Raw genomic sequence first — 57,671 nt, 5'->3', positions numbered from 1 at the left:
GGTCGGACCTGACCCGACACGCGCCGGCCTGCCGGGCGGCCCCCTTCCCCTCCCCGGGCTTTCGCGCGACGCGTACGCGCGCCCGGTGGGACGCGCCGCACTCCCGCGGTCCCCGTTGTCCGGGCCGTCTTCCGACGTGCCGCCTTCCTGTGCTTTCTCCCGCTTCACCCTGCTTAACCCAGCTTCGCTGTGCTTCCTCCCGCCTTCTCCTGCTTTTCCCTGCGTTTTCCGCCTCGCCGATCCGGCCGGGCAGTACCGAGAGGTCCTCTTCCGATGCGTCAACCGTCCGCCATATCCCGCCGCGTCTCAGCGGCCGTCGTGGTTCTCGTCGTGGGCTCGGCCGTCGCGGCCTGCGGCCCGAAGGAGAGCGGGAGCGACGCCGGTTCCGGTGCTTCCTCGGCCGCTCCCGCCAAGGGCGGCACCCTCAGCGTCCTCAACCGCGCCCCCCAGACGAACTTCGACCCGGCGCGGCTCTACACCTCCGGCGGCGGCGCCGTCCCGTCGCTGGTCTTCCGCACCCTCACCACCCGCAACCGCGAGGCCGGCGCCGCCGGCGCCGAGGTGGTCCCCGACCTGGCGACCGACCTGGGCGCCCCCAGCGAGAACGCCACCGTGTGGACGTACACGCTCAAGGACGGGCTGAAGTACGAGGACGGCACCGCGATCACCAGCGCGGACGTCAAGTACGGCATCGAGCGCTCCTTCGCCGCCGAACTCTCCGGCGGCGCGCCCTACCTGCGCGACTGGCTGATCGGCGGCGCCGACTACGAGGGGCCGTACAAGGACAAGAAGGGCCTCGCCTCGATCGCGACGCCCGACGACCGGACCATCGTCTTCCACCTGAACAAGCCGGAGGGCGAGTTCCCCTACCTGGCGACGCAGACCCAGACCACACCGGTACCGCAGGCCAAGGACACCGGCGCGACCTACGAGAACCACCCCGTCTCCTCGGGGCCGTACAAGGTCGTCTCCAACGAGGGCGACGGCGAGCACCTGGTGCTGGAACGCAACCCCTACTGGTCCGAGAAGACCGACTCCGAGCGCAAGGCCTACCCGGACAAGATCGACGTCCGTTCCGGCCTGGACCCGGCCGTCGTCAACCAGCGCCTCTCCGCCTCGCGCGGGGCCGACGCCGCCGCCGTCACCACCGACACCAACCTGGGGCCGGCCGAACTCGCCGAGGTCACCGGCGACAAGGCCCTCGCCGCCCGCGTCGGCGAAGGCCACTTCGGCTACACCAACTACATCGCCTTCAACCCGAAGGTGAAGCCGTTCGACAACCCGAAGGTGCGCCAGGCGATCTCGTACGCCGTCAACCGCACCTCCGTCATCAACGCGGCCGGCGGCTCCTCGCTCGCCGAGCCCGCCACCACCTTCCTGCCCGAGCAGAAGTCCTTCGGGTACACGGCGTACGACGCCTTCCCCTCCGGCGCCACGGGCGACGCGGCCAAGGCCAAGGAGCTGCTGAAGGAGGCCGGTTACCCGAACGGGCTGACCGTCACCCTCACGCACGACAACGAGAAGAACTTCGCCACCAGTCCCGAGGTCGCCACCGCCATCCAGGAAGCCCTGAAGAAGGCCGGGATCACGGTCGAGCTCAAGGGACTCGAGGACAACGCCTACTCGGAGACCGCGTACAACGTGAAGACCGAGCCCGGCTTCTTCCTCGCCGGCTGGGGCGCCGACTGGCCCTCCGGCGGCCCCTTCCTCGGACCCGTCTTCGACGGCCGCCAGATCGTCGAGGACGGCTACAACTTCAACACCGGCCGGCTGAACGACGCCTCGGTCAACAAGGAGATCGACGAGATCAACCAGCTGACCGACCTCGCCGCCGCCGCCGCGCGCTGGGGCGCCCTGGACAAGAAGATCGGTGAGCAGGCACTGACCGTGCCGCTCTTCCACCCGGTCTACCAGCGCCTCTACGGCGCGGACGTGAAGAACGTCGTCATCAGCGACTGGACCGGCGTACTCGACATCGCGCTGGTCTCGGTCAAGTAGCCATGGCCGAAGCACTGCCGGCCCCGGAGGCGGGGACCGACACGGCCCCCGCCTCCGGGGCGCTCCCGTTCCGGCGCCGGCTCCGCGCCCGCCGCTCCGCACTCGTGGCTGCCGTCGTCGTCGCGCTGCTCGCCCTCGTCGCCCTGGCCGCCCCGCTGCTCGCGGCGGTCGAGGGCCAGGACCCCAACGCCTTCCACGCCGAGCTGGTGGACTCCGCGACCGGCGGCGTCCCCCTCGGCTCCTTCGGCGGCATCAGCGCCGACCACTGGCTCGGCGTCGAACCCCTCACCGGACGCGACCTGTTCGCCCGCGTCGTCTACGGCGCCCGCGTCTCGCTCGGCGTGGCACTCGCCGCCACCCTGGTGCAGGTCGCCATCGGCGTCACCCTGGGCATGGCGGCCGGACTCGGCAACCGCCTCGTCGACCAGGTCATCAGCCGTACCACCGACATCGTCGTCGCCCTCCCCGTCATGGTCACCGCGCTCGGCGCGCTCGCCGTGGTCCCCGCGGGCTTCCCCCGCCCCGTGCTGATCGCGGGCATGGTCGGGCTCGTCGGCTGGGCGCACCTCTCCAAGGTCGTCCGCGCCCAGACCCTCGCCCTCAGACGGACCGACCACGTCTCCGCCGCCCGGCTCAGCGGCTGGAGCGGCACGCGGATCGCCCGGCGCGAACTGCTGCCCGGCCTCGCCGCACCCGTCATCACGTACGCCGTGCTGCTCTTCCCCGGCAACATCGTCATGGAGGCCGCGCTGTCCTTCCTCGGCGTGGGCATCAAGCCGCCCACGCCGTCCTGGGGACAGATGCTCAGCGACGCGGACACCTGGTACCAGGCCGCACCGACCTACCTGCTCGTCCCCGCCCTGCTCCTCTTCGTCACCGTGCTGGCGCTGACGGTGCTGGGCGAGGGGGTGCGCAACGCCCTGGACCCCCGGGTCGCCTCGCGGCTCCGGGTCGGCACCGGCACCGGGAAGGAGGCCGGCGCATGACCCGGTTCCTGCTGCGGCGCCTCGGCGGAGCGCTCCTCGTGCTCTTCGCCCTGAGCGTCCTCGTGTACGCCGTCTTCTACGTCGCCCCGGGCGACGTCGCGCAGATCGCCTGCGGCCCGCGCTGCTCGCCCGCGCAGGTCGCTCAGGTCACCGCGCAACTCCGGCTCGACGACCCGGTGTACGTGCAGTACGCCCACTTCGTCCAGTCCCTCCTCACCGGCCACGACTACTCGACCGGCACCGGCACCGAGCACTGCCCGGCCCCCTGCCTCGGCCGCTCCTACCGGGACGACGAGCAGGTCATGCGGCTGATCGTCACCAAGCTTCCCGCCACCGCCTCGCTCGCCGCCGGCGCCTTCGTGCTCTGGATCCTCGTCGGGGTCGGGACCGGGCTGCTCTCGGTGTGGCGGCGCGGCCGGGCGACCGAGCGGATTCTCACCGGGGTGACGCTCGCGGGCATGGCCACGCCCGTGTTCGTACTGGGCCTGATGCTGATCATCGTCTGCTGCTCGACGCTGCAGATCCTCCCGTTCCCCGTCTACGTCCCGCTGACCGACGACCCCGAACAGTGGTTCTGGAACCTGCTGCTGCCCTGGGTCTCGCTGGCCCTCGTCTCCGCCGCCCCGTACGCCCGGATGACCCGCGCGGCGATGCTGGAGACCCTCGCCGAGGACCATGTGCGCACCTTCCGCGCCTACGGGGTGAGCGAGCGGCGGATCGTCGCCAGGCACGCCCTGCGCGGAGCGCTCGCGCCCGTGATCGCGCTCGGCGCGGTGGACATCGGCGCGATGTTCGGGGGCGCCGTGCTCACCGAGTCGCTCTTCAACATCCCCGGCGTCGGCCGGGAACTCGTCGATGCCGTACAGACCGTCGATCTCCCCGTCGTCGTCGGACTGGTGCTCGTCACCGGATTCTTCGTCGTCCTCGCCAACGTCGTCGCGGACATCCTCCACGCGGCGGCCGACCGTCGGGTGGTGCTGTCATGAGCTTGGTCGAGGTATCCGGTCTCACCATCGACTTCGGCGGCGTGCGCGCCGTCGACGACCTCTCCTTCACCCTGGAGAAGGGCGCCGCGCTGGGGGTCGTCGGGGAGTCCGGCTCCGGCAAGAGCGCCTCCGCGTACGCCCTGCTCGGCCTCCACCGGGGGACCGGGGCGGTCGTGGGCGGCTCGGTCACGGTGGCCGGGGTCGACGTGCAGGCGGCGGACGACGCGGGACTGCGGGCGCTGCGCGGCGCCAAAGCCGCCATGGTGTTCCAGGACCCGCTCTCCTCGCTCGACCCCTACTACGCCGTCGGCGACCAGATCGCCGAGGTGTACCGGGTGCACCACCGGGTCTCCCGGCGCGCCGCCCGGGCCCGCGCGGTGGACGTCCTCGGCCGGGTCGGCATCCCGGACCCGGTGCGCCGTTCGCGCTCCCGGCCGCACGAGTTCTCCGGCGGCATGCGGCAGCGGGTGCTCATCGCGATGGCGCTGGCCTGCGAGCCCGAACTGCTCGTCGCCGACGAACCGACCACCGCGCTGGACGTCACCGTGCAGGCGCAGGTCCTCGACCTGCTCCACGACCTCCGCCGGGAGACCGGCATGGGACTGCTGCTCGTCACCCACGACGTCGGGGTCGCCGCCTCGACCGTCGACGACATCCTGGTGATGCGGGGCGGCCGGGACGTCGAACGCGGGCCGGTCGCGGAGGTACTGGGCGCGCCCCGGCACCCGTACACCCGCGCACTGCTGTCGGCCGTTCCCCGTGTCGACGCGCCGCGCGACCGGCGCGTTCCCGCGGTCCCCGTGTCCGGGACCGCCGGAACGGTCGAGCCACTGCTGGAAGCGGTGGACCTGCGGTGCGAGTTCGGCCGGGGACGCGACCGGGTCACCGCCGTGGACGGCGTGTCACTCACCCTCCGGGCCGGTGAGACGCTCGGCATCGTCGGCGAGAGCGGAAGCGGCAAGACCACCCTCGGGCGCATGCTGGTGCGGCTGCTCGACCCGACCGGCGGCCGGCTCCGCTACGCGGGCACGGAGATCGGCTCGCTGTCGGCGAGGGAACTGCTCCCGCACCGGCGCGAGCTCCAGATGGTCTTCCAGGACCCGGTCGCCTCCCTCAACCCGAGGCGGTCCGTGGGCGAGTCCGTCGCCGACCCGCTGCGCGCGGCGGGCGAACGCGACGACACCCGCATCCGGCGCAGGGTCCGCGAACTCCTGGAACGCGTGGGGCTGGACGCGGACCGGTACGACAGTTACCCGCACGAGTTCAGCGGCGGGCAGCGCCAGCGCGTCGGGATCGCCCGCGCGCTCGCCGCCGGACCCCGGGTCATCGTCTGCGACGAGCCCGTCTCCGCGCTCGACGTCACCACGCAGGCCCAGGTCGTCGCGCTCCTCGCCGAACTCCAGCGGGAGCTCGGAATCGGGCTCGTCTTCATCGCCCACGACCTCGCCGTGGTCCGGCAGGTCAGCGACCGGGTCGCGGTCATGCGCCACGGCCGGATCGTCGAACACGGTGCCGTCGACGAGGTGTACGGCTCTCCCGAGGACCCGTACACCCGGCAACTCCTGGCCGCCGTGCCCGCCCTCGATCCGGGGGAGGCGGCGGCCCGGCGGGCCGCGCGCAGGGAGCTCGCCGCGACCTGACGGGGCGTGGAGCGGAGGCGCGCGGAGAGGTGTTTCGCGGCGAAACGCACAAAGGCCGGGAAAGTTACGCCGGTTCACCCCTTCTGGTGGCGTGACGGACAACCGTCCGTCGCGCCACCGGCGTATCCGCTTACGGTCGTCCCGACGCTGGTCACCGGCCAACGGTGGCCGCCCACATGGGAGATCGGGGGTGTACTCGTGCGTATCGGCCTGCTCACCGACGGCGGTTATCCGTATGCGGACGGTGAGTCCAGACTGTGGTGCGACCGCTTGGTGCGTGGTCTGCCCCAGCACGAGTTCGACCTCTACGCGCTGAGCCGCTCCGCCCGCCAGGAGCAGCTCGGGTGGGTGAGCCTGCCGCCCCAGGTGGGGCAGGTACGGACCGCGCCACTCTGGACCACGCCGTCCGGTTTCCCGGACGCGAGCGCGCGTCAGGAAGATCGAGGCGGCTGCCTCACCCGGCTCGTGACGGGCGGCGGGGGCTCCTACGGCCGCCGTGAGCGCCGGCGCTTCACGGCGCATCTGACGGCGCTCGCCACGGCGGTCAGCGCCTCCGGTGCCGGTGCCCCGGTGTCCGCCGGGAGCGAGGCACCGGGCGGAGCCGGCCGGGCGGCGGACGGACCTGCCGGACTCTTCGGCGCGGCCCTCTACGGACTCGCCGAACTGGCCAGGGAAAACGGCGGACTGCCCACCGCACTCCGCTCCGAGACGGCCCTGCGCGTGCTGGAATCCGCCTGCCGTGCCCGGGGCACCGGCCGTACCGTCCAGCGCGCCACCGTCACCGACCACCTTGCCTTCGCCACCGAACTCGCCCGTCTGCTGCTGCCGCTCTCGCTCGACTGGTACACCGCCGAGGCGCTCGGCGGCGTCGATGTCTGCCACGCGGCCTCCGGTGGCGCCGCCGCCCTCCCCGGACTGCTGGCCAAACGCTTCTTCGGCGTTCCCCTCCTGGTCACCGAGCACGGCCTGCCGCTCCGCACGCACTACCTCTCCGGCACGGACGCGCCGTTCGGTGCGCCGGTACGCACCCTGCTCGCCAACTTCCACGCCCTCCTGGCGGGCGAGGTCTACCGCCAGGCCGCCGTCGTCACCCCCGGCAACACCCACGTACGCCGCTGGCAGCAGCGCTGCGGCGCGGACGCCTCGAAGCTGCGCACGGTGTACCCGGGCATGGAGACCGGGCGCTTCCCGCAGGTGGGCGGGGGCGACAGCGCCGGCCCGGACACCCTGGTCTGGGTGGGCCGGGTCGAGCCCGCCAAGGACCTCGTCGCCCTGCTGCACGCCTTCGCCGAGGTGCACCGGGCCGAACCCGGGACCCGGCTGAGGATCTTCGGTGTCCCCGCCGAGGGTGCCGAAGGCGCCGCGTACCTCGCGCACTGCCGCGCCCTGGCGGACCTGCTCTTCCCCGGGACCACCGCCGGGGACACGGCCGGGGTCGGGGACACGGCCGAGGCCGTGGACGCGCCGGGGGACGGGGACCGGGGCGGGGACACGCGGGGAGCGGGCAGGTCCGGGGCCGCAGGGCCCGGGGCCGTGGAACGCCCGGTCTCCTTCGAGGAGACCGGCGGAGCTTTCGGAGCGGACGACCTCGCCGGGGCGTACGCGGCGGGCGGGGTCGTGGTGCTGTCCAGCGTGGTCGAGGGCTTTCCGATCAGCCTGGTGGAAGCGATGTTCTGCGGGCGCGCCACCGTCTCGACGGACGTGGGCGCGGTGGCCGAAGTCATCGGTGGTACCGGGCTCGTGGTCCCCCCGCGCGACACCCCGGCGCTCGCCGGCGCCTGCCTCGCGCTGCTGCGCGACCCGGAGCGCCGTGCGCGTCTGGGCGAGGCGGCGCGGGAGCGCGCCCTCGAACTCTTCACCGTGGAGCAGAACCTCGCCGCCTTCCGGGCGCTCTACCGGGAGCTGACCACGGGCCGCGCGCCGCACCCCACGGGCACCGCCCCCGCCGTCGGCCCCCCGGCGGCCGGGAGCGGCGGAGCGCCGGACGCCTCGGCGCCCCGCCCCTTCGCGGTCCCGCCCGAGGAGCACGTACGCCACGGCCGGCCCCGCGCCGAACCGGTGGGGCGACGGCCCGTCAGGGCGGCCACCGGGCGGACCAGGACCCCGGCCTGGGCCGGGGCGCCCGGGAAGGCCGTGGCCGGGAAGGCCGTGCCGGGGAAGGCGGCCGTGCCGGGGAAGGCGGCCGTGGCCGGGAAGGTGGCTGTGGCCGGGAAGGCGTCCGTGGCCGGGAAGGTCGGCGTCGCCGCGACGGCCGGAGCGGGGGACGGCGATGCGTGACCCCCTCGACCACCTGTCCGCGCCGGGCAACGAACCGTACGGAGGAACCCTCATGGGCCGCGCGCCCGAAGCCCTCGACGTGCCGAACGCTCCCTCGTCCGCCCCGGCTTCAAGCGCCCCCGCGCCACCCGCCCCGGTGGCCGAGCACGTCCCGGAGGAGCACGCGAGGACGGAGCCCGCGGAGGCGGCAGGCGTCTCGGCGAGGGGCATCGCGGCGACGGGCACCGAGGCGGCGGACGCGGCACCGATCGTCCCCGCACCGCCCGCCCCCGCGCGGCCGGCCGTCCCCTCCCCGAGGGCCGTCCCCACGCCGGCCGACCCCGTGCGCGCCCTGCTCCACCGCCACCGCGAGCTCTGCGAACACGCCGTCGACCCGCTGGAGATCGCCGCCGGTCTGGAGGCGCACGGCCTCACCGACCGGGCTGCCGCCCGCTACCGACACCGGGACGTCTTCTCGCTGGCCGAGGAGCTCTACGCCCGGGTCCCCCGGCCCGCCACCGGCCCGGTGCGGGCGGCGGCCGACCCGCGGACCGGGCACGATCCCGACCACCGTGCCGCCTGGACCCTGCACGCCCTGCTGCCCGGTGCCGCCTGCCTCGCCACCGTCGGAGCGCTCCGGGTGACGGAGGGGGCGCTCGGTACCGGCGCACGGAACGTCCTGACGGCCGCCGGTGTCCTGCTGGTCTTCCTGGCGCTCCGGTCCGCCCTGGCCACCGGCCCGTTGCACGCCCCGGCGGGCTCCGGCCGGACCGCCCGCTACACCTGCTGGCTCCTCGGCTACGCGGTGTACGGGGAGGAGCTGCTCGCCCAGGTCCTCAGCGGCGGCCCGGACGGCCATTGGCCCGGCACCCCGGCCCCGCTCCTCGGTCTCTCCCTCGCCGTGGTCCCGGCCGCCTGGTGCGCCCACCTCTTCGCCGCGCGCGCCCGGCGCAAACTCGGTGGCAGCCGCGCGCTGGAGGAGTTCGGAGCGGGGGTGCGTCCGGTGCTGCTGACGAGCGTCGCGCTCTTCCTCGCCGCCCTCCTGCCGCTCATGCTCCTCGCCGACCTCGGGTACGGCGGGCACGGCGTCCCGCTCTCGGCCTACGCCCTCGGGCTGCTGCTCTTCCTGGCCCGGCTGGAGACCGCGCACGGCCTCCCGGCCCCGGCCGTCACCGCGCTGGCCGCCGCCTGCGCGGTCGAGGCGGCGGCCCCCCTCCTCGTGCTGAGCGGCCGGCTGCCGGGCCTCGGTCTCCTGGCCCGGCCCGTCGACCTGCTGGTGATGGCGGGCGGTACCGGCGCCGTACCCGCCCTGGCCTGCGGCGGTGCCGCGCTCGGCCTGCTGGCGCACGCAGCCGTGGCGCTCTCCCGCGCCTCCGCCCACCACCGGCACTGACCCCCGCGCGCCGACACCGGGCGCACCGGCACCGGGCACCGAGTGCCGATGTACCGCGCGCCGGCCGCGAGGGGCGCCGCCGCAGGGGCCGTGCCCGGTCCGGGCCGAAGACCGCACCATCCCGTACCACCGTGCCCCACCCCGTACCACCGTGCCCCACCCCGTACTTCCCACCGCCCGCGGAGCCGACGCCGCGGGAGACCCGTACCGCACACGCCTTTCACGCCTTTTCCATCAAGGAGAAACCGGACATGACCCGCCGAACCGCCGCACCGGCCACTCGCCGCCGGCACCCAGGGAGTGCACGATGAGGGTTCTGCTGCTCGGCGCCAACGGATTCCTCGGCCGCTTCGTCGCGGACCGCCTGCTGGCCGACCCGGCCGTCCACCTCACGGCCCTCGGCCGGGGCGACGACGCCGACGTACGGTTCGACCTCGCGGGCGGCAGCCCAGGGGCGCTCACCCGCTTCCTGGACGCCGTCCACCCCGGGGTCGTCGTCAACTGCGCCGGGGCCACCCGGGGCCAGGCCCGCGAACTGACCCGGCACAACACCGTCGCCGTCGCCACCGTCTGCGAGGCACTGCGCCGCAGTGGCTGCGGGGCGCGGCTCGTCCAGGTCGGCTGCGCCTCGGAGTACGGGCCCTCGCAGCCGGGATCCTCCACCGCCGAGGACGCCGTACCCCGCCCCGGCGGCCCGTACGGCGTCAGCAAGCTCGCCGCCACCGAACTCGTCCTCGGCTCCGGGCTCGACGCGGTCGTGCTGCGGGTCTTCTCGCCGGTCGGTCCCGGCACCCCGGCCGGCTCCCCGCTCGGCCGGCTCGCCGAGGCCATGCGCCGCGCCATGCAGTCCGGCGACGGCGAGCTGAAGCTCAGCGGCCTGGGCGTCCAGCGCGACTTCGTCGACGTACGGGACGTGGCGCGGGCCGTGCACGCCGCCTCGCTCTCCGCCGCCCAGGGTGTCGTCAACATCGGTACCGGCCGGGCCGTCCGGCTGCGCGACGCCGCCGCGGTCCTCGCCCGGGTCTCCGGGTTCGCCGGTGTGCTCCACGAGTTGGAGGTGCCGCCCGGCCGCCTACCGATCGGCGCCCAGCGCACCTCCGCCGAATCGGTGATGGAGCACCTCGCGGCCACCCCGTCGCCCTACCCGGACGGCTGCGGTGCCTGGCAGCAGGCCGATGTGCGCACCGCCCGCGACCGACTGGGCTGGCGCCCCCGGATCAACTTGGAGGAGTCCCTCGCCGATATCTGGATGGAGGCGGCGTGCCGCATCTGACCGGCACCGGAACGGCCCGCCGGGCGAGCGGCAACGAGCAGATGGGTTTCGGTGTGCCTGGATACGCTCACCCGTTGCTCGCCCCCACCGAGTGGGCGGAACTCACCCGCCCCGGGACCCCGTTGCACTGGGCGGTCCTCAACATCGCGGACGGGCCGGGCACCCGGCCCGATCCGCACTGCCTGGAGGCGGCGGGAAAACTGCACAACGCCCGGGAGCGTGCCCTGCAGGGGCGCGCTCCCGGCGCCGCCGCGCCGGGCGGCCGGCTGCTCGGACACCTCGACCTGGTCCACGGGGCACGGCCGTTCGGCGATCTCGTCGTGGACGCCAAGCGGTTCCTGGACTGGTACCGGGTCGGCGGCTTCTATCTCGGCCGCTGCCCCACCGAGCGGGCCGGTCTCCCGGCGGTCCGCCGGCTCACCGTCACCCTGCGCGAACTGGTCGCGCAGAGCGAAGTCGACCGGGGTGCCCCGGCGGGTGACGGCGGGCGGATCGTGCTGGGGCTCGGCACCCATCCGTACCCCGGTTACGCCGAGGCCGCCGACCAACTCGTCACCTTCCAGGGGTCCTGGCCCGACTACCGCTGGTCGCAGGTGGCCCAGTGGACGGCCGAGTACCCGCCCGAGCGGTTCGCGCACTTCGTCCACGGCGTCCCCCGCACCCACCTGGACGAGGCGATGCGCATCGCGCGGTGGCAGGGCGCCGGCACGATCTTCTTCACCGACCGGGACGGGCGTAACCGACAAACCGACCCATTCGCGGCGCTGCCCGGTTACTGGGACGAAATCGTCTCGCGGATCGGACCGGGTATCTCGGAATGAGTGCGGGCGTGACAGTGTTACCGGGAGAACAACCGTACGCAACTGAAGTACGTAGAAACCGACCACCTGCATTGTTGAGGTTCCTGTGTCGCTGCCACCCTTGGTCGAGCCCGCTGCGGAGCTCACCGTCGATGAGGTCCGCAGGTACTCCCGCCACCTGATCATCCCGGACGTCGGGATGGACGGACAGAAGCGGCTGAAGAACGCGAAGGTGCTCTGTGTCGGCGCCGGCGGCCTCGGCTCGCCCGCCCTGATGTACCTGGCCGCCGCTGGTGTCGGCACGCTCGGCATCGTGGAGTTCGACGAGGTCGACGAGTCGAACCTGCAGCGTCAGATCATCCACAGCCAGGCCGACATCGGCCGCTCCAAGGCCCAGTCGGCCAAGGACTCGGTGCTGGGCATCAACCCGTACGTGAACGTGATCCTGCACGAGGAGCGGCTCGAAGCCGAGAACGTGCTGGAGATCTTCGCCCAGTACGACCTGATCGTGGACGGCACGGACAACTTCGCCACCCGCTATCTGGTCAACGACGCGGCCGTACTGCTGAACAAGCCGTACGTCTGGGGCTCCATCTACCGGTTCGACGGGCAGGCGTCCGTCTTCTGGTCGGAGCACGGCCCCTGCTACCGCTGCCTCTACCCGGAGCCGCCCCCGCCGGGCATGGTCCCCTCCTGCGCCGAGGGCGGGGTGCTGGGCGTGCTCTGCGCGTCCATCGGCTCCATCCAGGTCACCGAGGCCATCAAGCTGCTCGCCGGTGTCGGCGACCCGCTCGTCGGCCGTCTGATGATCTACGACGCGCTGGAGATGCAGTACCGCCAGGTCAAGGTGCGCAAGGACCCCGACTGCGCGGTCTGCGGCGAGAACCCGACCGTCACCGAGCTCATCGACTACGAGGCCTTCTGCGGCGTCGTGTCCGAGGAGGCGCAGGAGGCGGCGCTCGGCTCCACGATCACTCCCAAGCAGCTCAAGGAGTGGATCGACGCCGACGAGAAGATCGAGATCATCGACGTCCGCGAGCCGAACGAGTACGAGATCGTCTCGATCCCGGGCGCCAAGCTGATCCCGAAGAACGAGTTCCTGATGGGCAACGCCCTCCAGGGCCTGCCGCAGGACAAGCGCATCGTCCTGCACTGCAAGACCGGTGTCCGCAGCGCGGAGGTCCTCGCGGTCCTCAAGTCGGCGGGCTTCGCCGACGCGGTGCACGTGGGCGGCGGCGTCATCGGCTGGGTCAACCAGATCGAGCCGTCGAAGCCGGTGTACTAGGCCTTTCCCGCAGGCCCCCGCACAGCGGACGGGCACCCGCCACCAGGTGGCGGGTGCCCGTCCTTCGTTTCAGGGCTGCCTCACAGGGCCTCACCTCATGCGGCAGCCGCCCTTCCCGTGGCACGGCTTCGGCTCGCCGTGGACGTCGTGCTCGTCGTGGCACGGCTGCTTCTTCCCGACCGTGACGCGTGTCCGGTCCCGGTTCGACCGGACGGTGCCGCGCCGTACCGTCGGCCCGTCAGGACGAGCAGACCGAGCCGTCCGCCGGGACCTTCCCGTCCAGGAAGTAGGCGTCCGTCTTCGCGGTCACGCAGGTGCCGTTGCCGTAGGAGCCGTGGCCCTCACCCTTGTTGGTGAGCATCACGCCGACGCCCTTGCCGAGTTCGTCCGCCATCCGCTTCGCACCTTCGTACGGGGTCGCCGGGTCGCCGGTCGTCCCGATCACCAGGATCGGCGCCGCCCCCGGGGCGCTCGTCTCCGGGGTGTCGTGCTCCCCGGCCACCGGCCAGTCCGCGCACCAGCCGGCGGTGTCCCAGGCGAGGAACGGGCCGAAGACCGGCGAGAGCTTCCGGAACTCCGGCAGCAGCGCCCGGGCCTCGTCGGCGGTCGGCCGCGCGGTGCTGTCCGCGCAGGAGATGGCCCGCTGGGACTGCGACATCGTGTCGTAGTGCCCGTTACCGTCCCGGCCGTTGTACGAATCGGCGAGCGCGAGCAGTGTGTTGCCGGTGCCGTTGTTCTCCGCCTCGTCGAGCGCCTGCGTCAGCGTCGGCCAGTTGCCCTGCGAGTAGAGGGGAGCCACGATGCCGGTGACGGCGAGCGACTCGCTGAGCATGCGGCCCGAGTCGGTCGGCAGCGGGTCCTTGTCCAGCTTCGCGAGCAGCCGGGCGATGCGCGCGCTCCCCGCCTCCGGGTCCTCGCCCCGGTCCTGGAGGTAGTTCTCCAGCGCGCGCTGGAAGCCCGTCGCCTGGTTCCGGGCGTGCCCGAGCGTGTCCGCCGTGGGGTCCACGACCGCGTCGAGCACCACCCGGCCGACGTTCTCCGGGAAGAGATGGGCGTACGTACCACCCAGCTCCGTGCCGTACGACATGCCGAAGTAGTACAGCTTCCGGTCACCGAGCACCTGGCGGATCAGGTCCATGTCGCGGGCGGTGTTCGTGGTCGTCAGGTACGGCAGGACCTTCCCGGAGCCCTTCTCGCAGCCGGCGCCCATGTCCGCGCCGTCCTTCAGGAACGCCGCCTCCTCCGCAGGCGTGTCCGGGGTCATGTCGACGCGTTTGAGGGCCGCTTCGGTCGCACCGTCGCTCCGGCAGTCCACGCCCTCGCTGGCCGCGACGCCGCGCGGGTCGAAGCCCACCAGGTCGTAACGGGAGTTGAGCTTCCCGTACGCGGTCGCCGCCTGGGGAAGGATGCTCACCCCGGAGCCGCCCGGACCGCCGAAGTTGAAGAGCAGCGAACCGATCCGCCGTCCGGTGGACGTCGCCTGACGCTTGATCAGAGCGATGCCGATCGTGTCCCCGGCCGGCTTCCGGTAGTCCAGCGGCACCTGGACGGTGGCGCACCGCCAGCGGCTGCCGGGTGCCTCGCCGCCCTCGGGGGCCTCGCACTTCGTCCACTCGGCCTTCTGCGAGGTGAGCGCGACCGGCAGTGCGGTGGAGGCCGGTTCGGGTGTGGCGGTCGCGGAGGCGGCCGGAGTCGCTGCCGCCGCGCTGCCCTTGTCCGAGGGCGCGGCCTCCGTGGAGCCGTCGCAGCCCGCGAGCGCGACCGCGGTGAGCAGCGCCGCCCCCGCCAGAGCCGTGACACGGCGGGCGCGTGGGTGCATGAGCATGGTGTCGTCCTCCCCGATGCCCAGAGCGGTGGATCGCCCCGGCACGACATGTGTGCGGCCACGGTAGTGGGGCCGTGAGTACCGCCCGCCGCCGGGAGCGGTACCCACACCGCTCCCGGCGCCGTACACACCCGGCTACAGCTGGCCCCGGCGCGTCAGCTGGTTGAAGCAGAGCCAGCCCGGCAGCACCGGCAGCCAGAGCGTCATCACGCGGAAGAGCAGCACCGCCGGAGCCGCGACCTCCTTGGGCAGCCCGACCGCGATGAGGCCGATCGTCAGCGCACCCTCCACCGCGCCCATGCCGCCCGGCGTGGGCGCCGCCGAGCCCAGGGCGTTGCCCGCGAGGAAGACCACCGCGACGCTCGCGTACGACAGTGTCGGCACGTCCGGCCCGCTGAACGCCCGGACCGACGCGTCCAGGCAGAGCACGAACAGCACCGTCAGCAGGAGCATCCCGCCGATGCCGGTGGCCAGCTTCTGCGGGCGCTGCACCACGTCCAGCATGCGCGGCACGACCCCGGCGAACAGCGACCGCACCCGCGTCACCACGAACTTCCGCAGGAACGGGATGGCCGTCACCACCAGCACCAGCACCGCGACCGTGAGCAGCCCGGCGATGACCGTACGGGACGGGGTCAGCGAGTCCGGCGTCTTCTCGGTACCCGTCAGATACCCGAACAGGGCCAGCAGCAGGATGTGGCAGCCCAGCCCGAACAGCTGCGAGGCGCCCACGCTCGCGACCGCGAGACCGGGCCGCACCCCCTGACGCTGGAGGAAGCGGGTGTTCAGCGCCACGCCGCCGACCGCCGCCGGAGCCACGATCTTCACGAACGACCCGGCCACCTGGGCCAGCACCGTGCGCCGGAACGGCACCCGCTCGGGCACGAAGCCCAGCAGGCTCATCGCGGCGGCCACGTAACTCAGCGCCGAGAAGCCCAGCGCCGCCGCCACCCAGCCCCACTCGGCCTGCTCCACCACCGTGCCGAAGTCGGCCTGGGTGATCTGCGAGATCACGAAGTACGCGGCGATGGACCCGGCGATGAAGCTCAGCAGGGTGCGCGGCTTGATGCGCTCCAGCCGGACCGGTTCGACCGGGGCCTGCGGGCGGATCAGCAGCACCTGGCGGCGGATCTGGGTGAGCAGGTCCTCCTCGCGGGCCTCCTCCCGCGCATCGTCCAGAGCCCGCTTCTCGGCCTGCTTCTCCGTACGCTGCGTCCTGCGTTCGGACTTCCGCTCCGTCTTCCGGTCCGCGGGGGAGGCCACCGTGGAGGAAGCGGACTCCGCACGGTCCCGGCGGGCCGCGTCCGAGGCCTCCAACGCCGCCTCGCGCTCCCGCTGCGCGCGTTCGCGGGCGAGCCTGCGCAGGGTCGCCCGGGTGGAGCGGGTCAGCGCGATCGGCTGGAGCAGCGGCAGACACCCGGCCACCGCGTCCGGCCCCAGCACGGCGAGCGCCCCGGCCACCGACCGCTCGGCCCCGACCCGCAGACCGAGCGTGGTCAGCAACTGGGCCACGTCCATCCGCAGGATCAGGTCACCGGCCGCGATCTCACCGCCACGCAGATCGGTGACGTACACCTCGCCCTCGTCGTCCACCAGGATCGCGTCCCCCGCGAGCCGGCGGTGCGCGATCCGCCGCGACTGGAGCGACCGGACCTGCTCCCAGGCGCCGCGCACCAGCTCGTCGGTGATCTCCGCGTCCTCCAGGGCGTCCAGCGACCGGCCGCCGATGTGCTCGTACACCAGCATCACCGCGTCCGGGCCGAGCTCGGAGGTGGCGATCAGCTTCGGAGCGTTCGCCCCCGCCGCGATGGCCGCGTACGCGAGCAGCGCCTCCTGTTCCAGGGCCTGGCGCAGCGACTGGATGGAACGCCGCTGGGTGATGGAGCGCAGCGTGATCCGCCGCCAGGCCCGGTAGAAGAACCCCTGGGCCTGCTGTTCCCGGTCCACCACCGTCACGTCGAGCGGCGGGCCGTCCTCCAGGGTGACCCGGTAGCGCCGCCCCCGGTCGGTCTGGTCCGGGTTCTCGGGCGCCTCCTCGGCGCGCAGCGCGGCGACCGGCCGGAAACCGACGTGCCGCAGACCGGCCATCAGGTGCTGGCCGGTGGGCCGGACGTTCGGGGAGCCGACCCCGTACAGCGTTCCGTACGCGACGGTCCAGCCGATCAGCACGGTGAGGACGATCGAGAACGGGGTGGTGTACCCGCCCACCAGCATGGCGAACGCGTCCAGCAGCAGTACCACCCAGAGCACGACCCGCCAGCGCGGGCGCCGCGCCATGCCCACCGCCGTCATGTACGCGATGACGGGCGCGAGGTAGCCGTGCACCGGGTCGGTCAGGGCGTGACCGGGCTGCTGCTGGGTCAGCGCGTCCTGGATCGAGCCGGGGGCGGAGCGGGAGACCCAGAGATCGGTGGCGAGCGTCACCCCGTGCGCGAGCACGGCGGCGAGCACCCCGTCCGCGATGCGCAGCCCGTCGCGTTTGATCAGACGCTCGATGGCGAAGGCGACCGGGACGAGCAGCACCGCGATGCTGGACACCAGCCCGGCGATCTTGATCAGCAGATCGGGCGCCTGCTCGGTGCCCCGGGGGATGTCGTCCTCCAGGCCCGTCGTGGTGCCCTGGGCGAAGGCGGCGACGGCCAGCAGTACCGCGATGGCGAGCACGCCGACGAGCAGCCGCAGCAGGTCGGACGGGCGGTGTACCCGGGCGGCGAGCAGCGGCTCGTCGCCCGAGACGCGTTCGGTGGGCCCTTCGCCGGTGCCCGCACGCGTCGAGCCCGTCGGGCGCGGGGGGCCGTCGGGGGCTTCCCCGGGCGCCTCGCCGGTGGCTGCGGCCTTCTCCGTACGGGTGGGGTCACCGGTGGGGTCCGGCGTGGAGCCGGAGCCGCCTGGCTGCGAGTCGGCATCGGAGGCGTCCGCCGCCCGGGATGGCTGCACGCCCTGCTCCTTCGTCGCATCTGGTCGATCTTCGTGTTCTCGTATCACCGGTCACCGCCCGCACGATGGTGGCACGGCGGGAGGACACACGGAGCCATCAGGGTGCATTGCCCGCGCGCGCGAGGGGGAGGATTCGCTCCTTTGCACGGGCGCGCGTTCCCGGCCGGCGCGGTCCGCGCGCCCCCTGCCGGGAGGTCCGTACGGGCGCCCCGATGTCGGTGGCGTACGGCAAGATGGGACGGATGAGACAGGACCGGACGCCCCGGCACGGCGACGCGGACGACGGTGTGAACGACCGTGTGGGCGACGGCGCCTCCCGCCGTCCGTCGGCGGACGGCGACACCGTCGGCGCTCCGGCAGCCCAGGCCCCCGCGGAGCTCCCCGAGTACGCCGAGCGGGTCCTCGACGTCGCCGACCTGATCCCGCCCGGCCACGTCATGACCTACGGCGACGTCGCCGAGTGGCTGGGCGACGGCGGACCGCGTCAGGTCGGCCGGGCGATGGCGCTCCACGGCTCCGCGGTGCCCTGGTGGCGGGTCGTCCGGTCGGACGGCACGCTCCTGCCCGGCCATGAACTCCGCGCGCTGGCCCACTACCGCGACGAGGGCACCCCGCTGCGCGGTGCCGCCCGGTCGGCGGAGGGGCATCTGCCGCGGATCGACATGCGGCGCGCGCGGTGGGACGGCGGGACCGGGGAGTCCGGCGGGACCGCCGGACCGGACAGGGGCGAGGAAGCTCACACCTGACAGCTTCGGCCATCGGAGCCCGGCAGCCGCCCTCCTCCGGTCCCGTATCCCACGCGTCGCCGGACGGGCCGCACGGGGCCGGGGACACCCCGGGCGAGCCGGCACGAACCGCACACGTGACGAGCGACGCAGCGGACCCGCGTCCGCCCGCGCCCCCACTGGCGTAGCGTCGATGCCCGACGCGGACCCGAGCCCCTGCCGCACCGCTTCCATCCGCGTACCTCTCCGTACCTCTCCCGACCCGCCCCGAGACCGCCCCCGGCCGGTCGCCACCAGCCCGCACCACGACCCGGCGTCATGTGCCGGAGCACCACCAGCCGGCGCATCACGTGCCGGAGCACCACCAGCCGGAGCACCACCAACCGGCGCACCACCAGTCAGCGCACCACCGACAGGACCGGCGAACCAGTGAGCTCCTCCTCCACCACCCGGCACGACCCGCCCCGCGAAACGCGACGGCGGGCGCCGGGCGCGTACCGGCTGGTGCGCACGCCCCCCGGGACGGTGGAGCCCCCTGTGCTGGACGCCGCGCAGCGCGCGGTGGTTGATCACCCGGGCGGACCGCTCCTGGTGCTCGCCGGACCCGGAACGGGCAAGACCACGACGCTCGTGGAGTCCGTCGCCGCGCGGGTGGCCGCCGGTACGGACCCGGCCCGGATCCTCGTGCTCACCTTCAGCCGCAAGGCCGCGGTCGAACTGCGCGACCGGATGGCGGCCCGGCTCGGCGCCGCGCGCGGCCCGCAGGCCACCACCTTCCACTCGTACTGCTACGCCCTGGTCCGCGCCCACCAGGACGCCGACCTCTTCGCCGATCCGCTGCGCCTGCTCTCCGGGCCCGAACAGGACGTCACCGTCCGCGAACTGCTGGCGGGCCAGGTCGACCTGGAGAAGTCCGGCCGCGCCCGCGTCCGCTGGCCCGACGAACTGCGGGCCTGCCTGACCACCCGCGGCTTCGCCGACGAGGTGCGCGCCGTCCTGGCCCGCAGCCGTGAGCTGGGCCTCGATGCGGACGCCCTGGCCGACTTCGCCCGCCGCACCGGCCGCCCCGACTGGGGCGCGGCGGCCCAGTTCCTCGCGGAGTACCTGGACGTGCTGGACGCGCAGGGCGTCCTCGACTACGCCGAACTGGTGCACCGCGCGGTCCTGCTCGCCGAACGCCCCGAGGTCGCGGAGCGGCTGGCGGGGGAGTACGACGCCGTCTACGTCGACGAGTACCAGGACACCGACCCGTCCCAGGTGCGGCTCCTGCACGCGCTGGCCGGCAACCGCGTGGGGCGTACGCCGGCGGGCGCGGGCCCCGCCACGGGCGGGGGCGGACGGGGCGGAGTGGTCCCGGGCGGACAGGCGGGGGGCGGAGAGGCGCGGGGCGGCGGCCGGACGCTGATCGCGTTCGGCGACCCGGACCAGTCCATCTACGCCTTCCGGGGCGCCGACGTGAACGGCATCCTCGACTTCCCCGACGCCTTCCGGCGCGCGGACGGGGCCCCCGCGCCGGTCGGCGTCCTCACCACCTCGCGCCGCTCCGGCGCCGGCCTGCTCGCCGCGACCCGGCTGCTCACCCGCCGGATGCCGCTCACCCGGCTGCCCGCCGACAAGGTCCGGGCCCACCGCGAACTCTCCGCGGCCCGCGACGGCGGCCAGGCCGAGGTGTACACCTACCCGACCGCCTCCACCGAGCTAGACAACATCGCCGACCTGCTGCGCCGCGCCCACCTGGAGGACGGCGTGCCGTGGAACGAGATGGCGGTGCTGGTACGCGCCGGCGGGCGCTCGATGCCCTCCGTGCGCCGGGCGCTGACCTCCGCCGGGGTGCCGCTGGAGGTCGACGGCGACGACCTCCCGCTCCGCCACGAGCCCGCCGTCGCCCCGCTGCTGACCGCCCTGCGCGCGGTGGCCGAGGCCGCGCTGCGGCAGCCGTCGGCCGACGACACCGACGCGGAGGCCGCGACCGGTCCGGCGAAGGGGGTGCTGGACGAGGAGACCGCCCTCACCCTGCTCACCTCCCCGCTCGGCGCCATGGACGCCGCCGACCTGCGCCGCCTCGGCCGGGCCCTGCGCGACGACGAGCGGGCCGCGGGCAACCGCGTACCGCCGTCCTCCGGCGAGCTGCTCGCGCTGGCCCTCGCCGAACCCGAGCGCCTCGCCACCCACGACCCCTCCCACGCCCGGGGCGCCCAGCGCCTCGGCACCCTGCTGGCCAGGGCCCGGACCCTCCTCCAGGAGGGAGGCACCGCCGAGGAAGCGCTCTGGACCCTCTGGAACGGCACCCCCTGGCCCAGCCGCCTGGAGCGCGCTGCGCTGCGCGGGGGCGCGGGCGGGCGCAACGCCGACCGCGACCTGGACGCCGTGTGCGCCCTCTTCGAGACGGCGGCCCGAGCCGAGGAACGCACCGGCGGGCGCGGGGCGCTCAACTTCCTGGAAGAGGTGGACGCCCAGGACATCGCCGCCGACACCCTGTCGCGGCGGGTCGCCCGGCCCGACGCGGTCCGCCTGATGACCGCCCACCGCTCCAAGGGCCTGGAGTGGCGCCTCGTCGTGGTCGCCGGAGTCCAGGAAGGGCTCTGGCCCGACCTGCGCCGCCGGGGCTCGCTGCTGGAAGCCGACCGGATCGGCCGCGACGGACTCGCCGAACCCCTGACGCCCGGCGCGCTCCTCACCGAGGAACGCCGGCTCTTCTACGTCGCCGCGACGCGCGCCCGCGAGCGCCTGATCGTCACCGCCGTCAAGGCGCCCGCCGACGACGGCGACCAGCCGTCCCGGTTCCTGGGCGAACTGGGCGTCGAGCCCCGCGACGTCACCGGCCGCCCCCGCAGGCCGCTCGCCGTGGCCTCCCTCGTCGCCGAGCTGCGCGCCACCACCGTGGACCCCGCCGCCTCCGACGCGCTGCGCGAGGCCGCCGCCCGGCGACTCGCCCGGCTCGCCGCGCTCACCGACGACGAGGACCGCCCGCTGGTTCCCGCCGCCCACCCGCACCGGTGGTGGGGCCTGGACGAACCGACCCGGTCCGCCGTCCCGCTCCGCGACCGGGACCAGCCCGTCGTGCTGTCCGGCAGCGCCCTCGACCAGCTCGCCCACACCTGCGCGCTCCAGTGGTTCCTCGGCCGCGAGGTCAAGGCCGACGCCCCCGCCACCGCCGCCCAGGGCTTCGGCAACGTGGTGCACGTACTCGCCGACGAGGTCGCCTCCGGACGCACCCCCGCCGACCTGGACGTCCTGATGGAACGGCTCGACACCGTCTGGAACGGCCTGGCCTTCGACGCCCCCTGGAAATCCGACCAGGAGAAGGGCCAGGCCCGCGCCGCCCTCGAACGCTTCCTCCACTGGCACGTCATGGACCGCTCCGGCCGTACCCCCGTCGCGGGGGAGCACGGCTTCGACGTGACCCTCGAGGCGGGGGAGTACGCCGTCCGCATCCGGGGTTCCATGGACCGCGTCGAACGCGACGCCGAGGACCGGGCGTACGTCGTCGACTTCAAGACGGGCAAGCAGGCACCCACCAAGGAGGAGGTGGCCCGCCACCCGCAGCTCGCCGTCTACCAGCTGGCGGTCCGCGAAGGCGCCGTCGACGAGGTCTTCGACGGCCGACGGCCCGAACCCGGCGGCGCCGAACTCGTCCAGCTGCGCCGCCCCGCCCCCAAGAAGGAGGGCGGCGAGACCGCGCCCCAGGTGCAGGCCCAGCAGCCGCTCGCCGGGGAGTGGGTCTCCGACCTGCTCGCCACCGCCGCCGGACGCGTCCTCGACGAACGCTTCACCCCCACCACCGGCACGCACTGCGGCCACTGCGCCTTCCGCGCCTCCTGCAGCGCCCAGCCCGAGGGGCGCCACGTGGTGGAGTGACCGTGGCCGGCGTGACGTCGGCCACGTGTGCCCGAGGGGCGCCACGTGGTGGAGTGACCGTGGCCGGCGTGACGTCGGCCACGTGTGACGTACGGCCCCCACGGCTGCGGTCGTGCGCCCGCTCGGCGGAGTGCCCACGGCCCCGGGGGCGGTGGCCACGGTCCGCGACACGATGTCGGCGCGCCCGGTTACCGTTCTCGGGTGTCCTCACGTCTCACCGACCCCGAGCAGCTCAAGGAGTTGCTGGGCATCCCCTTCACCCCGGAGCAGACGGCCTGCATCACCGCGCCGCCCGCCCCGCAGGTGATCGTGGCCGGAGCCGGCTCCGGCAAGACGACCGTGATGGCCGCCCGCGTGGTCTGGCTCGTCGGCACCGGCCAGGTCGCCCCCGAACAGGTCCTCGGCCTCACCTTCACCAACAAGGCCGCGGGCGAGCTCGCCGAACGCGTCCGCAAGGCCCTGATCGCCGCCGGGGTCACCGACCCCGACGCCATCGACCCGGACAACCCGCCCGGCGAGCCGAGCATCTCCACGTACCACGCCTTCGCCGGCCGGCTGCTCACCGACCACGGGCTGCGGATCGGGCTCGAACCCACCACCCGGCTGCTCGCCGACGCCACCCGCTACCAGCTCGCCGCCCGGGTGCTGCGAGACGCTCCGGGCCCCTACCCGGCGCTCACCCACTCCTTCCCCACCCTCGTCGGCGACCTCCTCGCGCTCGACGCCGAGCTCGCCGAGCACCTGGTCGAGGCCGAGGCCCTCGCCGCGTACGACACCGGCCTCCTCCGCACACTCGAAGGCGCCAGGCTCTCCAACGAACAGCTGCGCAGACTCCCCGAGACCGCCAGGGCCCGGGGCGAACTCCTCGCCCTCACCGAGCGGTACCGGCAGGCCAAGCGCGGCAGGGACCTCGTCGACTTCGGCGACCAGATCGCCCTCTCCGCCCGGCTCGCCCTCACCCGGCCCGAGGTCGGAGCCCTGCTGCGCGACGAGTTCCGGGTGGTGCTCCTGGACGAGTACCAGGACACCTCCGTCGCCCAGCGGCTGCTCCTCTCGGCCCTCTTCGGCCACGGCCCCGGGGGCACCACCGGTCACGCCGTCACCGCCGTCGGCGACCCCTGCCAGGCGATCTACGGCTGGCGCGGCGCCTCCGTCGCCAACCTCGACGACTTCCCCCACCACTTCCCGCACGCCGACGGCACCCCCGCCACCCGCCACAGCCTCAGCGAGAACCGCCGCAGCGGAGGGCGCCTCCTCCAGCTCGCCAACGGACTCGCCGAACCGCTGCGCGCCCGGCACGAGGGCGTCGAAGCGCTGCGCCCCGCCCCCGGGGCCGAACACGACGGCATCGTCCGCTGCGCCCTGCTCCGTACCCACGCCGAGGAGATCGACTGGCTCGGCGATTCCCTCGCCCACCTCGTGCGGACCGGCACCGAGCCCGCCGAGATCGCCGTGCTCTGCCGCACCGCCTCCGACTTCCCGCAGATCCAGGCCGCCCTGGTGGCCCGCGACGTCCCCGTCGAGGTCGTCGGCCTCTCCGGGCTGCTCCACCTCCCCGAGGTCGCCGACCTGGTCGCCGTCTGCCAGGTCCTCCAGGACCCCGGGGCCAACGCCTCGCTCGTCCGGCTGCTCACCGGCCCGCGCTGGCGCATCGGCCCCCGCGACCTCGCCCTGCTCGGCCGGCGGGCCCGCCACCTCGTCCACCGCGCCTCACCGGGCGGCGACGGGGACGCCGACGCCGACCTGCGGCTCGCCGAGGCCGTCGAGGGCACCGACCCGGCCGAGGTCGTTTCGCTCGCCGACGCCCTGGACACCTTCCTGGACCAAGGCGGCGACGAGGACGACGGACTGCCCTTCTCCGCCGAGGCCCGCGTCAGGTTCGCCCGCCTCGCCGCCGAACTCCGCGACCTGCGCCGCTCGCTCGCCGACCCGCTGATGGACGTCCTGCACCGGGTCCTCGCCACCACCGGCCTCGAAGTCGAGCTGTCCGCCTCCCCGCACGCGCTCGCCGCCCGCCGACGCGAGACCCTCGCCAACTTCCTCGACATCGCGGCCGGTTTCGCCTCCCTCGACGGCGAGGCCAGCCTCCTCGCCTTCCTCGGCTTCCTGCGCACCGCCGCCCAGTACGAGAAGGGCCTCGACAACGCCCTGCCCGGCGGCGAGAACACCGTCAAGGTGCTCACCGCCCACAAGTCCAAGGGCCTGGAGTGGGACGTGGTCGCCGTCCCCGGCCTGGTCACCGGCCAGTTCCCCAGCAGCCGCGCCCGCGAATCCTGGACCTCGCAGGCGCAGGTGCTCCCGCACGCCCTCCGCGGCGACGCGGCCACCCTCCCGGCGCTCGACACCTACGACGCCAAGGCGCTGAAGGCGTACCAGCAGGAGATGAAGGAGCACCAGCACACCGAGGAACTCCGCCTCGGTTACGTCACCTTCACCCGCCCCCGCTCCCTGCTGCTCGGCTCCGGCCACTGGTGGGGCCCCTCGCAGAAGAAGACCCGGGGCCCGTCGGCGTTCCTGGACGCGCTGTACGAGCACTGCGCCGCGGGGTACGGCGAGATCGAGGTCTGGGCCGAGGAGCCGGAGGCCGACGAGGAGAACCCGGCGCTCGCCGCCCAGGACGCCGACATCGCCTGGCCGCTGCCCCTGGACGCCACCGCGACCGCCCGCCGCCGCGCGGCCCGGGACACGGTCCTCGCGCACCTGGACGCCTGGGCGGGCGCGGAAGGGCAGCCGCATGCCGGACCGGAGCCGGTGCCCGCACCCGTCGAGGGGGAGGAGGGCGGGGAGCCGTACGAGGAGCCGTACGAGGAAGAGCTGGACTGGGACGACTGGGACACCCTCGCCACTGACCGGGGCTCCCTCGCCACTGACCGGGGCTCCCTCGCCACCGGCCGGGGCTCCCTCGCCACCGACCGGGGCTCCCTCGCCACCGACCGGGGCTCCCTCGCCACCGGCCGGGACTCCCTCGCCACCGACCGGGACTCCCTCGCCACCGACCGGCCCGAGGGGAGTCCGCAGGCCGCCGACGCCCCCGCCGACGCCCCCGCCGAGACGGCCGGACCCGCCGGCCCCCTCCCGTACGTCCCCGCCGCCCGCCCCCCGAGCGAGGCCCCCGAGAGCGGGCTGACCCCCGAGGAGATCCGCACCCTCGCCTCCTGGGACCGCGACCTCGACGCCCTCGCCGGCGAGCTGCGGCGCGCCCGCGCCACCGTGCGGGACGTCGTCGTACCCGCCTCGCTCTCCGCCACCCAGCTCCTCCTCCTCGCCGAGGACCCGGACGCCTTCGCGCGCGAACTCGCCCGCCCGATGCCCCGCCCGCCGCAGCCCGCCGCCCGCCGGGGCACCCGCTTCCACGCCTGGGTCGAGTCCCGCTGGGAGGAGCTCCCGCTGCCGATGCTCGGCCTCGACGAACTCCCCGGCGGGGACCGTGACGAGAACGACATCGACATCGCGGACGAGCGCGAGCTCGCCGAGCTGAAGGAAGCGTTCGAACGGACCGAGTACGCCCGCCGCACCCCGTACCGGGTCGAGACCCCGTTCCAGATCTCGCTCGCGGGGCGGACCGTACGGGGCCGGATCGACGCGGTCTACCGCGCCGACGACGGCAGTCACGAGATCGTCGACTGGAAGACCAGCCGCCACCGCACCGCCGACCCGCTCCAGCTCGCCGTCTACCGGCTCGCCTGGGCGGAACTCCACGACCTGCCGCTCGACTCCGTGACCGCGACCTTCCTCTACGTACGCACCGGCGAGACCGTCCGGCCCCGCTCGCTGCCCGGCCGTCCGGAGCTGGAGCGGCTGCTCCGGGACGAGCCACCTTCGCGGGCCCGTTAGGCTCAATGGCATGAGCGACACCCCGGACAGCGCCGTCCAGCCGTACATCGAGCAGCACCGCGAGTCCTTCCTCGACGACCTCGCGGCATGGCTCCGCATCCCCTCCGTCTCCGCCCAGCCGGAGCACGCCGAGGACGTACGGCGCAGCGCCGCATGGCTGTCCGACAAGCTCAGGGAGACCGGATTCCCGGTCTGTGAGGTCTGGGAGACGCCCGGCGCCCCGGCCGTCTTCGCCGAGTGGCCCTCCGACGACCCCGAGGCCCCCGTCGTCCTGGTCTACGGCCACCACGACGTACAGCCCGCCGCCCGCGAGGACGGCTGGCACACCGACCCGTTCGAACCGGTCGTCCGGGACGGCCGGATGTACGGAAGGGGCGCAGCGGACGACAAGGGCCAGGTGTTCTTCCACACACTCGGCGTCCGCGCGCACCTCGCCGCGACCGGCCGCACCACCCCGGCCGTCCACCTCAAGCTGCTGATCGAGGGCGAGGAGGAGTCCGGGTCCCAGCACTTCCGCGCCCTGGTCGAGCAGCGTGCCGACCGCCTCGCCGCCGACGCCGTGATCGTCTCCGACACCGGCATGTGGGACGAGGACACCCCGACCGTCTGCACCGGCATGCGCGGCCTCGCCGAGTGCGAGATCGAGCTGTACGGCCCCGAGCAGGACATCCACTCCGGATCGTTCGGCGGCGCCGTCCCCAACCCCGCGACCGAGGTCGCCCGGCTGGTCACCGCTCTCCACGACGAGCAGGGCCGCGTCGCCGTCCCCGGCTTCTACGACGGTGTGGCCGAGCTCACGGATGACGAGCGCGCGCTCTTCGCCGAGCTGCCCTTCGACGAGGCCACCTGGTTGCGTACCGCCAAGTCCACCGCCGCCCGGGGCGAGGACGGCTACACCACCCTCGAACGCGTCTGGGCGCGCCCCACCGCCGAGGTCAACGGCATCGGCGGCGGCTACCAGGGCGCCGGCAGCAAAACGATCATTCCAGCCTCCGCCCTGGTCAAGATCAGCTTCCGGCTGGTCGCCGGCCAGGAACCGGACCGGGTGGAGAAGCTCGTACGGACCTGGGCCGAGGGCCGGATTCCGGAGGGGATCCGCCACCGGATCACCTTCGCGCCCGCGACCCGCCCCTGCCTGACCCCGCTCGACCACCCCGCCCTCCAGGCGCTGGCCCGGGCCATGGGGCGGGCCTTCGGCAAGCAGGTCCTCTTCACCCGCGAAGGGGGCTCCGGCCCCGCCGCCGACCTTCAGGACGTGCTCGGCGCACCCGTCCTCTTCCTCGGCATTTCCGTACCGTCCGACGGCTGGCACGCACCCGACGAGAAAGTCGAGCTCGGCCTCCTTTTCAAGGGCGTGGAGACCACCGCCCACCTCTGGGGTGAGCTGGCCGCCGCACTCCGCCGAACCAACTGAGCACCCGATCCGCCCCGGGGGAGTAGGAAGCAGCACCTTGAGTACCTTCGACAACGACCACATCGACCGTCCCATCGGCCTCACCGCACCGAGCGGCATCGACCGCGCTGCCCACCACCGCCTGGACGAGGCGTGGCTCGCCGTCGCGTGGAGCCACCCCACCACCAAGGTCTTCGTCGTCTCCGGCGGCCAGGTCCTGGTCGACGACACGGCCGACGGCGGCACCGAGATCGTCATGACACCGGCCTTCGAGGCCCCGCTGACCGAGACCCACCGCTACTTCCTCGGCACCGACGAGGACGGCGTCAGCTACTTCGCCCTCCAGAAGGACTCCCTGCCCGGACGGATGGACCAGCAGGCCCGGCCGGCCGGACTGCGCGAGGCGGGCCTGCTCCTCAGCGCCCGCGACGCCGGTCTGATGGTGCACGCGGTGGCCCTGGAGAACTGGCAGCGGCTGCACCGCTTCTGCTCCCGCTGCGGCGAGCGCACCATGATCGCGGCCGCCGGGCACATCCGCCGCTGCCAGGCGTGCGGCGCCGAGCACTACCCCCGCACCGACCCCGCCGTGATCATGCTGGTCATCGACGACCAGGACCGCGCCCTCCTCGGCCGCCAGGTGCACTGGCCCGAAGGCCGGTTCTCGACCCTCGCCGGGTTCGTGGAGCCGGGCGAGTCGATCGAGCAGTCGGTCGCCCGCGAGGTGCTGGAAGAGGCCGGGATCACCATCGGCGAGGTCGAGTACGTCGCCAGCCAGCCCTGGCCCTTCCCCTCCAGCCTGATGCTCGGCTTCTTCGCACGGGCGACCACGTCCAAGATCGACGTGGACGGCGACGAGATCGAGGAAGCCCGCTGGTTCTCCCGCGACGAGCTGACGGAGGCCTTCGAGTCGGGTGCGGTGCTGCCGCCGAACGGCATTTCGATCGCGGCCCGGCTCATCGAGATGTGGTACGGCAAGCCCCTCCCGAAGGCCCGCCCGCTGGGCTGAGGCCGTCCGCTGGGCTGAGCCCGTCCGAGCGGGCGGGGCTCGGCCGGCGGGACCCGCGAGGGCTGCCGGGCCTTCCGCCGTTCTCGACGCACGAGGCCCCCGCCGGTGAAAACCCGGCGGGGGCCTCGTGCGTCGCGTACGGCGTGGGGCGTACGGAGCGTGGCGGTCAGGCGCCGAGCGCCTGCTTGACCTGGGCCAGGCTCGGGTTGGTCATGACGACCTCGGAGCCGCCCTGCGCCGGAACGATCCGGACGGTGGGAACCGTCTGGTTTCCGCCGTTCGCCTTCTCGACGAAGGCGGCCGACTCCGGGTCCAGCTCAATGTTGATCTCGGTGTACCCGATGCCCTCGCGGTCCATCTGGCCCTTGAGGCGGCGGCAGTAGCCGCACCACGTGGTGCTGTACATCGTCACAGTGCCCGGCATGTCGCTGGTGCTCCTCTGGTCGTCTCGTCCGTTTCGCCGCACGCCCGAAGCCGGAGAAGGCCGAAAAGGTGCGGTGTCCGGGTCTCCACACGCCGTGCCCGTGACGGGACGGCGAACGCGGGACCCGCTCGCACAACGCTCGCACCCCTGCCACCATTCCCGGCTCGGTCCCGGCCCGGCTCGGTCCCGGCTCCGTCCCGGCCCGGCCCCGGCTCGGTCCCGGCTCGGTCCCGGGCCGCTCCGTCCCGGGCCGCTCCGTCCCGGGCCGCTCCGTCCCGGGTCGTGCCGTCCGGCGGGGCCGTCCGGCGGGGCCGTCCGTCCCGGACCGCTCGCCCCGGGCTCCCTTCCGTCCGCCCCGGGCTCCCTTCCGTCCGCCCCGGGCTCCCTTCCGTCCGTTCCCGGCTCCCTTCCGTCCGTCCCGGGACGCCGCTCCGGCATGCCCGGAACGCCGCTCCGGTATGACGGACGGGTCACTCCTGTGGACAACAATTCCGGTGCCCTCGGGCGACCTGGCAGCATGGCAGGGTGACAGCAGCAACGCACTCCACCCTCTTCCCCCAGGTACCCGAGTCCCCGGACGCGGTCCTGGACGGGCTCGATCCCGAGCAGCGCGAGGTCGCCCTCGCCCTGCACGGGCCGGTGTGCGTGCTGGCCGGAGCGGGGACCGGCAAGACCCGCGCGATCACCCACCGCATCGCGTACGGCGTCCGGGCCGGGATCCTCCAGCCCTCGACCGTGCTGGCCGTCACGTTCACCAACCGGGCCGCCGGGGAGATGCGTGGACGCCTCCGCCAGCTCGGCGCGTCCGGGGTACAGGCGCGCACGTTCCACTCCGCCGCGCTGCGCCAGCTCCAGTACTTCTGGCCGAAAGCAGTCGGTGGCGAGCTGCCCCGGCTGCTGGAGCGCAAGGTGCAGCTGGTCGCCGAGGCGGCGGCCCGCTGCGAGCTCCGCCTCGACCGCAACGAACTCCGGGACGCCACGAGCGAGATCGAGTGGTCCAAGGTCACCCAGACCGTCCCGGCGGACTATCCGGCGGCCGTCGCCAAGAGCCTCCGCGACGCCCCCCGCGACCCGGCGGAGCTCGCCAAGATCTACGCGATGTACGAACAGCTGAAGCGCGACCGGTCGGTGATCGACTTCGAGGACGTGCTGCTGCTCACCGTCGCGATCCTCCAGGACCGCCGGGACATCGCCGACCACGTCCGCGCCCAGTACCAGCACTTCGTGGTCGACGAGTACCAGGACGTCAGCCCGCTCCAGCAGCGGCTGCTCGACCTCTGGGTGGGTGGCCGGGACAATCTCTGCGTCGTGGGCGACGCCAGCCAGACGATCTACTCCTTCACCGGCGCCACCCCCGACCACCTGCTGAACTTCCGCGCCGCCCATCCGAACGCCACCGTGATCAAGCTGGTCCGCGACTACCGTTCCACCCCCCAGGTCGTCCACCTCGCCAACGGGCTGCTGAGCCAGGCGAGCGGACGGGCCGCCGAGCACCGGCTCGAACTCGTCTCCCAGCGCGACAAGGGCCCGGAGCCGGTCTACACGGAGTACGCGGACGAGCCGGCCGAGGCGGAGGGCACCGCCCGCCGCATCCGCGACCTCATCGCCGCGGGCGTCCCGGCGGGAGAGATCGCCGTCCTCTACCGGGTGAACTCCCAGTCCGAGGTCTACGAACAGGCGCTCGCCGACGCCGGGGTGCCCTACCAGCTGCGTGGCGCCGAGCGGTTCTTCGAGCGCCGGGAGGTCCGGGAGGCGGAGGTCGCCCTGCGGGGCGCCGCCCGCGCCGGGGGGAACGACGCCCTGCTCGACGGCGCCGAGGGCCTGCCCTCGCAGGTGCGGGCCGTGCTCTCCACCCAGGGCTGGACGCACCGACCGCCCGCAGGCTCGGGGGCGGTGCGCGACCGCTGGGAGTCGCTGGCCGCGCTGGTCCGACTGGCCGAGGACTTCGAACGCGCGAAGCCCGGCGCGACGCTCGCCGATCTCGTCCGGGAACTCGCCGAGCGCGCCGCCGCCCAGCACGCGCCGACCGTGCAGGGCGTCACCCTGGCATCGCTGCACGCGGCCAAGGGCCTGGAGTGGGACGCGGTGTTCCTGGTCGGGCTGACCGAGGGCATGATGCCGATCGCCTACGCCAAGACCGACGAGCAGGTCGAGGAGGAGCGCCGCCTCCTCTACGTCGGGATCACCCGCGCCCGCTTCCACCTCGCGCTCTCCTGGGCGGTGTCGCGTTCCCCGGGAGGCCGGGCCGGCCGCCGGCCCACCCGGTTCCTCAACGGACTCCGCACCGGCTCCGGGGGCGCCCGGGGCGGCGCCGGAGGCGGCGGAGGCATCGATCGGGGTACGCGCACGGGGACCGCCACCACGGCCACCCGCGCCGAGGGCACCGTCCAGCGCAAGAAGTGGGGCCCGGTGCGGTGCCGTGTCTGCGGCCGGACCCTGACCGAGGCCGGCGAGATGAAGCTGCTGCGCTGCGAGGACTGCCCCTCGGACATGGACGAGGCGCTCTACGAGAGGCTCCACACCTGGCGGGCCGCCCGCGCCGGGGAACTCTCCCAGCCCGCCTGGTGCGTGTTCACCGACAAGACCCTGATGGCCATCGCCGAGGCCGTCCCCGGCAGTGAACGCGAGCTCGTCGTCATCGCGGGCGTCGGGAACCGCAAGATGAGCCGATTCGGGAGCGATGTACTGGCCATCTGCGCAGGTGAAGACCTGGATGAGGAAGATCGCGGGGGTGCCGGCGAGGGGTGAGGAAAACTCGTCGGAAAAATAGTTTGCGCCCGCACCAGTCGTCACCATAGGTTCTTAACCACGGAAACAGCGGCTTCTCCGAAGCCCGCCTTCCGTGCTGTACTTGGCTGTACCCATCCGAATACGCAGGACCGGCTCCGGCCGGTCCCCCGAGACGCCGAGAGGAGGCGATTCCAGTGATCAGCATCATCAAGACCATCAAAATGACCGATCGCCCCGTCGTCTCCGCATGCTCGCTCGGCCTCCTCGGCTCCTCGGATGTGTCGCTCAACAGCACCGGTCTGTCCGGTATTTCTGCCGCGCGTCCGCTGCCTCTGGCGTCCCTGCCCGTAGTCCGGGAGCGCAATGAGCGACCGATGCAGGCATCGGCGGCAGCAGGAGCGAAGGCTGAAAAGGCTCAGGCCTATGCCTTTGCGGCAGCCGGTGCCGGATTCGCAGCCAAGAACCAGATGACGCAGCACCACACGATGTGGGCCTTCCGTGGGCCTGAACCCTGGAGCGATCCAGCCTGATCCAGCATCAGGTCGGCACCTTCAGGGCCGCGGAACCCCACTCGGGATCCGCGGCCCTTTTGTTTTGTCCGAACGGATGAGACGGAGCGAAGGAGCCTCGGGACAAGCAGTACCTGGTACCAGCCGACAACCGGCCAACAGCCGGAACGACCAGACGAGGACACCACTCACCGTGCAACTCGAAGCGCACGCCCCGTCCGTACCGCCTTCCGACATGATCGTCCCGCCCGGTTCCACGGAGGACCCCACCTTGTTCCCCCTCTCCACCCTCACCGCTCTCGACGACGCCATCGAGAATCTCGGCACCCCGGTGCCCTGCCGCTCCTACGACCCCGAGGTCTTCTTCGCCGAGTCGCCGGCCGACGTCGAGTACGCCAAGTCCCTCTGCCGGACCTGTCCGCTCGTCGAGGCCTGCCTCGCCGGCGCCCAGGAGCGCCGCGAGCCCTGGGGCGTCTGGGGTGGCGAGCTCTTCGTCCAGGGCGTCGTCGTCGCCCGGAAGCGCCCCCGGGGCCGTCCGCGCAAGAACCCGGTCGCGGCGTGACCGCCGACCTGGGAGCGATGTCTCCCGCAGTACTGCACCTGGTCGGCACCATCGACCGCCCCCACACTCATGACCCGCGAAATCAGGCACCCATGACCACCCCCACGAAGGAGCCCGTCGGCTCTGCCACCCCCGATGTCACCACCTCCGGCGCGAACGACTCGCGTCAGAACAGGAACCGCGAGATGCAACTCATCCCAGAAGCCATGGCTCGTGCGCATATGCACGACCGCCTGGCTGTCGCCGAGGCGGAACGCCTGGCCGTCCGGCTGGTCTACGCCCGGCGGATGCAGCGCAAGGCCGAGCGTGCGTCGCTGCGCGCCCGCCGCGCGCTCGCCATGGCGGTCATGCAGTAGGGCATGCCGCAGGAGCCACGCGCTCCCCGGAGTGGAGTGCCCCACGCACGAGCCACCGCACGGACGCGTCACCCCGCAGGAGTCACCACCCCGCCCGCCGGGGCCCGCCGAACAGGGCGGGCCCCGGCGGGCGGGGTCGTCCGTACGCGGACGAGCGCGCAGGAAACGGAGGAACGCGGAGGAGCCCCGGACGCGCGCAGGGCATGGGGTTTCGTCCATGTGTCGGGCGGGCCCCGGTCTCGTTTCCTGCCGTGCGTTCCGCCGCGCCGCCCGTCAGCTGCGGAGTTATCGTCACGGCGTGGACGAGGAGACGTATCACCCCCCGCTGCCGGAAACCCCCCAAGTGCACTGCGCGCGGTGCGGCACCACCGCCGGAACGAGCGCACCACCCACCTGGATGTGCGCGGTGGAGCAGGGCGCGCGCCGGTACTTCTGCGAGAGCTGCGCCCGCACCCACATCCGAGCCATCGAAAGCCGGCTCGACCCTGCCTCCTGGTGAGCCCGACCCCGCCTCCCGGTGAGCCCGGCCCCCGAGCGCCCTGGTGAGCCTCACCCCCGAGCCCTGGTAAGCCCGGCCCCGCCTCCTGGTAAGCCCGGCCCCCGAGCCCTGGTGAGCCCTGGCGGGTCTCCCGGGCCTCCCGGACCCCGAGACTCCCGGGCCCCGAACGGCCCGCGAGCCCGGGCCGAGCCCGCCCCTTGTGCCCCGGCACTTTGGTCGCGCCCCCCGGCCGAAAGAGTGAAGGACCCTTTCGCGCCCGCTTCTGCGCCTCTCGGGTCTCCTATACCTCTTCGGTCTCCAGCTCCTTCTGTCCGTCCGCGGACGCCCGCCCGTCAGCGTCCGCCCGCGTCAGCCCCCCGCTCCCGTCCTCCGGGGCGACGGAGCCTCCGTCACCATCGGAGCCATCGGAGCCATCGGAGCCACCGGAACCACCCGGACCGTCCAGGACATCAGGGTGGCCCGGGCCGACGGGGCCGGTGAAGCCGGGGAGCCACGCGTCGAGTTCGTCCCGCAGCCGCACCGTCGCGCCGAGCTGGCACAGCACACCGATCGTGCTCAGCGTCACGCGGTGTATGAGGAGATAAGCCGGCGGAAGGTTCAACTGCCTTCCGAGCCGGTGCGCGGGGGAGCGGGGATCGGCGATCCGGGCCGCCTGTGTACGCAACCACCCCCGGCTGAAGGTGAACGCCTCCAACTGCGCCGGTTCGATCACGGGGAGCAGATAGTCCAGGACCGCGTCGGGGTCCAGATCCACCGACTCCGGTACAAAACCCGCCTGTCGCAGCAGTGCGTACACCTCCTCGGCCTCGCCGAGCAGCGTCATCCGCAGCGCCTCGCCGATGATCTCGGGCAGCCCGCCCGGCAGCCGGTCGACGGTGCCGAAGTCCAGCACTCCGAGTCGCCACTCCCGCGCCCCGCCGCAGCCGCGCGAGTCCTCCGACGCCGACCCCTCCGACGCCGATCCCTCCGACGCCGATCCCTCGGGCACGGAGCCCTCGGGCACGGAGCCCTCGGGCACGGAGCCCTCGGGCACGGAGCCCTCGGGCACGGAGCCCTCGGGCACGGAGCCCTCGGACGGCATGGCTGCGGGCGGGTCCTCTCCGGCGGGCGGCAGGAGGCGGAAGTTCCCCGGGTGCGGGTCGGCGTGGAGCAGGCCGGTCCGGGCGGGTCCGGAGAAGAGGAAGCGTGCGAGCAACTGGCCCGCCCGGTCACGTTGCTCCGGCGTCCCCCGCTCGATCACCTCGGACAGCGGGACGCCGTCCATCCACTCCGTCACAAGCACCTGGTCCGACTGGAACACCACCCCCGGCACCACCACGTCCGGGTCGTCCGCGAACTCGGTCGCGTGTTCCTCCTGGGACCGCGCCTCCAGGGAGTAGTCCAGCTCTTCCGATACCCGGTCGCGCAGTTCCTTGATCAACGGCTTGACGTCCATGCCGGGGATCAGCGGCCCGAGAAGCCGCGCGAACCTGCTGAGCTGGGTGAGATCCGACAGCAGCGCCTCGCCCGCACCCGGATACTGCACTTTCACGGCGACTGCGCGCCCGTCGCTCCAGACCGCCCGGTGCACCTGACCGATGGAGGCCGCGGCGGCGGGCTGGTCGTCGAACGAGAGGAAGAGGTCGCGCCAGCCCTCGCCGAGCCGCTCCGCGAGCACCCCGTGGACCGTGCGCACCGGCATCGGGGGAGCGGCTTCCTGGAGCTTCGTCAGCGCCGCCCGGTACGGTCCGGCCACCTCCTCGGGCAGGGCGGACTCGAACACGGAGAGCGCCTGCCCGAGCTTCATGGCGCCGCCCTTCAACTCGCCCAGGGTCTTGAACAGCTGGTCCGCCGTGCGCTGCTGCACCTCCCGGGCCACCAGCTCGGCCGATCTGCCGCCGATCCGCTTGCCCAGGCCCCACGTGGCCCGGCCGGCGAAGCCGAGCGGCAGCGCGGCCAGTTTCGCGGTGCGGGTGACCGCCTTGCGGGGAAGATCAGACATGTGCTCCTCCAGTTCGCGAACTGCCGTGCCGGGGCGCCCTCGCGTCGATCCGACGACGGCGGTCACGGCGGTCACCCGGCCATTGTGTCGTGAGCCGGGCCCGAGGCGGGGGAAAGCGCCCCGGTGGTGCGAGCGGCGCCGCACACACACGCCCGGTGTGGCGCGATTCGTTCGTTGCGCCACTCCATGAGGGGCAGGGCGGCTTCCCAACGGGCGCCCGTGGTCGCCGGCAGTTCGCCGTCCAGGAAGGAAAGGGCGTGCGCGGCGGCGAGCCCGGCCACCGCCGCCGACAGCGCGAGGTCGCAGGCCGGCACCGCACCCCTGCGCCCGGTCCGCCACTGCGCCACCATGCGCGGCCACTGGGCGTCCTGGTCCGCCCGGTGCAGGCCCAGGCAGCCCGCGCACCCCGTGCCGCCGGGCAGGACCAGCGGGCCGACCACTCCGGTGGCCTCGATCACCCCGGCGTACAGGTGGGGGGTGCCCGAGGAGATCCACGGCTCGGCCGTCCCCGGGTCGGGGGCGTACGCCGCGAGGCCGTCGCGCGGGGCGACCACGACCAGGGAGAGGCCGGGGCCGCCGCTCTCCGTCCCCGCCTCCGTCGCGCGCGGCGGCGCTCCGGCGGCCGACCGGCGCACCAGCCGGCGGGCCGAGGCGTCCCGGCGCTCTCCGACGGCCGAGGGCGGGAGGCCCCCCGGGGCCACGTCCCAGGGTTCCGTCAGGCCACCGTCCAGCACGTCCACCCGGCCCACTCCCGAACCCGAGAGCAGAGCCGCGACGGCTGCTCCTACCCGTCCCGCGCCCCGTACCTGCACGCGCATCGCCCGCCGCGCGGCGAGCCGGCGGACCGCGCTCCCCGGTTCGGGATGCACCACGGAGAGCGAGGCGGCGTCCGGGCGCTGCCGGTCCAGCACGTCGGCCCGGCGGCGTAAGGCCGCGGCCTGCGGGCCGCCCGCGTGCGGATCGTCCAGGAGACCGGCGTCCGCCAGCCGTTCGACGAGCACGTCCACATGGCGCTCCGCCAGGTCCAGGGAGCGGGCCTCCTCCTTCAGCAGGGGGAGCCCCCGGGTGCCGTCGAGCAGCTCCAGGAAACTCCCCGTGGCGATATCCAGAGGCCCGAAGGTGACGGCATGCGCGGGTGTGACCCCGAATTGCACGGTGCTCCGCCCACGCCAAGCGCGGCGCAGTGCGGGCTTCAGCATCGGATGCATCTCTTTCTCCCTTTACGGTCCGGTCGCACGTGTGCGGTTGTTCCCGGGGACGCGGCTGATCGCAGGGAACAGCCGCATCCCGGGGAACGGCCGCATCCCGAGGATCGTCGGGCCGGTCTTCTCCGCCCCTCTCCGCTCACAGAATGCCGTCGGAGCCCGAAACCCGCCGAAAGTTATCCACAGGGGATGGAATTAGTCGTTCAAATGGTGTGCTTCCTGGGGGGATCGACGGTGAACCGTTGAGGAGGCGGGACTTCCGCCAGCGACAGCGGGTAACGTCGAGGCGTGCCCGCCGACCCGTCACCCGGCCTCGCCGGGGAGATTCCCGCGCGCTCCGCCCCTGCCCTGCAGCGCGGTGCCACCCGCCCGGTCCGCCCCGCCGCGACGAGCCCGGTGGAGGTACGCAGGAGCGACCGGCGCCGCAGGACGGTCTCCGCCTACCGCGAGGGCGACCGCACCATCGTGCTGATCCCCGCCCGGATGTCGGAGGCCGAGGAGCGCCGCTGGGTCGGGGTGATGCTCGACAAGCTGGCGGCCCAGGAGAGCCGCCGGGTGCTCGGCGACGGCGCGCTCGTCGAGCGTGCCGCGAGCCTGTCCGCCCAGTACCTCGGGGGCCGGGCCCGGCCCGCGTCGGTGCGCTGGGTCACCAACCAGAACACCCGCTGGGGCTCCTGCACGCCGGCCGAGGGCAGTATCCGCCTCTCGCACCGGCTGCAGGGCATGCCCGAGTACGTCGTCGACTACGTACTCGTCCACGAACTCGCCCACCTGCTCGTGCCCGGTCACGGGCCCGACTTCTGGCGTCTGCTGGAGGCGTACCCGCGTACCGAGCGGGCCCGGGGGTACCTCGAAGGCGTGGTGGCCGCGGGCCGGTTGCCGCACCTGCCCACCGCGCGGGAGGAGTGACGACCGGTGACTCTGTACCGAGTGTGTACCGACTTGGCTCAATGTCGTAGTTTGCGGATAGCCTGACGCGACGCATTCACATTCGGGATGGGGGACGGTCGTTACGCATGGCCAGGGAATTCCAACGCGGCCACAAGGCCAAGATCAGCGATCTCACGGCTGGGACGGATCTGTACGTAGGTGTGCAGATCGCAGGCCCGGGACTGACCTTCGACATCAGCTGCTTCGGCCTCGACGCCGATGAACAGCTGTCGGACGACCGGTATTTCATCTTCTTCAATCAGCCGAAATCGCCCGAGGAGTCCATTCAGCTGCTCGGCGCGCAGTCCGGTGACACCGAGTCGTTCCGGGTGACGTTGGATCGCATTCCGGCCAACATCCACACGTTGTCGTTCACCGCGACCGTGGACGGCGCCGGCCAGATGTCACAGGTCGGGCCCGGATACATCCGGATCGTCGCGGGCGGCGAAGAAGTGGTGAGGTACGCCTTCACCGGCTCCGAATTCACCACCGAACGCGCGGTGATGCTCGGGGACTTCTACCTGAAGGACGTCTGGCGGTTCGCCGCGGTCGGCCAGGGATTCGACGGCGGACTCGACGCGCTCCTGCGCAACTTCGGCGGCGAGGTCGCCGAAGAGGAGGCGCCGGCGGCTCCGCAGCAGGCCGCGCCCTCCTTCGCCCCGCCGGCCCAGGCGTCCGCGCCCCCGGCCTTCGGCGCGCCCGCCGCCCCCCAAGCGCCGCAGCCCGCACCCTCGTTCGGAGCCCCGGCCCCCGCACCGGCCCCCGCGCATCCGGTGCACCAGGCGCCCACGGTCACCGCTCCCGTCGCACCGCAGTCCCCCGCCCCGTACGGACAGCCGCCGCAGCAGCCGCAGTTCGGGCAGGTCCCGGGGCAGGCCGCACCGCCGTTCGGCCAGCAGCCCCCGGCCCACCCATTCGGTCAGCAGCCCCCGCAGGCGTACGCGCAGCCGCAGTTCGGCCAGCAGCCGCAGGTGCCGTTCGGCCAGCAGCCCCCCGGCGGCCTCCCGCAGGGTGTGCCCCAGGGTGCGCCGGCGACCGGAGCCGGCCTCGCGGCGGCGCTCCAGCCGTACAAGGAGAAGCCGACCGGGCAACGCTGGACCCCGCAGAACCAGCAGCTCATGCGGGTCGATCTCACGCTCGGCGGCAACCCCGTGCTGGCCCGTCAGGGCAGCATGGTGATGTACCAGGGCAAGGTCGACTTCGGCTACAAGGGCGCCGGTTTCACCGGCCGGGTGGTCGGCAACGCCACCGGCCAGGAGATGCAGCTCATGCGCTGCACCGGCCGCGGGCAGGTCTTCCTCGCCGAGGAGGGCTCCCACCTGCACCCCATCGAACTCCAGGGCGACGGCATCTGCGTCTCCGCGGAGAACGTCCTCGCCTTCGACGAGTCGCTCCAGTACGAGGTCCGCAGGGTCGAGGGCCACGGCATCCCCGGCGGAGCCCTGTTCACCATGCAGTTCCAGGGCACCGGCACCGTGGTCGTCAAGACCCACGGCACCCCGGTCGTCCTGCCGGTCACGCCGACCACCTTCGCCGACTGCAACGCCGTCGTCGCCTGGTCGTCGGCCGCGCAGGTCATCATCTCCAGCCAGGTCCGGCTGCGCCGCAACGCGTACCCCGGCCACAGCGGGGAGACCGTGAACCTCCAGTTCCGGGGAGCTCCCGGCAACTTCATCGTCGTCCAGCCCTACGAGGTCTGAGGGAGCCTGCCATGAACCAGCAACTCGCGGGCTACGCCCCGACCCCCGTCACCGCGCGGATGGAGAACCACGGCCACTCGATGCTCAAGGTGGCCATGGCCACCGGCCAGGACCTCTACGCCCGTACGGGTTCGATGGTGGCCTACGAAGGCTTCATCCAGTACGAACCCAACCCGCCCGCCGTCCGTCAGATCGCCTCCCAGTGGGTCACCGGCGAGGGTGCCCCCGTCATGAAGTGCTCCGGCGACGGGCTGCTCTACCTCGCCGACTACGGCGCCGACGTGGTCGTCATCAACCTCAACAACGAGTCGATCTCGGTCAACGGCACCAACCTCCTCGCCTTCGACGCCCACCTGGGCTGGGGCGTGGAGCGGGTCAAGGGGATGGCGAAGTTCGCCGGCCAGGGCCTGTGGAACGTGGTCGTGGAGGGCACCGGATGGGTGGCCATCACCTCCCGGGGCACCCCGATCGTGGTCGACTGCGGGCGGGGCGAGGACGAGACGTACGTCGATCCGGACGCGCTCGTCGCCTGGTCGCCGAATCTCAAGGTCAAGGGCAAGCGGAGCTTCAAGGCGAGCGCGCTCATCGGGCGCGGCAGCGGCGAGGCGTACCAGATGGCCTTCTCGGGCCAGGGCATCGTCGTCGTCCAGCCGAGCGAGGACAGCACCGACCGCCTCCGCGTCCGGTCCTGAAGGGAGGAGAGACACCATGCAGAGTCCGCTTTTCGCCCACACCGAGCAGCAGTCCTCGGAGCGGTACACCGTCCAGAATCCGCAGCTGCTGCGGGTCTCCCTGACGGGCAGCGACGCCGTGCTGGCCCGCAAGGGCGCCATGGTCGCCTACCAGGGGCTGATGGAGTTCGACGGTGAGTACCAGTCGAACTCGCAGCGCAACGCCCGCGCCCGCACGGGCGAGGGCCTCGACCTGATGCGCTGCACCGGCCAGGGCACCGTGTACTTCGCCAACCTCGCGCAGTACATCCACGTCCTCGACGTCGACCACGCGGGGCTGACGGTCGACAGCGCCTACGTCCTGGCGCTCGACTCCTCGCTGCACACCGAGGTCATCGCGGTGGACAGCCAGTACGGCATCTCCGGCACCGGCAAGTACCAGCTCAACATCACCGGCACCGGCAAGATCGCGCTGATGACCTCGGGCCAGCCGCTGATGCTCCAGGTCACGCCGGACAAGTACGTCAACGCCGACGCGGACGCCATCGTCGCCTGGTCCAGCTCGCTCCGGGTCCAGATGCAGGCGCAGACGCACTCCTCGGGCGTCATGCGCAGGCGGGGCAACACCGGCGAGGGCTGGGAGCTGAGCTTCCTCGGCGAGGGCTTCGCCCTGGTCCAGCCCAGCGAGGTCATGCCCCCGCAGAACGCCCAGATCGGTCAGGGCATCCGCGGTCAGTACGGCGTGGGCTCGCAGAACCAGAACCAGAACAACGCCTGGAACTGATCCACCGGCGGCCACGCACCAGGCACCCGGCACACGACCAGGGGCGGTCCCTCCACGAGAGGGACCGCCCCTGCGGCGTACCCGAAGGCCCTGGTCAGAGCGCGGCGCGGGCCGCCTCCAGCAGCTTGACCACCGACGTGTCGGCCACCTCGGCGACCTCGTCGTAGGCGAACCAGCGCAGGTCCAGCGACTCCTCGCTGATCCGCTGGGTGGCACCGGCCGGGGCCAGCGCGGCGTACTGCACGTCGAGGTGCCAGTGGCACGGCGCCGGGATCGGATGCCGGTCCAGGCGCACCGGGCCGCCGGCCGGCAGCACCAGGCCGTCGATCCCGGACTCCTCGGTGGCCTCCCGCAGCGCGGCGTCCGCGAGCGTGGCGTCCTCCGGCTCGCAGTGGCCGCCCATCTGGAGCCACATGCCGAGCTTCTTGTGCAGGGTGAGCAGCACCCGGCCCGCCGCCGGGTCCAGCACCAGTGCGCTGGCGGTCAGATGCCCCGCCCCGCACGCCTTCCACATCCCGTCGGGGTGGGCGTCCAGGTGGTCGAGGTAGGTCTGGCGGAGCTCCGCCTGACCGGCGTCCGTGCCGTCCCCGTACGCCTTGAGCACGAGGGAGGCGTCGTGGTGCAGGCTCACCGGTCCGTGTCGCCCTTCGGGTCCGAGCCGTCCCGGCCGTCGCCTTCGGCCCCATCGGCGCCATCGGCCGCGGTGTCCTCGGCCGCGGTGTCCTCGGCCGCCGAATCCTCGGCCGCCGAATCCTTGGACGCCGTGCCCTTGGACGCCGTGCCCTTGGACGCGGCACCGCCGCTCGCGGCCTCGCCGAGCATCTTGTCGAGCTCGGAGAAGTCCAGCTGCTCGTGGTGGACGAAGCCGTCCGGGTCGTCCAGGTCCTGGGCGGTCGGCAACATGTCCGGGTGCTCCCAGAGGCCGTCACGGCCCTCGACGCCCCGGGCGTCGGTGAGCGAGGCCCACAGACGCGAGGCGTCCCGCAGCCGGCGCGGGCGCAGCTTCAGCCCGATGAGCGTGGCGAAGGTCTGCTCCGCGGGACCGCCCGACGCACGGCGACGGCGCATCGTCTCGCGCAGGGCGTCCGCCGAGCCCAGACGGGGCTTGGCCGCCTCGTGGACCACCGCGTCCACCCACCCCTCGACCAGCGCGAGCGCCGTCTCCAGACGGGCCAGCGAGGCCTTCTGCTCCGGGGTGTCCTCCGGCTGGAACATGCCCTGCTGGAGGGCGTCCTGGAGCTGCTGGGGCTCCGAGGGGTCGAACTGCCCGACGACGTCCTCCAGCTTGGAGGTGTCGACCTTGATGCCGCGCGCGTACGACTCCACGGCGCCGTACAGGTGGGAGCGGAGCCACGGGACGTGCGCGAAGAGGCGCTGGTGGGCGGCCTCGCGCAGGGCGAGGTAGAGCCGCACCTCCTCCAGCGGGACGCTCAGGTCCTTGCCGAGGCGCTCGACGTTCAGCGGGAGCAGCGCCGCCTTGCCGGCCGGACCGAGCGGCAGCCCGATGTCCGTGGAACCGACGACCTCGCCCGCGAGGACGCCCACCGCCTGCCCGATCTGCTGGCCGAACATGGCGCCGCCCATCGACCGCATCATGCCGATCAGCGGGCCGGCCATCGCCTGCATCTCTTCGGGCAGCACGTCGCCCATGGCCATACCGACCCGCTCGGCGACCGGGTCCACCAGCTGCTGCCACGCCGGGAGGGACGCCTCGACCCACTCCGCGCGACTCCAGGCCACGGTGGTGACCGCGCCGGAGGGCAGCGAGGTCACGCCGTCCAGCCAGTGGTCGGCCAGTCGCAGCGCCTCGTCGACGGCAGCGCGCTCGGCCGGACCGACGCTCGCGTCCTTGCTGCCGTCCTGGGTGCCCTGCGAGACCGTCTGGCGGGCGATCTGCTTGGCCATGTCCCAGTTGACCGGACCGCCCTCGTAGCTCAGCATCTGGCCGAGCTGCTGGAAGGCGGCGCCCAGGTCGTTCGGGTTCATCGAACCGAACATGGCCGCGAACGGGTTGTCCCCGGCGGCACCGGGACCGAAGCCGAACGGGTTCGCCGGTCCGCTCTGACCCTGCCCACCTTCGATGGGGTCCTTCTTCTTGCCGTCGCCGTTCTCCGGCTCCTCCGGCGGAAGGCCGAATCCGAATGGGGTGTCACTCACGGGTTTCCTCGGCTCGTAGGGCCGCCGGCTGGAACCGGCGGCGATGCCCGGCTTGTCACCATCCAGCGTAGACACCCGCTCCGGCTCAGGGGCTCAGTGCTCCGCCGGGACGCGGGCTGCGGCAGGATGGACGCCACCAGGTACGCACGCCTCGCTGGGTACGTACTGAAGACAACCGCTGGAGACGCCTGGTGAGTTCCCCAGATCCTCAGGTTCGCGGAGCGCGAAACCTGACCGACCCCACGACCGGCAGGAAGCCCGAGAAAAACATTTCCGGGAAGCGGGGCCCCGTCGTCGCGGTCACCGGCGCGGCGACCGGAGTGGGGGCGCTGCTGACCGCGCACCTCGCCGCGTCGGACGAGATCGGGGGGGTCGTCGCGATCGACGAGCGGCGCGCGGACGTCCCCGGAGTGACCTGGCACGTCCTCGACGTGCGGGATCCCGCCATCGCCGAGAAACTGCGCGGCGCGGACGTCGTGGTGCACCTCGCCGTCGACCTCGACCTGGAGACCGACGCGGTGGCCCGTACGGCGTACAACGTGCGCGGCACCCAGACCGTGCTGACCGCCGCCGCGGCCGCGGGCGTCCACCGGGTCGTGCTCTGCACCTCCGCGATGGTCTATGGCGCCCTGCCCGACAACGACATCCCGCTCTCCGAGGACGCCGAACTGCGTGCCACGGCGGAGGCCACCGGCGTCGGCGACCTTCTGGAGATCGAACGCCTGGGCCGCCGCGCCCCGCGAGCCCACCCCGGTCTGAACGTCACCGTCGTCCGCCCGGCCGTCCTGGTCGGCGGCACGGACACCGCGCTCACCCGCTACTTCGAGTCGCCCCGCCTGCTCGTGGTGGCCGGATCACGGCCCACCTGGCAGTTCTGCCACGTGGAGGACCTGGTCAGCGCCCTGGAGTACGCGGCGCTGGAGTTGATCGACGGGGAGTTCGCGGTCGGCTGCGACGGATGGCTGGAGCAGGAGCAGGTCGAGGAGCTCAGCGGGGTACGCCGGATGGAGCTGCCCTCCGCCGTCGCGCTGGGCGCGGCGGCCCGGCTGCACCGGATCGGGCTGACCCCCTCTCCGGCCGGCGACCTCGCCTACACGATGCACCCCTGGGTGGTCAGCGTGGGCCGGCTGCACGACGCCGGCTGGCGGCCCCGCTGGACCAACGAGGACGTGCTGGCCGCGCTTCTCGAAGAGGTGGAGGGCCGCCACACGCTGGCCGGCCGCCGACTCGGCCGCAAGGACGCCACCGCGGCGGGCGCCGCCGGGGCGACGGTCGCGCTGCTCGGCACCGCCGCCCTGGTCCGCCGCGCCCGCAAGGCCCGCCGCCGGATCTGAGGACGGCCACGGAGCACGCGACCCGGCACACGGCGGAACGCGCGGCGGAACACGTGTTTCCGTCGCGGCCGCCGCGTGCGGCACCATGGCCCCATGGCATCTCTCGACGATCACCCCGGCGAGCGGGCGGCGGCCGACCCCGTCCGGCTCCTCGCGATCCGCGACACCCCGCTCTCCGTCGACGAGGTCTTCAGGGCGGTGGGCGACGACGCGGCCGGCGGGATCGCCCTCTTCGTCGGTACGGTGCGCAACCACGACGGGGGCCAGGACGTCGGGGCCCTCGGCTACTCCTGCCATCCGTCCGCCGAGGACGAGCTGCGCAGGGTCGCCGAGAAGGTCGTCGCGGACTTCCCGGTCCGGGCGCTGGCCGCCGTCCATCGAGTGGGTGAACTGGACGTGGGCGATCTGGCGGTCGTGGTGGCCGTGGCCTGCCCGCACCGCGCGGAGGCGTTCGACGCCTGCCGGAAGCTGATCGACGACCTCAAGCACGAGGTCCCGATCTGGAAGCACCAGCGCTTCCTGGACGGGACCGAGGAGTGGGTCGGAGCCTGCTGAACCGTCGGTACGACCGGTCCGAAGATCCACGGCCGCAAACCGTACGGACACGGATCAGGCCCGATTTGCGTAACCGCCCCCCTGCCACGAGCGTTGGTCCTGCCGCTGGTTAGTCTGCAGACCGTCAGTTGCGGTCGCTCATGGGGTAGGGAGGTCGTAGTGGCAGCACTCGCATGGCTCTTGATTCCGCTTTTCGCCGCTCTCGGCGCGGCGATATGGGGAGGCTGGGCCGCACGCAACCGCACGACCGGCGATGTCACCGAACTCGCCGGGTACGCCCGCTTCCGAGAAGCGATGGAGAAATCGCACTCCGGTTCCGACGCCGTCTGACGCATGACGGTCACCGGAGTCGCCGCACCGGACGTACGCGATCGCCAACCGGGCGACGCCCCACGACGTCCCCGCTCCCGCCGCGCACGTCCCGCGCCACGAGCGGACCGTGGGCCTCCGCAACGCCCCCCGCCCCCGCCGACCCCGTACGGACCGGCCCCGGCGGTGGACTGACAGGTGCTTCCCGTACTGTCGTTCCATGCCACGCCGCACCGCGACGATGCTCGCCTCGACCCTCATCTTCTTCGCGCTTCTCTGCGTGGGCGTGCTGATGCCCGTGCCGTACGCGGAGATGTCACCGGGGCCGACCGTCAACACCCTGGGCGACGCGAGCGGCGAGCCCGTACTGAAGATCTCCGGTCGCAAGACGTACCCGACGTCGGGGCACCTCAACATGACGACGGTCCGCGTCACCGGAGCGGACTACAGCATGAACCTGTTCGAGGCCCTGTACGGCTGGCTGGCCCACGACGGCGTGATCGTGCCCCACGACACCCTCTACCCGGACGGGAAGACCGAGGAGCAGTCGACGCAGGAGAACGCCGAGGAGTTCAGCCAGTCCCAGGAGAGCGCCAAGGTCGCCGCCCTGAAGGAGCTGCACATCCCGGTGACCAGCCGTGTCATCGTGTCGACCGTCGTGAAGGGCGGCGCGGCCGAGGGCAGGCTCCACGCGGGCGACGTGATCGAGTCGGTGGACGGTACCCGGATCAAGGACCCGGCGGACGTCGCAGAGCTCGTGAGCAAGCACGACCCGGGTCAGAAGGTGACGTTCACCGTCGTCCCGGCCGAGCGGGCCGCCGCGGCCGAGAAGGCCGGGAAAGAGCCCGAGGGCACCAACGACGTCACCCTCACCACCCGCAAGGCGGACGACGACGGCCGCGCGATCGTCGGCATCCAGGCCGGGACCGACCACACCTTCCCGTTCGACATCGACATCAACCTCGCCGACGTCGGCGGCCCGAGCGCCGGGCTGATGTTCTCGCTCGGCATCGTCGACAAGCTCACTCCGGGGCAGCTCACCGGCGGGAAGTTCGTCGCGGGCACCGGCACCATCGACGACGACGGCACGGTCGGACCGATCGGCGGCATCACCATGAAGCTGATCGGCGCCCGGAACGCCGGGGCGAGGTACTTCCTCACTCCCGACGAGAACTGCGCCGACGCCGCGGCCGACACCCCGTCCGGTCTCACCCTGGTCCGGGTCAAGACGATGGCCGACGCCAAGAAGTCCCTGGACAGGATCCGCACCGGGGACACCGCCGCGCTGCCGAGCTGCTCCACGGGCTGACCCCGAGGGGCTGTCCCGTCATCCCTGGTGGACGCCACGGACGACGGGACAGCCCTGCGGCTCCGGGATCCCCGCGCGGGCTGACCCCGGAGGCACGCCCTCAGGACTCGAAGGTCGCCGCCAGCGCGTCGGCCAGCCCCGGGACGAGCGCCGGGCCCGTGAGGACCTCGCTCGCGGAGTCCTTCTCCCGCAGCCGGATCGCGGACTCGCGCTTGCCGTTCCGCAGTACGGCCACCGTCATCCGGACCTCCTGCCGTTCCGGGTGCGCCGCCACCCACGCGGTCAGCTTCTTGCCGGTGAGCCCTTCGGGCACGGAGGCCTCGGCGGACGGCGGCAGCATGAGCCGCTCCACCGTCAGCGCGCACCCCGCCACCCCGGCCGGCCAGGCGATCGTGGCGAGGAACTCGTCCAGCGGCTTGCCGGAGGGGATCTCCTCCTGCTCGACGGGGGTGAAGGCGGCGGGCACCTTACCGTCCGCGCCGAGCCCGAGCTGGGCGGCGAGGCCCGGCTCCTGGACGCGCAGGCTGGCGGTGTCGACGAGGGCGAAAAGGCGGGCGGGACGGTCCCATCCGAGTCCGGCTGCGTACTCGTCGATTTCGAGCACCGCGACGGTGAGGGGATTCGAGGCCATCGGAGGGCCTGAGGGAGAAACGTTGGGCATGGCAATATCCTGCCTCCTTTCGCACCCGGAACGGGAACTAGGTAAAGCCTCCGTAAGTTGCAAGGAAGGGCTCTACGATCGCTGAGCCCGTTCCACACGACCCCGAAGTACGAGGTGCGCACGTTGGCTTTCCAGATGCCGGACCGCGGCGGAGGCCCGACCGGGCCACGGATCAGAGTCGGCCGCCCGTCCCGGCGTGCCCGTACCCTTCTCATGACGCTCGGCGTCCTCGCGGCGCTCGGTATGGCGTTCGTCATGTTCTCCGGGTTCTGGACCGACTGGCTCTGGTACCGCTCGGTGTCGTACTCGTCGGTCTTCACCACGACGCTGTGGACCAAGATCGGTCTGTTCCTCGTCTTCGGACTGCTGATGGCGCTCGCCGTCGGTCTCAACGTCTGGCTCGCCCACCGGCTCCGGCCGCCGCTGAGCGCGATGTCGCTGGAGCAGCAGAGCCTGGACCGCTACCGCATGGGTGTCGCCCCGTTCAAGAAGTGGGTGCTCCTCGCGGTCACCGCGCTCATCGGGCTGATCTCCGGGGCCTCCGCCTCGGGCCAGTGGCGCACCTGGCTGATGTACGTCAACGGCGTCTCCTTCGGGCAGAAGGACCCCCAGTTCAAGCTGGACGTCTCCTTCTACGCCTTCGACCTGCCGTGGTACCGCTTCCTGCTCGGCTTCGGCTTCGCCGCGGTCGTGCTGTCGCTCATCGCCGCGGCCCTGACGCACTACCTCTACGGCGGCCTGCGGATCACCAGCCCCGGCGCCCGCGCGACCGGCGCGGCCACCGGCCACCTCTCGGTGCTGCTGGGCGTCTTCGTCTCGCTGAAGGCCGTGGCGTACTGGCTGGACCGGTACGGACTGGCCGTGAAGTCCAGTGACTTCAAGGCCACCGACAACTGGACCGGTCTGCGGTACGTCGACGCCAACGCCTACCTTCCGGCGAAGACGATCCTGTTCTGCATCGCCGTCATCTGCGCCGTGCTCTTCTTCGCGACGCTCTGGCGGCGCACCTGGCAGCTCCCGGTGATCGGCTTCGGGCTGATGGTCCTCTCGGCCATCCTGATCGGCGGGCTCTACCCGGCGATCGTCCAGAAGTTCCAGGTCCAGCCGAACGAGCAGGCCAAGGAAGCCCCGTTCATCCAGAAGAACATCAAGGCGACGCGCGACGCGTACGACATCGACGACGCACAGGTCGACGACTACGCGGGCAAGAGCACGGAGACCGAGGGCGCCGCGCTGCGCACCCAGGCCGACGCCGCCGCGAGTTACCGCGTGATGGACCCCAACGTCGTCTCCCCGGCGTTCCAGCAGCTCCAGCAGAAGCGGAACTACTACCAGTTCCCGGCGACGCTGGACGTGGACCGCTACGAAGAGGACGGCAAGGAGCAGGACACCGTCGTCGGTCTGCGCGAGCTCAACCTCGCGGGCCTGCCCAAGCGGAACTGGATCAACGACCACTTCACGTACACCCACGGCTACGGCGCCATCGCGGCCAAGGGCACCAGCACGGGCACCAACCCCGTCGGCTCCCCGGATTTCACCGAGTCCGGACTGCCGACGACGGGCAAGCTCGGCGAGTACGAACAGCGGATCTACTACGGCGAGAAGACCGAGCAGTACTCCATCGTCGGCGGGCCCCAGAAGGAGCTCGACTACGAGGACGACGGCGAGAAGACCACCAGTTACCAGGGTGACAGCGGGGTCAGCCTCGCCAGTGCCTTCAACCGCGCCGCCTACGCGGTCTCGTTCAGCGAGCCGCAGATCCTCTACTCGGGGGCCATCGGCGACGGCTCGCGGATCCTCTACAACCGCACGCCCAAGGAGCGCGTCGAGGCGGTCGCCCCGTGGCTGACCATCGACGGCGACGCCTACCCGGCGGTCGTCGACCACCGGATCCAGTGGATCGTCGACGCGTACACCACGACCAACGGCTACCCGTACGCCTCGCGTACGACGCTGGGCGACACCACGGCCGACTCGCTGACGACCAACCAGCGCGCGGTCGTCGCCCAGCAGAACCAGGTCAACTACATCCGCAACTCGGTGAAGGCCACCGTCGACGCGTACGACGGCACCGTCACGCTCTACGAGTGGGACACGAAGGACCCGGTCCTCAAGACCTGGCGCAAGGCGTTCCCCGGGACGGTGAAGGACAAGTCCGCCATCCCGAAGGAACTCATGGACCACCTGCGGTACCCGCAGGACCTGTTCAAGGTCCAGCGGGAGCTGCTGACCCGCTACCACGTCACCAACCCCGCCCAGTTCTACAGCGGCAGTGACGCGTGGCAGGTGCCGGACGACCCGACCGACAAGAAACCGGGTTCCGTTCCGCCGTACTACCTCTCCATGAAGATGCCGGACCAGGACCAGCAGACGTTCTCGCTGACCACGACGTTCACCCCGAGAGGCCGTCCCGACCTCGGGGCGTTCATGGCGGTGGACGCCGACGCGGCCAGCGACGACTACGGCACGATCAGACTCCTCAGAGTCACCAACACGGTGAAGGGGCCCGGGCAGGTACAGAGCGAGCTCAACGGCAACGACGACGTCGCCGAGTTCGTGCGGAACCTCAAGGGCACCGACTCGGACATCGAGTACGGCAACCTCCTCACCGTGCCCCTGGACGGCGGGTTCCTCTACATCGAGCCGGTCTACACGCGCGGTGGCAACCAGAACTACCCGCTGCTGCGCAAGGTGGCCGCCTCGTTCGGATCGAAGATCGTCTTCGAGAACAGTCTCGACGAGGCGCTGAACGCGGTCTTCGACGTGGACAGCGGTACGACCCGGCCGACCGAGCCCACCGAGCCGACGAAGCCGAACGAGCCGACCAAGCCACCGGCCACCGGTGACGCGGCGCTCAAGGCGGCCATCGCGGACGCCCAGAAGGCGTACGACGCCGGCCAGAAGGCGCTCCAGGAGCGGAATTGGTCGGCCTACGGCGAGGCCCAGGAGGACCTGCAGAACGCCCTGGAGCGGGCCGCCGAGGCCCAGTCCGGGGCGGGCGGTTCCGCGGCCGGCTCGGGCTCGGGCGGTACGGCCCGGGACACGGCCACCTCGGCCGAGGGGGCCGCCGACCAGGGCAGCTGAGAAAACCCATCCCCGCGTCGTGGTACTGTTTGAACACAACGACGCGGGGTGGAGCAGCTCGGTAGCTCGCTGGGCTCATAACCCAGAGGTCGCAGGTTCAAATCCTGTCCCCGCTACTGAAAGACGAAGGCCCGGATCCACTGGATCCGGGCCTTCGTCATGTCGTGTCGCCTTCGTGGAGAGTGGGCGTGAAGCGCGGTTCGCGGGGCACCAGTTGCCAGGGGTCGTGTTTGACTTGTCTCTCTGTGGGCATGTCGACAAAACGCTGAAGTGACCTCACTGTCCGCGATATACCAGGTGTACGCGGGTTACAGGTGGTGCGACGATGGTATTTATGGGGGACAGGGCAACTCTGTTGGAGACAGGGCGGTTTGTGCAACGGCGGACACGGGGCCCCAAGGGGGCGTCGGCCGCGGCGTCGGCCGTGGTCACCGCCGGGGCGGCGGGGGACGCCGAGCAGGCCGTGGACAGTGACGACTTCACCACCGGGGCCACCGAGACGACGGGGGTCACCGTCACGCCAGGAATCACGGACGCCGCCGGGGCCTCGGGCGCGGCCGACATCACCGACGCCGGGGACACCGCCGGAGCGATCGGCACCGTCGATCCGGCCGAGTCCACGGAGACCGCCGAGTCGGCCGAAGCCGAGGAGCGCCACCGGCGCGCCGCCGACGCGGGCGACACCGCTTCGATGAGCGTCGTCGGCGCGCTGCTGCTGCGCCGGGGCGAACTCGACGCCGCCGAGCCCTATCTGCGCGGGGCCACCGCCGACGGCGACCGGGCCGCCGCCAACAACCTCGGCGTCCTGCTTCACCAGCGCGGCTACCCGGACGAGGCGGCCGGCTGGTGGCGCATCGCGGCCGTCGCCGGATCCGCCTCCGCCGCGCACGCGCTCGGCCGGCACCTGCGCGAGCGGGGCGACGAGCCGGGCGCCGAGTACTGGCTGCGCCAGTCCGCCGAACAGGGCCACGCGCTGGGTGCCTATGCCCTCGCCGATCTGCTGGAGCACCGCAGCGACGTGGGCGCCGAGCGCTGGCTGCGCGCCGCCGCCGAGCAGGGGCACCGGGAGGCCGCGTACCGCCTGGCCCGGACCATCGAGCGCAACGCCGTCGAGGACCCGCACCAGGCCTTCGGGCTCGGGAGGGTGCCCGTCGAGCCCCCGGCGAACGCCGTCGGTGCCGCCGGCGACGGCCCGGTCGCGGGCCCCGCCGAGGGGCGCGTCGGCGAGGCCGAGCAGTGGTACCGGCAGGCCGCGGCCCGCGGGCACCGCCGCGCCGCGCTGCACCTCGGCGCCATCCTGGAGCGGCGCGGCGAGCTCAAGGAGGCCGGCCGCTGGTACCTCACCTCCGCACGGGCCGGAGAGGCGCGCGCGGCGTGCGCCCTCGCCTTCCTGCTCCGTGACGTCGGCGACGTGGAGAGCGCCGCTGTGTGGTGGCTGCGCGCCGCCCAGGAGGGGGACGGCAACGCCGCCAACGCGCTGGGCGCCCTGCACGCCGACCGGGGCGAGCCGCAGACCGCCGAGCGGTGGTACCGGGCCGCCCTGGACGCGGGCGACGTGAACGGGGCGTACAACCTCGGGCTGCTCTGCGCCGCCCAGGACCGCACCCCGCAGGCCGAGCAGTGGTACCGCCGGGCCGCCTACGCGGGCCACCGCGAGGCGTCCAACGCGCTCGCCGTGCTGCTCCTCCAGGCCGGGGACGCGACCGGCGCCGAACCCTGGTTCTCCAAGGCTGCCGAGGCGGGCAGCGTGGACGCCGCCTTCAACCTCGGCATCCTGCACGCGGGCCGGGACGAGGACCACGCGGCGCTGGGCTGGTACAAGCGCGCGGCAGCCGCCGGACACACCGACGCGGCACTCCAGGTCGCCATGGCGCTGCTGCGCCGGGGTGAGGACCAGGAGGCCGAACGCCATCTGCGTACCGCGGCCGGCGGGGGCAGCGCCGAGGCTGCCTTCCGGCTGGCCGGGGTCCTCGACGCGCGCCGCCCGCCGCGAGCGACGCCGGTGCTCGGCGAGCCGATGCCGGAGAAGACCGAGTGCGAGGAGTGGTACGAGCGCGCCGCCGAGCAGGGCCACCGCCGCGCCCAGGTCCGGGTCGGCATGCTCTGCGCCGCCCGCGGCGACGTGGAGAGCGCCGCCCGCTGGTACCGCGAGGCCGCCGAGGCGGGCAGCCGCAACGGCGCCTTCAACCTCGGGCTGCTGCTGGCCCGCGAGGGCAGCGAGCGTGAGGCGGCCCTCTGGTGGAGCCGCGCCGCCAACGACGGCCACGGCCGGGCGGCGCTCCGCCTCGCGCTGCTCGCCGCCCGCCGGGGCGAGCTCACCGAGGGGCAGCGCTGGTGCGCCCGCGCGGTCGAGCTGGGACCCGCAGAGGTCGCGGAGCGCGCCGCCCGCCTCCGGGAGGCGCTGCACCAGGAGCTCACGGCGTGAGCGGACGCCCGCCGGGACGCGCCGCGTGCCCCGGCGGTCACCCCTGCTGAATGGATTTGCCACGGCCGAGCGGGTGACGTAATGTTGCATTCAACGGCGCGGGGTGGAGCAGCTCGGTAGCTCGCTGGGCTCATAACCCAGAGGTCGCAGGTTCAAATCCTGTCCCCGCTACTGAATGACGAAGGCCCGGATCCACTGGATCCGGGCCTTCGTCGTGTCCGCGTAGGTGTGTGCGGACACGCCGCTACGGCCGACCGGTGAGGAACCCCGGCCGGCCGTAGCGGGTGGATCAGGCGGTCGTCGCCGCGCAGTTCGGGCAGAGGCCGCGGTACGTCACCTCGACGCCCGACACCGTGAAGCCGAAGCGCTCCTCGGCCGGCAGGTCGGCCAGCGGATTGCCGGCCGGGTGTACGTCGCGGATCGCTCCGCAGCCCGCGCAGACCAGGTGGTGGTGCGGGCGGCGGGCGTTCGGGTCGTACCGCTTGGCGCGACGGTCCGTGGAGACCTCCAGCACCTCGCCGAGCGACACCATCTCGCCCAGGGTGTTGTAGACGGTCGCCCGGGAGATCTCGGGCAACCGGTCCACGGCCCTCGCGTGCACCTCGTCGGCGGTCAGGTGCACGTGGTCGCCGTCGAGGACCTCGGCGACCACGCGGCGCTGCGCCGTCATGCGCCAGCCGCGTGCACGGAGTCGTTCCAGCAGGTCACTCATGACATCAGCGTAACAGTGAGCGGGAGCGAGTCCCGAACTGGTGTGACTTTGGATGTTCACTTGACTTGGACAAAGTCCATCGTAGGATCGAATCCGGCAGAAGCCGAGGGAACGGCCGTGCGTGCCGCCGGGAGACGGCGGGCGGGCGGCGCACATCACGCAGGAGGCGCACGTGACGCAGGGACCGCTCACCACCGAGGCCGGAGCGCCGGTCGCCGACAACCAGAACAGCGAGACGGCGGGCATCGGCGGTCCGGTCCTGGTGCAGGACCAGGCGCTGCTGGAGAAGCTCGCCCACTTCAACCGGGAGCGCATCCCGGAGCGCGTGGTGCACGCCCGCGGTGCCGGTGCGTACGGCACCTTCACGCTGACCCGTGACGTCTCGCGGTGGACGCGCGCCGCGTTCCTCTCCGAGGTCGGCAAGGAGACGGAGACCTTCCTCCGCTTCTCGACCGTCGCCGGGAACCTCGGCTCCGCCGACGCCGTGCGCGACCCCCGCGGCTTCGCGCTGAAGTTCTACACCGAAGAGGGCAACTACGACCTCGTCGGCAACAACACCCCGGTGTTCTTCATCAGGGACGCCATCAAGTTCCCCGACTTCATCCACACCCAGAAGCGCGACCCGTACACCGGTTCGCAGGAGGCGGACAACGTCTGGGACTTCTGGGGCCTGTCGCCCGAGTCGACCCACCAGGTCACCTGGCTCTTCGGCGACCGCGGGATACCGGCCACGCTGCGCCACATGAACGGGTACGGCTCGCACACCTACCAGTGGAACAACGAGGCCGGTGAGGTCTTCTGGGTCAAGTACCACTTCAAGACCGACCAGGGCATCAGGAACCTCACCACCGAGGAGGCCAACCGCCTCTCCGGCGTCGACCCCGACAGCCACCAGCGGGACCTGCGCGAGGCGATCGAGCGCGGCGACTTCCCGTCCTGGACCGTGCAGGTGCAGATCATGCCCGCGGCGGACGCGGCGACCTACCGCTTCAACCCGTTCGACCTCACCAAGGTGTGGCCGCACGAGGACTACCCGCCGGTCGAGATCGGCAAGCTGGAACTCAACCGCAACCCGGAGAACATCTTCGCCGAGGTGGAGCAGTCCATCTTCAGTCCCGCGCACTTCGTGCCCGGCATCGGCCCGTCCCCGGACAAGATGCTCCAGGGCCGCCTCTTCGCGTACGGCGACGCCCACCGCTACCGCGTCGGCATCAACGCCGACCACCTGCCGGTGAACCGCCCGCACGCCACCGAGGCGCGGACCAACAGCCGCGACGGCTACCTCTACGACGGCCGCCACGCCGGTTCGAAGAACTACGAGCCGAACAGCTTCGGCGGCCCCGCCCAGACCGGCCGGCCGCTCTGGCAGCCCGTCCCGGTCGACGGCGCCACCGGCAACCACGAGGCGCCGGTCCACGCCGAGGACGACGACTTCGTGCAGGCGGGCAACCTCTACCGGCTGCTCTCGGAGGACGAGAAGACGCGGCTGATCGACAACCTCGCCCAGTTCATCGCCAAGGTCTCGCGCGACGGGATCGCGGAGCGCGCGGTGAACAACTTCCGCCGGGCCGACGGCGACTTCGGCAAGCGGCTGGAGGACGCGGTCCAGGCCCTGCGCGCCTGACCAGCGGTCACGTCGCCTCGCGCACGCGGAGACGGGCCGGACACCACGCAGGGGTGTCCGGCCCGTCCTGGTGCCGCCGCCGGGCGCGCCGGGAGGGTCAGCCGGCCAGCTCGACGGGGTGGCGGCGCACCGGGGCCCAGCAGCGGATGATGTCGCGGACCGACACCAGCCCGACCGGGCCGTCGTCGTTCAGCACGATCAGGTGCCGGAACCCGCCGTGCGTCATGGCCTGGGCGGCCTCCTCCAGGGTCCAGGTGGGAGCGGCGAAGACCACGTCCGTGGTGGTGTGGCCGGCCACGGCCTCCCGGTCGGGGTCCTGGCCGAGTCCGACCGCGTCGAGGACGTCTCGTTCGGTGATGATGCCGAACCCGCAGGTGTCCGGGTCGTGGACGACGGCGGCCCCGACGCGGCGGGCCGACATCAGCGCGGCTGCCTGGCGGAGTGTGTGGGTGGGGCCGATGGTGAGCACCACGGTGGTCATGGCGTCTCGGACCAGCATGACGGGGGCACCTCCTCGGTGGACCGGCCGGAACGTGAGCCGATTCACAAGTTCACAAGCGGGGGTTTCAGGATGGCACCCCGCTCGCGGCCCGACAAGAGGTACGGGGAGCCGCCGCAGGGCGTGCGCGCGCATGCCCCGCGGCCCCCGGGCGCCCCGGGCGCTCCGCCGTTCGGGTCCGCACCCCCGGCCCCGGCGGTGCGGCCGTCAGTAGCGCTGGTTGAGGTAGCCCAGCAGTTCGTCGTGGAGCAGGCCGTTCGACGCGGCCGCGTCGCCGCCGCCCGGACCGGGGACGCCGTCCAGGCCGGTGAAGCTGCCGCCGGCCTCCTGGACCACGATCGCGGTGGCCGCCATGTCCCAGAGCGAGAGCTCGGGCTCCGCGCACATGTCCACGGCGCCCTCGGCGACCATCATGTACGACCAGAAGTCGCCGTATCCCCGCGTCCGCCAGCAGGCCCGCGACAGGTCGAGGAAGCCGTCCAGCCGCCCCTGCTCCTCCCAGCCGGTCAGCGAGGAGTACGCGAAGGAGGCGTCCGCGATCTGTCCGACCCGCGAGACCTGGAGCCGGGTCGCGGCGGTGAGGCTGCGGCCCGAGAACGCGCCGGAACCCTCCGCCGCCCACCAGCGCCGGTTGAGCGCGGGCGCGGAGACCACGCCGACCACCGGCCGGAAACCGTCCTCGCCGGCCTCCATCAGCGAGATCAGGGTCGCCCAGACCGGTACCCCGCGCACGTAGTTCTTGGTGCCGTCGATCGGGTCGATCACCCAGCGCCGGGGACCGGTGCCCTCCAGCCCGTACTCCTCGCCCAGGATCGCGTCGCGCGGGCGGGCCCGGTGCAGGTGACCCCGGATCAGCTCCTCGGTGGCCGTGTCGGCCTCACTCACCGGAGTCATGTCCGGTTTGGTCTCCACCTTGAGGTCGAGGGCCTTGAACCGGTCCATCGTCGCCGCGTCGGCGGCGTCCGCCAGTACGTGGGCGAGACGCAGGTCATCGTGGTAGTCGGACATGGCGTCACAGTATCCAGCCGGGTCCGCGCGGGGCCACACGGCCCGGCGCCACCCGGACGGAGCAGGGTCTTCGGCAGCGGTCAGTGGGCGGAGCCGGAGAGCTGGAGGCCGATCACGCCGATGATCACCAGCGAGATCGAGACGAGCTTCAGGACGGACACCACGTCGTCCAGGAAGACCATGCCGTAGATCGCCGTACCGGCGGCCCCGATGCCGGTCCACACCGCGTAGGCGGGGCCCACGTCGAGCTTTCGCAGCGAGAGGGTCAGCAGGCCGAAACTCGCGAGCGCGAACGAGGCGAACGCGATCGTCGGCCAGAGCCGGGTGAAACCGTGCGAGAGCTTCAGACACACGGCGAAGCCGGTCTCCAGCAGTCCTGCGACCACGACCAGCAGCCACGCCATCGTCCGTCGTCCTCCGCCTCGGTGACCGGTCCGCCTGCTCGCTGCGATTATGCCCCCACCACCGTCGCACGGTCGCAAACGGGCGCGAGTCGCGGCGGCGCTCCCCGGCGGACCGGGGGCTCAGTCGCCCTCGCGCCGTTCGCGCGTCGCCAGCAGCCGGCGCAGCGAGTAGAGCCGCGCCGGGTCGGCGTGTCCGTCGGCCACCCACGCGTCGAGCGCGCACTCCGGCGCGTTGTCGTCGTGGGTGCAGCCGCGCGGGCAGTCCTCGGTGCCGGGCTGGAGGTCGGGGAACGCGTTGATCACCCGGGACGGGTCGATGTGATGCAGCCCGAACGAGCGCACGCCCGGGGTGTCGACGACCCATCCCAAGCCGTCGGGCAGCGGCAGCGCCAGCGCGGACGTGGTGGTGTGCCGGCCCCGCCCGGTGACCGCGTTGACGTGACCCGTCGTACGCCGCCGGTCCTCCGGCACCAGGGCGTTGACCAACGTGGTCTTGCCGACGCCGGAGTGCCCGACGAAGGCGGTGATTTTTCCGTTCAGCTGCTCGCGCACCCGGTCGGCGGCGTCGCCGTTCGCCAGCTCGTCCCGGTTGGTGACGATGAACGGCACGCCCAGCGGGGTGTACGCCTCCAGGAGCTTGTCCGGGGACGCCAGGTCGGACTTGGTGAGTACCAGGAGCGGGGTCAGCCCGCCGTCGTACGCGGCGACGAGGCACCGGTCGATCATGCGCGGGCGCGGCTCCGGGTCGGCGAGCGCCGTGACGATGGCGAGCTGGTCGGCGTTGGCCACCACCACCCGTTCGAACGGGTCGTCGTCGTCGGCCGTGCGCCGCAGCACCGAGCGGCGCTCGCCGATGCGGACGATCCGCGCCAGGGTGTCCTTGTCGCCGGAGAGGTCTCCGACGATCGACACGGTGTCGCCGACCACGGCGGCCTTGCGGCCCAGCTCGCGGGCTTTCATCGCGACGACCGTCCGCCCCTCGACGAGGCAGGTCAGCCGGCCCCGGTCGACCGTGAGGACCATGCCGTCCTCGGCGTCCTCGTG

At 72.8% G+C, this 57,671-nt stretch carries 43 protein-coding genes and 2 tRNA genes (1 of these 45 running past the window's edge); 32 read left to right on the top strand and 13 right to left on the bottom strand.

Annotation, left to right across the window (positions count from 1 at the left end; all coding sequences use genetic code 11):
• Nucleotides 1-273: 273 nt before the first annotated feature.
• From ACFZAX_RS21365 to moeZ, 9 genes are all read left to right on the top strand, one after another.
• Nucleotides 274-1,998, top strand: coding sequence for an ABC transporter substrate-binding protein (locus ACFZAX_RS21365; protein ID WP_390963419.1), 1,725 nt, complete (start codon nucleotides 274-276; stop codon nucleotides 1,996-1,998).
• A gap of 2 nt (nucleotides 1,999-2,000) precedes the next feature.
• Nucleotides 2,001-2,984, top strand: coding sequence for an ABC transporter permease subunit (locus ACFZAX_RS21360; protein WP_390963417.1), 984 nt, complete (start codon nucleotides 2,001-2,003; stop codon nucleotides 2,982-2,984).
• Nucleotides 2,981-3,970 carry an ABC transporter permease subunit gene (locus ACFZAX_RS21355; protein ID WP_390963416.1) on the top strand — a complete coding sequence of 330 codons (990 nt, stop codon included), beginning with the start codon at nucleotides 2,981-2,983 and terminating at the stop codon, nucleotides 3,968-3,970. The genes ACFZAX_RS21360 and ACFZAX_RS21355 overlap by 4 nt, the downstream gene beginning before the upstream one ends.
• Nucleotides 3,967-5,610 (top strand): dipeptide ABC transporter ATP-binding protein, encoded by a 1,644-nt coding sequence (locus tag ACFZAX_RS21350; protein WP_390963415.1) that lies wholly within the window; start codon nucleotides 3,967-3,969, stop codon nucleotides 5,608-5,610. The genes ACFZAX_RS21355 and ACFZAX_RS21350 overlap by 4 nt, the downstream gene beginning before the upstream one ends.
• A gap of 198 nt (nucleotides 5,611-5,808) precedes the next feature.
• The gene (locus ACFZAX_RS21345; protein WP_390963413.1) at nucleotides 5,809-7,887 is read left to right on the top strand and encodes a DUF3492 domain-containing protein; all 2,079 of its coding nucleotides are present in this window, start codon (nucleotides 5,809-5,811) and stop codon (nucleotides 7,885-7,887) included.
• Entirely contained in the window at nucleotides 7,880-9,259 is a 1,380-nt protein-coding gene (locus ACFZAX_RS21340; protein ID WP_390963412.1) for a hypothetical protein, read from the top strand. Before ACFZAX_RS21345 ends, ACFZAX_RS21340 begins: the two co-directional genes overlap by 8 nt.
• Before the next feature lie 307 nt (nucleotides 9,260-9,566).
• Nucleotides 9,567-10,532, top strand: coding sequence for an NAD-dependent epimerase/dehydratase family protein (locus tag ACFZAX_RS21335; RefSeq protein ID WP_328719545.1), 966 nt, complete (start codon nucleotides 9,567-9,569; stop codon nucleotides 10,530-10,532).
• On the top strand, nucleotides 10,520-11,353 hold the full coding sequence (locus ACFZAX_RS21330) for a phage tail protein (protein WP_390963411.1): 834 nt from the start codon (nucleotides 10,520-10,522) through the stop codon (nucleotides 11,351-11,353). The genes ACFZAX_RS21335 and ACFZAX_RS21330 overlap by 13 nt, the downstream gene beginning before the upstream one ends.
• 85 nt (nucleotides 11,354-11,438) lie before the next feature.
• Nucleotides 11,439-12,617 (top strand): adenylyltransferase/sulfurtransferase MoeZ, encoded by a 1,179-nt coding sequence (moeZ, locus tag ACFZAX_RS21325; RefSeq protein WP_390963410.1) that lies wholly within the window; start codon nucleotides 11,439-11,441, stop codon nucleotides 12,615-12,617.
• Nucleotides 12,618-12,855: 238 nt separating this feature from the next.
• On the opposite strand, the gene ACFZAX_RS21320 is transcribed toward moeZ, so the two are convergent.
• Nucleotides 12,856-14,442, bottom strand: coding sequence for an alpha/beta fold hydrolase (locus ACFZAX_RS21320; RefSeq protein ID WP_390963409.1), 1,587 nt, complete (start codon nucleotides 14,440-14,442; stop codon nucleotides 12,856-12,858).
• A 135-nt stretch (nucleotides 14,443-14,577) separates the two neighbouring features.
• On the bottom strand, nucleotides 14,578-17,379 hold the full coding sequence (locus ACFZAX_RS21315) for a lysylphosphatidylglycerol synthase domain-containing protein (protein WP_390963407.1): 2,802 nt from the start codon (nucleotides 17,377-17,379) through the stop codon (nucleotides 14,578-14,580).
• Nucleotides 17,380-17,621: 242 nt separating this feature from the next.
• Between ACFZAX_RS21315 and ACFZAX_RS21310 the strand changes: the two genes are divergently transcribed.
• The 5 genes from ACFZAX_RS21310 (at nucleotide 17,622) to nudC (ending at nucleotide 28,195) form a co-directional block, all read left to right on the top strand.
• Nucleotides 17,622-18,125 (top strand): MGMT family protein, encoded by a 504-nt coding sequence (locus ACFZAX_RS21310; RefSeq protein ID WP_390963406.1) that lies wholly within the window; start codon nucleotides 17,622-17,624, stop codon nucleotides 18,123-18,125.
• 408 nt (nucleotides 18,126-18,533) lie between these two features.
• Nucleotides 18,534-21,962 (top strand): UvrD-helicase domain-containing protein, encoded by a 3,429-nt coding sequence (locus ACFZAX_RS21305; RefSeq protein WP_390963629.1) that lies wholly within the window; start codon nucleotides 18,534-18,536, stop codon nucleotides 21,960-21,962.
• Between the two features lie 201 nt (nucleotides 21,963-22,163).
• A complete protein-coding gene (locus ACFZAX_RS21300; protein WP_390963405.1) occupies nucleotides 22,164-25,796 on the top strand; it encodes a UvrD-helicase domain-containing protein in 3,633 nt (1,210 codons plus the stop codon).
• Between the two features lie 10 nt (nucleotides 25,797-25,806).
• Entirely contained in the window at nucleotides 25,807-27,210 is a 1,404-nt protein-coding gene (locus ACFZAX_RS21295; protein ID WP_390963404.1) for a dipeptidase, read from the top strand.
• Nucleotides 27,211-27,247: 37 nt separating this feature from the next.
• Nucleotides 27,248-28,195 (top strand): NAD(+) diphosphatase, encoded by a 948-nt coding sequence (gene nudC, locus ACFZAX_RS21290; RefSeq protein WP_390963402.1) that lies wholly within the window; start codon nucleotides 27,248-27,250, stop codon nucleotides 28,193-28,195.
• Between the two features lie 166 nt (nucleotides 28,196-28,361).
• On the opposite strand, the gene ACFZAX_RS21285 is transcribed toward nudC, so the two are convergent.
• A complete protein-coding gene (locus tag ACFZAX_RS21285) occupies nucleotides 28,362-28,619 on the bottom strand; it encodes a glutaredoxin domain-containing protein (RefSeq protein WP_266708857.1) in 258 nt (85 codons plus the stop codon).
• 525 nt (nucleotides 28,620-29,144) lie between these two features.
• Between ACFZAX_RS21285 and ACFZAX_RS21280 the strand changes: the two genes are divergently transcribed.
• The 5 genes from ACFZAX_RS21280 (at nucleotide 29,145) to ACFZAX_RS21260 (ending at nucleotide 33,275) form a co-directional block, all read left to right on the top strand.
• Nucleotides 29,145-31,367: a UvrD-helicase domain-containing protein gene (locus ACFZAX_RS21280; protein ID WP_390963401.1), complete on the top strand. Its 2,223-nt coding sequence runs from the start codon at nucleotides 29,145-29,147 to the stop codon at nucleotides 31,365-31,367.
• Nucleotides 31,368-31,543: 176 nt separating this feature from the next.
• The gene (locus ACFZAX_RS21275; protein WP_390963400.1) at nucleotides 31,544-31,879 is read left to right on the top strand and encodes a hypothetical protein; all 336 of its coding nucleotides are present in this window, start codon (nucleotides 31,544-31,546) and stop codon (nucleotides 31,877-31,879) included.
• A gap of 172 nt (nucleotides 31,880-32,051) precedes the next feature.
• Nucleotides 32,052-32,420, top strand: a complete 369-nt coding sequence (locus tag ACFZAX_RS21270) for a WhiB family transcriptional regulator (RefSeq protein WP_327177870.1) — start codon at nucleotides 32,052-32,054, stop codon at nucleotides 32,418-32,420.
• Complete coding sequence (locus ACFZAX_RS21265; protein WP_390963399.1) at nucleotides 32,417-32,776, top strand: hypothetical protein; 360 nt, start codon at nucleotides 32,417-32,419, stop codon at nucleotides 32,774-32,776. The genes ACFZAX_RS21270 and ACFZAX_RS21265 overlap by 4 nt, the downstream gene beginning before the upstream one ends.
• A gap of 298 nt (nucleotides 32,777-33,074) precedes the next feature.
• Nucleotides 33,075-33,275, top strand: coding sequence for a hypothetical protein (locus ACFZAX_RS21260; protein WP_390963398.1), 201 nt, complete (start codon nucleotides 33,075-33,077; stop codon nucleotides 33,273-33,275).
• Between the two features lie 280 nt (nucleotides 33,276-33,555).
• Here the strand turns inward: ACFZAX_RS21260 and ACFZAX_RS21255 are convergent, their stop codons facing one another.
• Nucleotides 33,556-35,256, bottom strand: coding sequence for an AarF/UbiB family protein (locus ACFZAX_RS21255; RefSeq protein ID WP_390963396.1), 1,701 nt, complete (start codon nucleotides 35,254-35,256; stop codon nucleotides 33,556-33,558).
• Nucleotides 35,257-35,327: 71 nt separating this feature from the next.
• Nucleotides 35,328-36,464: a ThiF family adenylyltransferase gene (locus ACFZAX_RS21250; protein ID WP_390963395.1), complete on the bottom strand. Its 1,137-nt coding sequence runs from the start codon at nucleotides 36,462-36,464 to the stop codon at nucleotides 35,328-35,330.
• 285 nt (nucleotides 36,465-36,749) lie between these two features.
• Between ACFZAX_RS21250 and ACFZAX_RS21245 the strand changes: the two genes are divergently transcribed.
• The 4 genes from ACFZAX_RS21245 (at nucleotide 36,750) to ACFZAX_RS21230 (ending at nucleotide 40,546) form a co-directional block, all read left to right on the top strand.
• Nucleotides 36,750-37,370, top strand: coding sequence for a SprT-like domain-containing protein (locus ACFZAX_RS21245; RefSeq protein ID WP_390963394.1), 621 nt, complete (start codon nucleotides 36,750-36,752; stop codon nucleotides 37,368-37,370).
• Nucleotides 37,371-37,477: 107 nt separating this feature from the next.
• Complete coding sequence (locus tag ACFZAX_RS21240) at nucleotides 37,478-39,091, top strand: TerD family protein (protein ID WP_390963393.1); 1,614 nt, start codon at nucleotides 37,478-37,480, stop codon at nucleotides 39,089-39,091.
• Nucleotides 39,092-39,102: 11 nt separating this feature from the next.
• On the top strand, nucleotides 39,103-39,783 hold the full coding sequence (locus ACFZAX_RS21235; RefSeq protein ID WP_387373254.1) for an AIM24 family protein: 681 nt from the start codon (nucleotides 39,103-39,105) through the stop codon (nucleotides 39,781-39,783).
• 16 nt (nucleotides 39,784-39,799) lie between these two features.
• The gene (locus tag ACFZAX_RS21230; RefSeq protein ID WP_327177877.1) at nucleotides 39,800-40,546 is read left to right on the top strand and encodes an AIM24 family protein; all 747 of its coding nucleotides are present in this window, start codon (nucleotides 39,800-39,802) and stop codon (nucleotides 40,544-40,546) included.
• Nucleotides 40,547-40,640: 94 nt separating this feature from the next.
• Here ACFZAX_RS21230 and ACFZAX_RS21225 read toward each other — a convergent pair whose 3' ends face one another.
• Both ACFZAX_RS21225 and ACFZAX_RS21220 read right to left on the bottom strand, forming a co-directional pair.
• Nucleotides 40,641-41,177, bottom strand: coding sequence for an NUDIX domain-containing protein (locus ACFZAX_RS21225; RefSeq protein ID WP_390963392.1), 537 nt, complete (start codon nucleotides 41,175-41,177; stop codon nucleotides 40,641-40,643).
• A complete protein-coding gene (locus tag ACFZAX_RS21220) occupies nucleotides 41,174-42,703 on the bottom strand; it encodes a zinc-dependent metalloprotease (RefSeq protein WP_390963391.1) in 1,530 nt (509 codons plus the stop codon). Before ACFZAX_RS21220 ends, ACFZAX_RS21225 begins: the two co-directional genes overlap by 4 nt.
• Nucleotides 42,704-42,894: 191 nt before the next feature.
• Between ACFZAX_RS21220 and ACFZAX_RS21215 the strand changes: the two genes are divergently transcribed.
• From ACFZAX_RS21215 to ACFZAX_RS21200, 4 genes are all read left to right on the top strand, one after another.
• On the top strand, nucleotides 42,895-44,037 hold the full coding sequence (locus tag ACFZAX_RS21215; protein WP_390963390.1) for an NAD-dependent epimerase/dehydratase family protein: 1,143 nt from the start codon (nucleotides 42,895-42,897) through the stop codon (nucleotides 44,035-44,037).
• 93 nt (nucleotides 44,038-44,130) lie between these two features.
• Nucleotides 44,131-44,592, top strand: a complete 462-nt coding sequence (locus ACFZAX_RS21210; RefSeq protein WP_390963389.1) for a molybdenum cofactor biosynthesis protein MoaE — start codon at nucleotides 44,131-44,133, stop codon at nucleotides 44,590-44,592.
• Nucleotides 44,593-44,751: 159 nt separating this feature from the next.
• Nucleotides 44,752-44,922 (top strand): hypothetical protein, encoded by a 171-nt coding sequence (locus ACFZAX_RS21205; RefSeq protein WP_390963388.1) that lies wholly within the window; start codon nucleotides 44,752-44,754, stop codon nucleotides 44,920-44,922.
• A 199-nt stretch (nucleotides 44,923-45,121) separates the two neighbouring features.
• Entirely contained in the window at nucleotides 45,122-46,210 is a 1,089-nt protein-coding gene (locus ACFZAX_RS21200; RefSeq protein ID WP_390963387.1) for a PDZ domain-containing protein, read from the top strand.
• A gap of 100 nt (nucleotides 46,211-46,310) precedes the next feature.
• On the opposite strand, the gene ACFZAX_RS21195 is transcribed toward ACFZAX_RS21200, so the two are convergent.
• The gene (locus ACFZAX_RS21195; RefSeq protein WP_390963386.1) at nucleotides 46,311-46,871 is read right to left on the bottom strand and encodes a PPA1309 family protein; all 561 of its coding nucleotides are present in this window, start codon (nucleotides 46,869-46,871) and stop codon (nucleotides 46,311-46,313) included.
• A gap of 135 nt (nucleotides 46,872-47,006) precedes the next feature.
• Between ACFZAX_RS21195 and ACFZAX_RS21190 the strand changes: the two genes are divergently transcribed.
• The 4 genes from ACFZAX_RS21190 (at nucleotide 47,007) to ACFZAX_RS21175 (ending at nucleotide 52,551) form a co-directional block, all read left to right on the top strand.
• Complete coding sequence (locus ACFZAX_RS21190; RefSeq protein ID WP_390963627.1) at nucleotides 47,007-49,955, top strand: UPF0182 family protein; 2,949 nt, start codon at nucleotides 47,007-47,009, stop codon at nucleotides 49,953-49,955.
• 42 nt (nucleotides 49,956-49,997) lie between these two features.
• Nucleotides 49,998-50,071 (top strand) — tRNA-Met (locus ACFZAX_RS21185).
• 209 nt (nucleotides 50,072-50,280) lie between these two features.
• Complete coding sequence (locus ACFZAX_RS21180; protein ID WP_390963385.1) at nucleotides 50,281-52,380, top strand: tetratricopeptide repeat protein; 2,100 nt, start codon at nucleotides 50,281-50,283, stop codon at nucleotides 52,378-52,380.
• 97 nt (nucleotides 52,381-52,477) lie between these two features.
• Nucleotides 52,478-52,551, top strand: a tRNA-Met gene (locus ACFZAX_RS21175).
• Nucleotides 52,552-52,669: 118 nt separating this feature from the next.
• Here ACFZAX_RS21175 and ACFZAX_RS21170 read toward each other — a convergent pair.
• Nucleotides 52,670-53,092, bottom strand: coding sequence for a transcriptional repressor (locus tag ACFZAX_RS21170; RefSeq protein WP_390963384.1), 423 nt, complete (start codon nucleotides 53,090-53,092; stop codon nucleotides 52,670-52,672).
• 154 nt (nucleotides 53,093-53,246) lie between these two features.
• On the opposite strand from ACFZAX_RS21170, the gene ACFZAX_RS21165 reads away from it, so the two are divergent.
• Nucleotides 53,247-54,716, top strand: a complete 1,470-nt coding sequence (locus ACFZAX_RS21165) for a catalase (RefSeq protein WP_390963626.1) — start codon at nucleotides 53,247-53,249, stop codon at nucleotides 54,714-54,716.
• 97 nt (nucleotides 54,717-54,813) lie between these two features.
• Here ACFZAX_RS21165 and ACFZAX_RS21160 read toward each other — a convergent pair whose 3' ends face one another.
• From ACFZAX_RS21160 to rsgA, 4 genes are all read right to left on the bottom strand, one after another.
• Nucleotides 54,814-55,215 (bottom strand): CBS domain-containing protein, encoded by a 402-nt coding sequence (locus ACFZAX_RS21160; RefSeq protein WP_390963383.1) that lies wholly within the window; start codon nucleotides 55,213-55,215, stop codon nucleotides 54,814-54,816.
• Between the two features lie 207 nt (nucleotides 55,216-55,422).
• On the bottom strand, nucleotides 55,423-56,223 hold the full coding sequence (gene hisN, locus ACFZAX_RS21155) for a histidinol-phosphatase (protein WP_390963381.1): 801 nt from the start codon (nucleotides 56,221-56,223) through the stop codon (nucleotides 55,423-55,425).
• An 80-nt stretch (nucleotides 56,224-56,303) separates the two neighbouring features.
• Nucleotides 56,304-56,627 carry an SMR family transporter gene (locus ACFZAX_RS21150; protein WP_390963379.1) on the bottom strand — a complete coding sequence of 108 codons (324 nt, stop codon included), beginning with the start codon at nucleotides 56,625-56,627 and terminating at the stop codon, nucleotides 56,304-56,306.
• Nucleotides 56,628-56,747: 120 nt separating this feature from the next.
• Nucleotides 56,748-57,671 carry the 3' portion of a ribosome small subunit-dependent GTPase A gene (gene rsgA, locus ACFZAX_RS21145; RefSeq protein ID WP_390963377.1) on the bottom strand. 93 nt of this gene lie beyond the right edge of the window, so the window shows 924 of its 1,017 coding nt (coding positions 94-1,017); its start codon lies beyond the right edge, outside the window; the stop codon is at nucleotides 56,748-56,750.

Origin of the sequence: Streptomyces sp. NPDC008125, assembly GCF_042957125.1 — a bacterium.
Lineage (GTDB): Bacteria > Actinomycetota > Actinomycetes > Streptomycetales > Streptomycetaceae > Streptomyces.
This window is presented reverse-complemented; position numbering and strand designations above follow the sequence as displayed.

What these genes read in the sequence shown, in the direction of transcription:
- ACFZAX_RS21365 (WP_390963419.1), top strand. Translation starts at nt 274, where the DNA reads ATGCGTCAACCGTCCGCCATATCCCGCCGCGTCTCAGCGGCCGTCGTG.
- ACFZAX_RS21360 (WP_390963417.1), top strand. Translation starts at nt 2,001, where the DNA reads ATGGCCGAAGCACTGCCGGCCCCGGAGGCGGGGACCGACACGGCCCCC.
- ACFZAX_RS21355 (WP_390963416.1), top strand. Translation starts at nt 2,981, where the DNA reads ATGACCCGGTTCCTGCTGCGGCGCCTCGGCGGAGCGCTCCTCGTGCTC.
- ACFZAX_RS21350 (WP_390963415.1), top strand. Translation starts at nt 3,967, where the DNA reads ATGAGCTTGGTCGAGGTATCCGGTCTCACCATCGACTTCGGCGGCGTG.
- ACFZAX_RS21340 (WP_390963412.1), top strand. Translation starts at nt 7,880, where the DNA reads ATGCGTGACCCCCTCGACCACCTGTCCGCGCCGGGCAACGAACCGTAC.
- ACFZAX_RS21335 (WP_328719545.1), top strand. Translation starts at nt 9,567, where the DNA reads ATGAGGGTTCTGCTGCTCGGCGCCAACGGATTCCTCGGCCGCTTCGTC.
- ACFZAX_RS21320 (WP_390963409.1), bottom strand. Translation starts at nt 14,442, where the DNA reads ATGCTCATGCACCCACGCGCCCGCCGTGTCACGGCTCTGGCGGGGGCG.
- ACFZAX_RS21310 (WP_390963406.1), top strand. Translation starts at nt 17,622, where the DNA reads ATGAGACAGGACCGGACGCCCCGGCACGGCGACGCGGACGACGGTGTG.
- ACFZAX_RS21295 (WP_390963404.1), top strand. Translation starts at nt 25,807, where the DNA reads ATGAGCGACACCCCGGACAGCGCCGTCCAGCCGTACATCGAGCAGCAC.
- ACFZAX_RS21285 (WP_266708857.1), bottom strand. Translation starts at nt 28,619, where the DNA reads ATGCCGGGCACTGTGACGATGTACAGCACCACGTGGTGCGGCTACTGC.
- ACFZAX_RS21255 (WP_390963396.1), bottom strand. Translation starts at nt 35,256, where the DNA reads ATGTCTGATCTTCCCCGCAAGGCGGTCACCCGCACCGCGAAACTGGCC.
- ACFZAX_RS21250 (WP_390963395.1), bottom strand. Translation starts at nt 36,464, where the DNA reads ATGCATCCGATGCTGAAGCCCGCACTGCGCCGCGCTTGGCGTGGGCGG.
- ACFZAX_RS21240 (WP_390963393.1), top strand. Translation starts at nt 37,478, where the DNA reads ATGGCCAGGGAATTCCAACGCGGCCACAAGGCCAAGATCAGCGATCTC.
- ACFZAX_RS21235 (WP_387373254.1), top strand. Translation starts at nt 39,103, where the DNA reads ATGAACCAGCAACTCGCGGGCTACGCCCCGACCCCCGTCACCGCGCGG.
- ACFZAX_RS21230 (WP_327177877.1), top strand. Translation starts at nt 39,800, where the DNA reads ATGCAGAGTCCGCTTTTCGCCCACACCGAGCAGCAGTCCTCGGAGCGG.
- ACFZAX_RS21210 (WP_390963389.1), top strand. Translation starts at nt 44,131, where the DNA reads ATGGCATCTCTCGACGATCACCCCGGCGAGCGGGCGGCGGCCGACCCC.
- ACFZAX_RS21200 (WP_390963387.1), top strand. Translation starts at nt 45,122, where the DNA reads ATGCCACGCCGCACCGCGACGATGCTCGCCTCGACCCTCATCTTCTTC.
- ACFZAX_RS21195 (WP_390963386.1), bottom strand. Translation starts at nt 46,871, where the DNA reads ATGCCCAACGTTTCTCCCTCAGGCCCTCCGATGGCCTCGAATCCCCTC.
- ACFZAX_RS21190 (WP_390963627.1), top strand. Translation starts at nt 47,007, where the DNA reads ATGCCGGACCGCGGCGGAGGCCCGACCGGGCCACGGATCAGAGTCGGC.
- ACFZAX_RS21180 (WP_390963385.1), top strand. Translation starts at nt 50,281, where the DNA reads ATGGTATTTATGGGGGACAGGGCAACTCTGTTGGAGACAGGGCGGTTT.
- ACFZAX_RS21170 (WP_390963384.1), bottom strand. Translation starts at nt 53,092, where the DNA reads ATGAGTGACCTGCTGGAACGACTCCGTGCACGCGGCTGGCGCATGACG.
- ACFZAX_RS21160 (WP_390963383.1), bottom strand. Translation starts at nt 55,215, where the DNA reads ATGCTGGTCCGAGACGCCATGACCACCGTGGTGCTCACCATCGGCCCC.
- hisN (WP_390963381.1), bottom strand. Translation starts at nt 56,223, where the DNA reads ATGTCCGACTACCACGATGACCTGCGTCTCGCCCACGTACTGGCGGAC.
- ACFZAX_RS21150 (WP_390963379.1), bottom strand. Translation starts at nt 56,627, where the DNA reads ATGGCGTGGCTGCTGGTCGTGGTCGCAGGACTGCTGGAGACCGGCTTC.